Source organism: Paenibacillus sp. MMS18-CY102, assembly GCF_009789195.1.
Taxonomy (GTDB): domain Bacteria; phylum Bacillota; class Bacilli; order Paenibacillales; family Paenibacillaceae; genus Paenibacillus_T.
Genome location: NZ_WSTC01000030.1, coordinates 1 through 57,671, shown reverse-complemented (window position 1 = coordinate 57,671; position 57,671 = coordinate 1). Strand labels below are relative to the sequence as shown.

Annotated in this window: 18 protein-coding genes and 1 pseudogene (1 of these 19 running past the window's edge); 17 read left to right on the top strand and 2 right to left on the bottom strand. The window is 53.6% G+C overall.

Going from position 1 to position 57,671, the window contains the following annotated elements; translation table 11 throughout:
* The 5 genes from GON22_RS19845 to GON22_RS19825 form a co-directional block, all read left to right on the top strand.
* Positions 1-127, top strand: partial view of a GntR family transcriptional regulator gene (locus GON22_RS19845; protein ID WP_160397859.1) — the end only. It extends 266 nt beyond the left edge of the window; only the last 127 of its 393 coding nucleotides appear in the window; its start codon lies off the left edge, out of view; the stop codon is at positions 125-127.
* A 2-nt stretch (positions 128-129) separates the two neighbouring features.
* A complete protein-coding gene (locus GON22_RS19840) occupies positions 130-1,032 on the top strand; it encodes an ABC transporter ATP-binding protein (protein WP_160397858.1) in 903 nt (300 codons plus the stop codon).
* The gene (locus GON22_RS19835; RefSeq protein ID WP_160397857.1) at positions 1,029-1,931 is read left to right on the top strand and encodes an ABC transporter ATP-binding protein; all 903 of its coding nucleotides are present in this window, start codon (positions 1,029-1,031) and stop codon (positions 1,929-1,931) included. Before GON22_RS19840 ends, GON22_RS19835 begins: the two co-directional genes overlap by 4 nt.
* Entirely contained in the window at positions 1,924-3,240 is a 1,317-nt protein-coding gene (locus GON22_RS19830; protein ID WP_160397856.1) for an ABC transporter permease, read from the top strand. The genes GON22_RS19835 and GON22_RS19830 overlap by 8 nt, the downstream gene beginning before the upstream one ends.
* A gap of 69 nt (positions 3,241-3,309) precedes the next feature.
* Entirely contained in the window at positions 3,310-3,480 is a 171-nt protein-coding gene (locus tag GON22_RS19825) for a hypothetical protein (RefSeq protein WP_160397855.1), read from the top strand.
* A gap of 72 nt (positions 3,481-3,552) precedes the next feature.
* Here the strand turns inward: GON22_RS19825 and GON22_RS19820 are convergent, their stop codons facing one another.
* Positions 3,553-7,986 carry a DUF7507 domain-containing protein gene (locus tag GON22_RS19820; RefSeq protein ID WP_160397854.1) on the bottom strand — a complete coding sequence of 1,478 codons (4,434 nt, stop codon included), beginning with the start codon at positions 7,984-7,986 and terminating at the stop codon, positions 3,553-3,555.
* Positions 7,987-8,146: 160 nt separating this feature from the next.
* On the bottom strand, positions 8,147-8,620 hold the full coding sequence (locus GON22_RS19815; protein WP_160397853.1) for a copper amine oxidase N-terminal domain-containing protein: 474 nt from the start codon (positions 8,618-8,620) through the stop codon (positions 8,147-8,149).
* A 429-nt stretch (positions 8,621-9,049) separates the two neighbouring features.
* On the opposite strand from GON22_RS19815, the gene GON22_RS19810 reads away from it, so the two are divergent.
* The 12 genes and pseudogenes from GON22_RS19810 (at position 9,050) to GON22_RS19755 (ending at position 57,354) form a co-directional block, all read left to right on the top strand.
* The gene (locus GON22_RS19810; protein ID WP_160397852.1) at positions 9,050-12,808 is read left to right on the top strand and encodes a discoidin domain-containing protein; all 3,759 of its coding nucleotides are present in this window, start codon (positions 9,050-9,052) and stop codon (positions 12,806-12,808) included.
* A 227-nt stretch (positions 12,809-13,035) separates the two neighbouring features.
* Complete coding sequence (locus GON22_RS19805) at positions 13,036-14,832, top strand: sensor domain-containing diguanylate cyclase (protein WP_160397851.1); 1,797 nt, start codon at positions 13,036-13,038, stop codon at positions 14,830-14,832.
* Between the two features lie 241 nt (positions 14,833-15,073).
* Positions 15,074-19,387: pseudogene (locus tag GON22_RS19800) on the top strand (pullulanase); the annotation flags it as partial.
* Between the two features lie 465 nt (positions 19,388-19,852).
* The gene (locus GON22_RS19795; protein ID WP_160397849.1) at positions 19,853-21,769 is read left to right on the top strand and encodes an RICIN domain-containing protein; all 1,917 of its coding nucleotides are present in this window, start codon (positions 19,853-19,855) and stop codon (positions 21,767-21,769) included.
* A 729-nt stretch (positions 21,770-22,498) separates the two neighbouring features.
* A complete protein-coding gene (locus GON22_RS19790) occupies positions 22,499-31,459 on the top strand; it encodes a non-ribosomal peptide synthetase (protein ID WP_160397848.1) in 8,961 nt (2,986 codons plus the stop codon).
* Entirely contained in the window at positions 31,456-32,694 is a 1,239-nt protein-coding gene (locus GON22_RS19785) for an ACP S-malonyltransferase (RefSeq protein WP_160397847.1), read from the top strand. The genes GON22_RS19790 and GON22_RS19785 overlap by 4 nt, the downstream gene beginning before the upstream one ends.
* A gap of 54 nt (positions 32,695-32,748) precedes the next feature.
* On the top strand, positions 32,749-34,404 hold the full coding sequence (locus GON22_RS19780; protein WP_160397846.1) for a type II CAAX endopeptidase family protein: 1,656 nt from the start codon (positions 32,749-32,751) through the stop codon (positions 34,402-34,404).
* Entirely contained in the window at positions 34,391-44,818 is a 10,428-nt protein-coding gene (locus GON22_RS19775; RefSeq protein ID WP_160397845.1) for a non-ribosomal peptide synthetase, read from the top strand. Before GON22_RS19780 ends, GON22_RS19775 begins: the two co-directional genes overlap by 14 nt.
* A gap of 15 nt (positions 44,819-44,833) precedes the next feature.
* Positions 44,834-54,826, top strand: coding sequence for a non-ribosomal peptide synthetase (locus tag GON22_RS19770; RefSeq protein WP_160397844.1), 9,993 nt, complete (start codon positions 44,834-44,836; stop codon positions 54,824-54,826).
* Complete coding sequence (locus tag GON22_RS19765) at positions 54,823-55,584, top strand: thioesterase II family protein (RefSeq protein ID WP_160397843.1); 762 nt, start codon at positions 54,823-54,825, stop codon at positions 55,582-55,584. The genes GON22_RS19770 and GON22_RS19765 overlap by 4 nt, the downstream gene beginning before the upstream one ends.
* Positions 55,581-56,531, top strand: coding sequence for an ATP-binding cassette domain-containing protein (locus GON22_RS19760; RefSeq protein ID WP_160397842.1), 951 nt, complete (start codon positions 55,581-55,583; stop codon positions 56,529-56,531). The genes GON22_RS19765 and GON22_RS19760 overlap by 4 nt, the downstream gene beginning before the upstream one ends.
* On the top strand, positions 56,518-57,354 hold the full coding sequence (locus tag GON22_RS19755) for an ABC transporter permease (protein ID WP_160397841.1): 837 nt from the start codon (positions 56,518-56,520) through the stop codon (positions 57,352-57,354). The genes GON22_RS19760 and GON22_RS19755 overlap by 14 nt, the downstream gene beginning before the upstream one ends.
* Positions 57,355-57,671: the final 317 nt, after the last annotated feature.

The window sequence follows — 57,671 nt, the reverse complement described above, 5'->3', positions numbered from 1 at the left end:
TCGTACTGCTGCAGTCGTTGATGCGATGGAATCGGCAATCGACGCTGGATTGCGGGTGCAGCTAACGCGCAGCGAGATGGAGAAGGTTTTTCAGCAAGTTATGCAAGATAAGTGGAAGGAGACCTGACGATGGAGACGACAGCAATGGCAATTACGATGCGTGGCGTTGAGCAGCAGCAGGCGCATTTTCGGCTGGGACCGCTTGATCTGGATATAGCAGAAGGCTTCGTGACGGCGATCGTCGGACCTAATGGTTCGGGCAAAAGCACAACGTTCCGCTTGCTGCTTGATCTAGCCAAGCCAACTGCCGGGCAGATGCAAGTGCTTGGACAAAAGGTTGGAGAGAGCGATGACCGGGTATTGAAGCGGCAGCTCGGGTATTTGGCGGAGGAAGCGAATCGAGAAGACGACAGCATGCGTGGTACGGAGAAAGCGGCTTTTGTACGGCGTTGGTATCCGCAGTGGGACGTGAATTTCTATCGAGAAATATTGCAGCTGTTCGAGGTGGACGATTCGCTTAAGCTTGGCAAAATGTCCAAAGGCATGCGGCGCAAATACGAGCTTGCGCTCATTATGGCACACAAGCCGAAGTTGCTGCTGCTTGATGAACCGTCGTCGGGGCTTGACCCCATTGCTTGGAAGTCAATGATTAAGCTGCTTCACCGCTACATGGAACCAGGTGACCGGACGATCGTGATGTCCTCTCACATCATTGATGAAGTGAGGCGTCTAGCCGACTATATTGTCTTTATGGCAAGGGGACAGGTGCTGGGCATCTATGAGAAGGATGAATTGTTCCAGCAATGGCAAGTGCTGTTCGTACAGGCGGGAGATGCGGCGGCGAAGCTTGCGGCAATGGCAGGTGTCGTCGAATGTGCGGAAGCAGGAAGCGGCATATACCGGATCGTAACCGAGCAATCCGCAGCAACCGAGCGGGCGCTGCAAGAGGCAGGGCATTCGATCACATCACGCCAGACGCTGCAGCTCGATGATATTCTTGAACTATTGATGCGAAGGGGAGCATTTTTATGAATCCATTAGTAATCGATCGAATCTATAAGCAGTATGGGGAGAAAACAGCGGTTAACCGGCTGAGTTTCAACATAAGTGAAGGCGAGATTTACGGGCTGCTGGGCGCGAATGGCGCAGGCAAAACGACAACGATGCGCATGGTGCTCGGCCTTATTTATCCGGATGAAGGATCGATTCAATATAACGGGCAGCCATATAGCAAGGAGCAGCTCCATAATCTCGGCTATTTGCCAGAGGAGCGCGGCCTGTACCCGAAGGTGAAGGTGTCTGAACAGTTGATTTACCTCGCGAGGCTTCGCGGGATGGGCAAGAAAGCGGCGGAAGTTAGCTTGCGCAAGTGGTTGGAGCAGTTCGAAGTGATGGAGTATTACGACAAGAAAGTAGAGGAACTGTCCAAAGGCAATCAGCAGAAAATTCAGTTTGTCGCAGCGGTTATCCACGATCCGCAAATTCTTATTCTTGATGAAGCGTTCAGCGGGCTTGACCCGGTTAATGTGGAGCTGCTGAAGGCAGCGGTTAAGGGGCTGCGTGATTCCGGCAAAACGATCCTGTTCTCCACGCACCGGATGGAGCATGTCGAGGAACTGTGCCGTAATATCACGATTATGCATCGGTCCAATCCGGTTGTGCAGGGCAGCGTGAAGGACATCAAGAAGGAGTATCCGAGAGAGCGCGTTATGTTAGCTACAAGCAAAGAAGTGACGGGGCTGGATTCCATCGAAGGCGTTCGTTATGTGAAACAGCATGAGAATGTGACGGAGATCGGGATTGCGTCGGAAGCGGCGGCGAAGCGCATTTTGAACCATGCCATTAGCCAGTCGGATATCGAGCGCTTCGAAATTATGGAGCCGACCTTGAACGAAATATTCATTAAGACGGTAGGTGATCGCCATGAGTAATTTCTGGACAGTCGTCGGTTTTACGATTCGGAATAAGGTGAGAACGAAAGCGTTCCTCATTTCGAGCATTATTATTGCAATCATTCTTAGTGTCGTTGTGAATCTGCCGTATCTAATTAGCCAATTTAGCTCGAATACGCCGGATAAGGTTGGATATATCGGTTCGACGCAGCAAGAAGCAAGCTCGTCAATATCTACTATCGGGGAGCAGTTGGAGACCTACTTCAAGAAGCAGGATGAGCCGGATTACGAGTTTGTTAAAGTGAACAATCAAGGCTCGCCTGAGGCGAATGAGAAAGCGCTCGTCGACAAGCTTGCGGCGGGTGAGCTTGATGCATACGTCACGTTCAACCAAGAGGATCAGCCAAGCGGATTCCCGCAAATGATCATTAAATCGGAAAATGAATACAACACGTCGGAAGCTTCAACGCTTCAAACGGCGCTGCAAGCTATTAAGATGGAGTTTTCCGTGCAAGGGCTAGGGTTAGATGATATACAAAAACGAGCGTTGTTCGCGCCAGCGATTGTTGACAGCGTAAAAATCAATGTAGGGGAAGACGGGGGTTCAACCGTAGAAGAAGCCGAAGAACGCCCAGCCTCGATGTACGGTGTTGTTTATATCATCTTGTTCCTGCTATTCATGTCCATTATGACGACAGGCCAGCTTATTGCCACGGAAATAACGGCGGAGAAGAGCTCGCGCGTCATGGAAGTGCTCATTACGAGCGTTTCGCCGCTCAAGCAGATGTTTGGCAAAATACTTGGGATTTTCCTCGTCGGGCTATCCCAGATTCTCTTCTATGTCGCCGTTATCGCGGTGAATCTATCACTGCCTTATAACGAAAATCCATTGAATGACTTGGGCATCCATATGAGCGATATTCCGGTTTCGCTCTACATTTATGCATTGTTGTTCTACCTTATTGGCTTCTTCCTCTACGCAACGCTGTATGCGGGCGTCGGCTCGCTCGTCAGCCGGACGGAGGAGCTCGGCCAAGCGGTTATGCCGCTCATGTTCACATCGTTAGGCGGCTTCTATATCGGAATTTTCGGTCTGAATGCGCCGGACAGCATGCTGATCAAGGTCGCTTCGTTTATTCCGTTCTTCACGCCGTATATTATGTTCCTGCGCGTTGGCATGGTTGATCCGCCTACGTGGCAGGTTGTCCTTTCATTAATCATTCTTGTTATTACGACGGGGGCAGCAGGTTGGTTATCAGCGAAGATTTATCGCACGGGCGTGCTGATGTACGGCAAGCGCCCGACGCTTAAGGAGCTTCGCAAGGCGATGAAGGCTTATAAGTTTTAATCGGCAGGGACCGAAGGTGTGAGACCTGGTTTATGGGGCTATTAATACTCGAATGGAGTTGAATCGACAATGAAACAAGGATTATTGTTTGCAGGGATAGTATTGGTACTGCTGCCGAGTGTGCTAACGCGTTCTGGCGTGGAAATGAATAGCTTCGTAGAAGGCATGATGATGGGGATGGGTGCAGTAGGCTGTATTGCAGGGCTTTTGAAAGTGAAGTTAACTGGGCAACGGGCCTAGTTCAATAGAAAATGAAAACCGGGCATCCGATTGCGGATGCCCGGCTATTTTTTTGATAAAGGCAGGCTTGCATTATTCCTCATCCTCCGGCAGCACAAGAACAGAAGCTTCAGCAGCTTTCGGCCCTGCCGCATCAGCGCGGCCAGTTGCCGTGTTAACGATGATGGTGTCGTCCTCCACTTCCGGTGTAACGAACGGAACACGGATCGTAATAATCGAACCGATTCGGAACCGCTTCGTCAGCACGCTTACGCCTAGCAGGGCATCTTCGAGTGTAAAATCGACAAGATCGACGTTCCCGACATTTTGAACCCGGATCGTGAAAAAGACAGTCTCGCCGCCGGTCACAACTGGCCGGTCGACGGTTTTGCCGATGGTGAAATCAGCAATCGTAATGACCACGGTCGTTGCGGGCGCTTGCTCGAACGGCGTTTCATTCGAGAAAGCGGTAGCGATGTCTGTAAACGACTGCCCGGCTACAGCGGCAGAGGATACTTGGTACGGCCGGACGAAAGCACGGCTCTCGCTTGGAGCTAATTCAGGAAGCGTTACGCTAAGGCCGGTCAAGTTGTCGACGACTCGCACTTGATGGAGGGTAAACGGACCGATATTCGTGACGGTAATCGTAAAATGAACGAGTGTGCCTGGCGGAACGACAGGCTTATCTACCACATTGGTAAGCTGGAGAAAAAACTGCGGCAGTGCGACGAAAATCGTTTCTTCCGCGGTACGCGGATCGCTCTGGGGCGATGTGGCCGTAACAACATTGTGAATCGCCGTTCCTTGAACCGTTCCTTCAGGCACCTTGTAGGTGAAGGTAACGATTTTACGCTCACCGGGCACGAGGGAAGGGATAATAATCGTTGTCCCAGTAAGGTCGTCGGTGGCTGCAATATTCGTAGCGGCAGAAGGCCCGGTGTTCGTGACGGATACAGAATAGATGACGGAAGCGCCCGGCGACACAAAATTCCGGTCCGCGGTTTTGGTCACCTCAAGCGCGGCAAATGAGAGTTCACTCTGAACGGCGAGAAGCGCCTCGGTTTGCTGAACCGGCGTTTGATCGGACAAGACGGTTGCAACGTTGCGTATGACGGTACCGTCAGCTGATGATGGAACGGAAAACGGAATGGTGCGTGATTCGGTAGCGCCAGCTGCTAATACGGGAATGATCTCATTAAGGCCAAGGAAAGGATCGGATAAGACGACGTTCGTCTGCGGAACCGTTAACAGATTGGTGACCGAAATGGTATATAGTACGATGTCGCCTGGCATGGCTACACGAAGGTCTGTCGATTTGGACAAGGCTAGCCCCGATCCAACGACTGTTACGATAGCCTCGACTTGCACTTCACCAGCCTCTGGCGAGATTGCAGTCAGAACATTATCAATAACGGAGCCGATCAGTGCGTCTGCAGGCACTTGATAGGTTACGGTAGCCGTATGAATTTCCCCGACTGCAAGCCCAGGCGTTAGCAAATCAACGCCAAGCAATGGATCAACGATGCGTGTTGGGCTTAGCGGGATATTGCCGAAGTTAGCAATGCTGATCTCATATTCAATAATGCCGCCCGGCGGGACGGTCGTTCGGTTTGGAATTTTGCGTACCCCTATGGCTGGCTTTGTTACGACCTGGACCTGAGCGTTATCCTGTGCAGTTGGCACCGTGCTCGAACCTGGCGGCGGATCAGATATGGCTGTAACGGTGTTGGTATAGACTTTAGCCGTTGTCTCCAATGGGATCAGCGATGGGAAAATAATCGTTGTCGTTTCACCCGGCTGCAAAATTGGCAGGACGGTGCTTAACCCAATGACAGGATCATTAACGGCTATATTGGTGAGCGGCGTACTTCCGTTGTTCGTTACTGCAATTGTAAAGTTCACAATCGTACCCGGCGGCACCTCTGTTTGATCCGGCGTTTTCTCAATCTGCAGCCTCGGAACAGCAGCTACGACAACCGACGCGCCTACCGTAATTGGCGGAAGATTATCCGCAACGGTCGTCGCCGTATTCAGAATGACCGAATCGATCGGGGCATCAGCCGGTATCACGTACGGGAAGTCTGAGGTTATAGTCGCACCAACAGCAATCCGCGCAATGGTGGTGCTTATGCCAAGCAAAGCATCCGTTACACGGACATTCACCAGATCGACGTTCCCGTTATTGACCGCTGTAAGCGTAAAGATGACCGTTTCGCCTGGCGCAGCGACGCGCTTGTTTACCGTTTTGGAAAATAGCAGGGAAGGCGTTAGGGAAATATTGACGGTTGCAGTCGAAGTAAGCGGTTCAGGGAAATTGCTATTCGTCGCTGTAGCAGTATTGTTAAATGGGCCAGCCGGCGTACCTGCGGGAATCGTAAAAGGGAACGTGTTAACGGATGTTTCCAGCGGATTAAGGATAGGGACAACAAAACGGATGCCGAGCGTCGGATCATTCACTGTAATGTCAGTCAAAGCTAGCGTGCCTGTGTTCGTAAGCTGGATGGAATAATTGACCGTATCAAGCGGCGCCGCAGCCGACCGGTCTACGACCTTTAATAAGGTCAGGCCTGGCACAGGCGTACAAGTACAGGCAACGATTGGCGTTTGGAAAAACAATTGTTTCGGCGGTGCGGAATAATCGATCACAGAGAGTGAACTAACCAAATGGCTAGGCTCAATAAACGAGATAAACGTCTGATTGTCTGTGTTCGTGTGCAGGTGATTGCCGTTGGCAAAAGGATTCGATTCCACCTGATAAGTTAGCGTAGCTGTCGTTAAGCTGCCCGCTGACAGCATGCCAAGAGGCATTGTGCCGAAATCAATAGCGATTGTACCGTTCACGACAGTAGCGTCGCTAACGTCCGGCAGCAGCGGGGCTTTGGGATATACCGTAAAATCCGGGTCTGCCGGGTCTATAATGATAGGCTGGTTAGGCGATCGAAGCTTTAAGCCATCGCGAACGCCACGAATTTGGATGGAACCGGGGACGTAGCTGAATAAGGCATTGTTGATCACGTCCTGCAGCACTAGCTTGCAGCCGGCATATAGGGATAACACATCGTTAACAAGCTGGGCCAATAACGTATTGATCGCATCTGGGTCGGTCGTGATTGCTTCCCGGAAATAAGAAGGGGCAGATACCCAGCTTTTCATTAAGTTAAGGACATCGTCCCTCGTATAGGGTCCCGGAGATTGTGCTTCGATATCAATGCCCAAGGCATATAGTTGTGTATTGCCGTCCAGCGGGTTTTTTAGTTGATCGGAAATCGATTGCGCGCGAGTCGAAGCGAGAATGATTTCGTCAAAGGTGGAGGAGCGGGAGGTGATCTCCCTGACTAATTGGGCTTGTGTTTGCAGCAGGTAAGTGAAGTACTTCCATGGTTCACCAGGCACATCTGGGAAAAAGGTTGCATCCGTATCGCCCGGCTGGACATAAGTGGCCGGAAACGCCGGATTAATCGAGCGGTTTGCTTGGCCGTCCGTAATCAGAATGACCACTCGGCGGAAAATGTCTTCGGACTGGGCAAAGCCCGGCGTCTTGAACAGGTTATATGCTGCCTGAAGCCCGGCCTCTGTGTCGGTATCCTCAGAATAGGGAACGGCCCATACAAGATTTTGCAAAATGGAATTGTTGGCATACCCGTCTTCATCCATGCTGTATTGTAATTCGATAGCAGTAAGCGGAGCATTAGCAGCGACTTTAACGATCTGGTTGCTTGTGTATGCGGATGGTTGAGCGTTGTACACATTCGTAATATAGGTGGACAGGACATTATCAGGGAGCGGGTTGCCGGAAGCATCGTAGATGTCGCTATAAGTAATTTTGTAATAGTTATAAAAGTTGTACAGGCTCTGCACCGCACTTGCTGCACGGGGGGTTGTCTGGGTAACAAAATCCGTTAATACGGTCGTACTGACGTTGCTTTGATTGCGGTAACCTAGAATCTGCCCAATATAGTATGTCGATGAGGGAAAGGAGGCAGGCGGCGCAGAGCTGCGTTTCCATTGGAAGAGTGTGCCTACATAATCATAGCCGAATCCAGTGGCCGGGCTGGGAACAGGAACAAAGGCATCGCGCCCATAGGGCACAATAGTGACGGTCGTATTCCGGTTGGCTGCCCATAGCTGGTTGATGGTATTAATAAGAGCGCGTTTCGCTTGCACAAATTTCATGCTAGCATCTTTCATCATGCTGGAGGTGACATCCAAGACGAATACGACATCAAGCGGTGTCGGCGGAAAATATTGAAAAGCCGCAGGCTTTGCTTCAATATCGACGGTCACGGTTGCGATGCAATCGCATTCCTCGGATGATTCTAGAGTGGCTTGCTTGGAAATTCGAATGAGGTCATTAATGATAACCTCTCCGCCAGTGCCGCCATTGGCAGCTGCGTCGAACAAGACCGATTCACCAGATCCAATCCAATAATTCGGATCGCTGGGATCATTCGTCGGGCGCGGGTTATCGTATCCCCCGATAAAGGCCGGATTTTGTTTGCCAGGCCCTTGAAAAGGACACGGTTCCATTCCATCACATCCCTTATATTCCTTTTAATATATAGGTATGAGAAGTATTTTTCGCTTATTCGCTTCTTTGCTTTCGGCCGGGACCGGACCGGACCGGACGCTCTTTTTGCACAGTTGCAGATGCCCCATATACGATCATCGATCCGGTACCGGTATAGTTTCAGTTGATTGATTCTGCTATTGGGAAATTGATGTATATTGTTAAGGTGTCCTGATCGAACTTAACAATCCCGCCGAAAGATTCAGCGATAAAGCGCAGGTTCACGTATATCACGCCTTCATCGATAACTGGGCTTTGCAGCAGGGTCACCTTCTTGCCATTTAGCGCAGCAATCTTTGTTCCAGCCGTTAAGGTGATTGTAATATCTCCGCTCTTAGCGGTGAGTGTTTTGGTACTGTTATCAAACTGGGGTTCAACGTCCAGAGCGGTGAAAAATGCTCTAAATGGCACTAGTGTAGAACCGCTTGGGGGAATTGTGCCTGTCAAATCCTGCTTCTCGCCATTTATATAAATGGTTGGATGATAAGCTCCGTTTGCATCGGGTTTAACAGAGCTTGCTAGCGCCGACGGCATGCCTGAAAGTAAGACGCAAACTAACATAACAACAATGAATCGAACATTTCTTTTTCCCATAACTCGCACTCCTTAAAAGAAATTATAGAGAGTGTTGGCCATTCGGACAGCACTCTCATTTAGACTTGAAAAGTTGTTAAAAAGTTACACACAGAAATTTTGGGGGACATGGCAGCCGTGCATAAGGGACCTAATCCCTTTGCACGGTTTTTTGTATCGTTCGATTTCCCCACCTCCATAACATCACTCCTAACTTCCGTAGAATTGCTTCTTATTGGGAAGTTGCCCAATCACTATAATGGTGATGTACCGCCAAACGAAAGGAGGATCGCTGCATTTTCTTCATCGGCAAAGGAGGGGAATAACGCACAGTGCATTTTCGTAAACGCTTACATCTTAGAGACGTTATGACTTTTAACCTGATGCCAACTTTGCATTACTCAAGGTTCATTCGTTTTCTGGATTACCACATTTCTAAGGAGGGTTCTAATGCGTAACAGGTATGTAGCATGGTCACTGGTCTTAACCATGCTGATTTCGAGTTTGTTTGTTGTAGGTCCGGCTAAGTCGGCTTCGGCTGCTGGCGGAACGAATCTAGCGTTAGGCAAAAATGTAACGGCGAGCGGCCAATCACAGACGTATGCGCCAAGCAATGTAAGGGATAGCAACCAAAGCACGTACTGGGAAAGCGCGAACTTCGCATTCCCGCAATGGGTTCAAGTCGATTTGGGCGCTGCGGCGAGCATCGACCAAATCGTTCTGAAGCTGCCTGCTGGCTGGGAAACGCGTACGCAAACGCTGGCTGTGCAAGGCAGTACGGACGGCTCCAACTTCACGAACATCGTCGGCTCCGCTGGTTATGTGTTCAATCCTGCAGTATCGAACAATACGGTAACGATTAACTTTGCGGCGGCTAACACGCGTTATGTTCGCTTGAACGTGACGGCTAACACAGCTTGGCCTGCAGCGCAGTTCTCTGAATTCGAAATTTACGGTACGGCTGGAACGACAAATCCGGATCCAGTACCTGCTGGTTCGTACCAAGCGGAGTCCGCTGCACTTTCTGGCGGAGCGAAAGTAAACACGGACCATACTGGCTATGCTGGTACAGGCTTCGTTGATGGTTACTGGACGCAAGGCGCAACGACGACCTTCACGGTTAACGTTGCAACGGCGGGCAACTACAACTCGACGTTGAAATATGCGAACGCTTCGGGCGGCAGCAAAACGCTGAGCGTACTCGTAAATGGCACGAAAGTGAAAACGACGACGCTGGCAAACCTGGCGAACTGGGACACTTGGGGCACACAAGCGGAAGTTGTCGCGCTGAACGCTGGCAACAACACAATCGCTTACAAATACGACACGACGGATTCCGGCAACGTGAACCTGGACCAAATCCTGGTTGAAGCAACGACGGCTAATCCGAACCCGGATCCAGATCCAAACCCGAATCCAAATCCGGACCCAACTGGCACGAACGTAGCGGTTGGCAAATCGATCACGGCATCCTCCGCCACGCAAACGTTCGTGGCAGCTAATGCCAACGACAACAATACGAGCACGTACTGGGAAGGCGGCAGCAACCCTAGCACGCTGACGCTGGACCTCGGCACGAACCATAACGTGACGGCGATCGTGCTGAAGCTGAACCCGTCCACTGCATGGAGCACGCGTACGCAAACGATCCAAGTGCTTGGCCATGACCAAAGCACAACGACGTTCGGCAACCTCGTATCGTCGCAATCGTACACGTTCAACCCGGCTTCGGGCAACAAAGTTACGATTCCGGTTACAGCAACAGTTAAGCGCTTGCAATTGAACATTACGGCGAACTCGGGTTCTGGCGCTGGCCAAATCGCAGAGTTCGAAGTATATGGCACGCCGGGCGCAAACCCTGACCTGACGGTTACGGGATTGAACTGGACGCCAGCTTCCCCAATCGAAACGAACGACATCACATTGAATGCAACGGTTAAAAACAACGGTACGCTTGCTTCGCTGGCTACTTCCGTTAACTTCTACCTGAACAACACGCTTGTTGGCTCCGCTCCTGTCGGCGCGTTGGCAGTAGGCGCTTCGGCAACGGTATCGGTGAACGCTGGCGCGAAAATCGCGGGCACGTACACAGTTGCAGCGAAAGTGGACGAAAATAACGCAATTGTTGAGCAAAATGAGAACAACAACAGCTTCACGAGCGCGACGTCGCTGACGGTTTCGCCAGTAGCAAGCTCCGACTTGATCGTTTCGGCGTCTACGACTCCGAGCAACCCAAGCGCAGGCAGCACGGCTACGTTCGTCGTTAACCTGAAAAACCAAGGCAATGTGGCTTCCGCTAGTGGTGCGCATGCCATTACGGTTGTACTGAAAAACTCGGCAGGCACGACGATTTCGACGCTGAACGGTTCGTACAGCGGCGCATTGGCAGCTGGCGATTCCGTGAACGTAAACGTTGGCACATGGACAGCAGCTAACGGCAGCTATTCCATTACAGCAACGGTTGCAACTGATGCAAACGAAATCGCAGCAAAACAAACGAACAACACAAGCTCGACGAGCCTGTACGTTGGCCGTGGCGCTAACATGCCGTTCACCATTTTGGAAGCTGAAGCAGCATCCAATGCAACGAACGGAACGAAGCTTGCCCCTAACTTCACGCCTGGCGACTTTGCAGGTGAAGCATCCGGCCGTTCGGCTGTACAATTGGATGCAACTGGCGAGTATGTTGAGTTCACGCTGACGGCTCCGGCGAACGCATTCGTGCTTCGTAACGCTGTTGCGGAAAACACGAACGGCACAGTTACCATCTATGCTAACGGCGTAAACAAAGGCAAATTCAACGTGTCGTCCAAGTTCTCCTACCTGTACGCAACGCCAAGCACGCTCGGTCGTCTTGGTTATGACAACACAGGTTCCAAAGCATATTGGCTGTACGAGGATTCCCAACTGATGCTCGACACGGTTTACCCAGCAGGCACGAAAATCAAAATCCAAAAAGATGCAGGCGACGTTTCATGGATCTATGTGGATATGATTGAAACGGAAAATGTTGCTCCAGCAGCAACGAACCCAGATCCAACGAAATACGTTCAAGTTTCGGCTACGAAATCGATCGAAACGGCACTGAACGAGTTCCGCCAAGATCCAACGAAGAAGGGTATCTTCATCCCTGCTGGCGAATGGACGATCAACTCGAAAATCTTCCTCTATGGCCGTGCAACGGAAATTATCGGCGCAGGCCCATGGCATACGAAACTGGTAGCGCCACAAGACCAGTCGAACACGGATGTTGGCTTCAACATCGCTTCGACGGCTAACGGCACGACGATCAAAGACCTATCCGCATGGGGCAACTATGTGTACAGAACAGATGGTCCGGGCAAATTCATCGACGGTAACGGGATGCAAAACGTAACGATCCAAAACGTGTGGGCAGAGCACTTCATTTGCTTGTACTGGGGCGTTAACTCCTCATACAACACGTTCAAAGACAACCGGATTAAAAACACGTTCGCTGACGGCATCAATATGACGAACGGCTCGTCCTACAACGTTATCGACAACAACTACGCACGCGGCACGGGCGATGATTCCTTCGCGCTGTTCAGTGCAGTAGATGCTGGCGGTTCGTACAATGTAGGCAACAAGTACACGAACCTGACGGCTACTTGCGTACGCCGCGCAGCGGCATTCGCAGCATACGGCGGTTCGGATAACCTGTACCAAAACCTGTACGCGGCTGATACGCTGACATACCCAGGCCTTACGATCAGCAGCTTGAGCTTCGGCTACAACACGCTTGGCTTTGGCGACAAAGACTCCGTGTTTGACGGCATCACGCTCGACCGTACAGGCGGCGACTTCTGGACCAGCAACGGTGCAGACGACAAGATCAATGACTACCAAAACTTCGGTGCGGTATGGATCTTCGGCGGCGACCGTGCGCTGAAAAACATTTTGGTGAAAAACGTGGACATCAACAACTCCGTATACTACGGCCTGATGTTCCAAACGAAATCGCCAGAAAACCTGGCAATGTCCAACATCCGCTTCGAAAACATCAACATTAACAATGCAACCCGTTATGGCATCAAATTCGTTGTTAGTGCAGAAGCAGGCCAAGGCCCTGTAGTCGGCGCAGCAAGCTTCACGAACGTCAAAATCAACAACCCTGGCGTTCAAGCGGTATACGGCGCGGACCGTTGCCCGAACTTCGTCATTACAAAAGGTGCAGGCAACAACTGGTAATAATAGGTACAGCATGAAATTCTAAACCAATAAACAGCTTGCTCGGATATCCGGGCAAGCTGTTTATTTTTACAATGGAAGAACCATGGAGGAATATGGTGAAATTTGTCGAATCCTCAACACGTGGGCGCGTGAGGGGAGGGGACAAGATGGGGCAGCGTAGATGGCCTCTAATTGTAATTCTTATTATCACTGTTGTTATGCTGGCGGGATGCTCCGGATCGATAATGAAATCCGATGAAGTACCCAGGGCGGTGCAGGGCATGATGGATGTGACGGAATATGAAGCGGCCGCAAAGGGACGAATCGATTTGAGCGGGGAGTGGGCGTTCTATTGGAGCCAGTTATTAGAGCCTACGGATATTCAATCCGGAACGGGGCGCCTGACAGGTTATATCGATATGCCGAGCAATTGGGACCAGTATAAGCGAGGAGCGGACAACTTGCCTCGCACAGGTTTTGCCACATTCGTATTGGAGTTGAAACTCGTTGATCCTAAGCAAGCCAAAGCCCTCACTCTGCCTGTCATGTACTCCAATTATAAAATATGGGTGGACAATCAGCTGGTTGGCACAAGTGGCCAGGTGGGGACGGATGAGGAGAGCAGCATCCCGCAAAAGAAAACGAACGTCGTCTATTTCTCCCCACAGTCGGAGCAGGTGCAAATCGTGATGCAAATCTCGAACTTCGACAATTATGCGGGCGGGATGTGGGAGCCAATCGGCTACGGATCTGCCGCGGCTATCCAGAACAGTCACAATTGGAAGCTGGCGGAACAGTATATCGTGCTCGGCATGATTCTGTTGTCTGGCATCTATCATATCGGGTTAGGGATGTTTTATCGGAAAGATGCTTCGCTGCTTTTGTTTGGTTTGTTTTGTTTGACAGCCGCATTCCGCAATACGTTAACCGGAGATGTGCTATTGACCAAGCTCGTTCCGGATTTCCCATGGGAAATCGAGATGAAGCTCGAGTATATCACGCTTTATGTAATGGTTCCGCTAATGGCGCTATTCATTCAAAAGCTATTCCCCGAGGAGTCTTCCCGGAAGGTCACGCTCCTTACAATCGGCATGGCAACGGCCTACACAGGCATCACGCTGGCAGTAAACGTGGACACCTATTACCGCATATTAGTTTATTATCAGTTATTCGTCGTGTTCACGCTTGCCTATGCGCTGTTCGTATTCGTATGGGCGACGCTCCGCAAGAAGGAGGGGGCGAAATACGCCCTGGCCGGGTTTTCATTTTTCACGCTGACCGCCGCAATTGATTTATTTGCTTTCATTTTCTCTTCTACGGGGCAAGTGATTTATTCCGTGGGCGTCGCTACCTTTATCATTTGTTTCTCTTTCGTCTTATCGAAGAAGCTTGCAATTTCGTTCAAGATGGCGCAGCAGTTAGCAATCGAGCTTGCCGAGCTCAACGAAGGCTTGGACCGCAAAGTGCGTGAACGTACCTCAGCCATCGAAGCTTCCCATGCAAAGCTGGAGGAGCTCAATCGCCAGCTGCGGGAATGGTCAATGGTGGATGGGCTTACTGGGGCCTCTAACCGACGGCATTTTGATGAGTATCTGAACAGCGAGCTTGCCTTAAGCATAGAAGAACAAACGCCGTTCACGCTGCTTATGATCGATATCGACTGTTTCAAACGCTATAACGATCATTACGGGCATATTCAAGGCGATTCAATTTTGCAAATTGTCGTTAATGCGATTCAAACCTGTTTGAACGCTGAGAGAGGCGATTTGATCGCGCGTTATGGCGGAGAAGAATTTGCCGTAATTTTGCCGCAAAGAGGCAAGGTTGAGGCGGGGAGGATCGCGCATGAGATGTGCGATTCGATTCGGCAGCTGCGCATCCCCCATGCAGGCTCAGAGGTTGCGCCCTTCATTACCATTAGCATCGGCGCGGCGACGGCGGTTTTGGATGGGGATAAAGAGGAGAAGGGGATCGTTCAGCTGGCAGATAAGCATTTGTATCAGGCAAAATCAAGGGGGAGGAACCAAGTGTATACGGATTGAATTCACCGGCTCATTTGTGCAAACGTTGTCGCAATTTGAAAAACGGCCTTTAATTGTATGTTAATTGGCAGAAAACAACGGAAATAGTTTGACGATCGCCCATTTCTGCATTAAGATGAGAGTCGGTAACCGCTTTCATCTCTTGGATCAAGGGGGAGGTCTAACTTTTTCGCTTGAATTGCAAACGATTGCACAACTTTAGGTGATTTGAAGTAATCATGAGACTGGGGAGGCCTTAAACATGAATGTCGCGTTAAAACAAAAGAAAACGCTATCATTTTTACTTATTGCTGCGATGTTATGGTCCATATTCGGAGCGATTCCGGTACAAGCAAACGCTGGCGTGGGTCCAGTGCCGGATCAGCATCTTCGCGTTCACTATACTCGGGCTGATGCTGCGTACACGGATCTTGGGATATGGTCGTGGTTCGATGTCGCTGCACCGTCTGCGGGCTGGCCGTCGGGCGCAACTGCTTTCTCAGGTGCCCAGCAAGATGCGTATGGCGCATACTTGGACATCCCGCTTGCAGGGAATGCCAAAAAAGTAGGGCTCGTTGTTGTGAATCGCAACGACGGCTCCAAGGATGGTGGAGACAAATTCGTCACGATCAGCAAACCGGAAGTGAATGAGGTTTGGATCAAGCAAGGCAGCGATCAAGTTTCTTACTACGAGCCCGTGGACCTTCCGGCGAATACGGTCCGCGTTCACTATGTGAGGGACGACCAGGCGCAAAGCAGCTTCGGCTTGTGGCTGTTTAACGATGTAGCTGCGCCATCTGCGGGTTGGCCTTCCGGTGCAACTGCCTTCCAGAACACAGACCGTTATGGCAGTTATATCGACGTTCCACTGTTAAATCAGGCGAAGAATTTAGGCTTCGTGGTCGTCAATCGCACAACAGGCGATAAAGACGGAGCAGACCACACCTTCTCGCTGCTTGACCGATACAATCAAGTATGGGTTAAGCAAAACGACAACACGGTGTATATCTCCCCTTACTGGGAGCAAGCGACGGGGCTTCTGTCTGCCGAACTATTGTCTGACCAAGAGATGATGCTCGGGTTTACGCTAACGGACGGCGTTACGGCAGATGATTTGAAGTCCGCTATCACGATCGTTGATAAGAATGGCGCTAATGTCGACGTTCAAGCAGTCGCGCTTAATGATGACAAGAAGACGGTGCGCGTTACGGCTAACATTGTGCTGGATAATGCGCCGCTCAGCGTAACTTACATGGGCACTACGGTGACAGCATCCACGGGCTGGCGGATGCTAGACCAAATGTACGCCTACGATGGCAATGATCTAGGCGCAACTTATAATGCGGGCAGCGTTGCCTTGAAGCTGTGGGCGCCCAAAGCAAGCACAGTCACGGCGAACGTGTATGACCGCAACGATTCCACCCAACTCGTCGGCAGCGTAAGCCTTTCGAAGGGTGCGCAAGGCGTATGGTCGGCGACGATTGCTCCAGCAGATCTAGGCAACCCTGCAATTACTGATTTGGCGGGCTACTATTACCAGTACGATGTAACGAATGACGGCGTAACCAAGAAGGTGCTTGACCCTTATGCGAAGTCGATGGCAGAGTTCACTGTCAATACCAAAGGAGAGACTGGGCCTGATGGCGATAATGTCGGTAAAGCGGCAATTGTCGACTTGAGCGGAACGAATCCTTCGGCTGACTATAACTTTGGCCATATTGACGGTTACAAGAAGCGTGAAGATGCGATTGTTTACGAGGTGCATGTTCGGGACTTTACCTCTGATCCGACGATTGCAGGCGATTTGAATGCACGATTCGGCACATTCAGCGCATTTAAGGATAAGCTGTCTTATCTCAAATCGCTCGGCATTACCCATATTCAATTAATGCCTGTTATGGCATGGTACTATGGCGATGAATCGCGCATGGGCGAACGTGAAGACCAGTATTCGACACTAAACAATGAATACAACTGGGGCTATGACCCGCACAGCTATTTCTCGCCGGATGGCGCTTATTCGGAGAATGCCAAGGATCCACAGCTTCGCATTAAGGAGCTCAAAGGATTAATCGATGCTGTCCACGATGAGGGCATGGGCGTTATCCTCGACGTTGTGTATACGCATATGGCCAAAGCGAGCTTCCTCAACGACATTGTGCCTAACTATTACGGCTTCCAGGATCCGAACGGCAATAACTTAGGCGACTTCGGCAACAACCTGGCGACGACGCACAAGATGGCCGAGAAGCTGATGGTCGATTCCGTCAAATATTGGTTCAACGAGTACAAGATCGATGGCATGCGCTGGGACATGATGGGTGATGCGACGTATGAAGCTGTACAAAATGCATACGATGCAGCGAAAGTCATCAATCCGAACTTATTGTTCATCGGCGAAGGCTGGAGAACGTTCAAAGGCGATATTGCTGATCCAGCATTGGCAGGCAAAGGCGCAACGCAAGACTGGATGGACAAGACGGACAGTGTCGGCGTATTTTCCGATGAAATCCGCAACGAGCTGAAGTCTGGCTACGGATCGGAAGGCGAGCCACGTTTCCTGACGGGCGGCGCTAGAAACATCCAGACGATCCTTAGCAACATTAAGGCACAGCCAAGCAATACGCCTGCTGACGATCCGGGCGATATGGTGCCATATATCGAGGCACATGATAACTTGCCGCTGTACGATATTATCGCACAATCGATCAAGAAGGATCCGTCCATTCCGGCGAACAACTTGGAAATTCATAAGCGCGTACGCTTGGGCAACCTGCTCATGATGACGTCGCAAGGCACAGCGTTCTTGCATGCGGGCCAAGAATATGGCAGAACGAAGCAATGGCTTGGGGCAGGCGTGCCGGAGCAGAAGTATCATGAGCTCAAGGATCAGAACGACGTTACGGTCGGTTATCTGGTTCACGACTCGTATGATTCGACCGACGCAATCAACAAATTCGACTGGCAGAAGGCGACGAATGCCGTGCAATATCCGGTTAACCACGTCACACAATCTTTCACATCCGGCTTATTGGCGCTTCGCAAGCATACAGATGCGTTCCGTTTGGGCGAGAGAGATCTTGTGAATTCCAACGTAACGTTGATCGAGTCCAAGGATATTAAGGAACAAGACCTTGTCATTGGCTACAAAAATAAAGCAACAGATGGCACCGGCACGTACTATGTGTTCGTTAATGGAGACAGCTCATCCAGAACGCTTGCACTGTCGGAGAACTTAACGGTAGGCACCGTGCTCGTCGATAATGATGAGGCTGGCGTGCAAGCCGTAACCGCTCCGTCGGGCTTCACGCTCACGAGCCAATCGATTACGATTGATCCGCTAACGGCTGTCATTATTCAAGTGAAGGATGGCGTGTCAACGACACCAACGATACCAACGACACCAACGACACCAACGAACCCGACGATACCGACAACGCCAACAACACCGACAACGCCAGCAGCGTCTGATATTCAGTCGGTGGATGCTAACGACCTTGTTAAAGGCATTGATGGCAAAGTTACGGTTCAACTGAAAGATGGCTTCCATGGCGCAAGCCTGCCGATCGATGCTGCGGCTGTGTTGGCAAGCAATAATCTTGAGATCACAGCGGGTGGCGTAACGATTGCGTTGCCGAATAAATTGCTTGCTTCCTTGCAAGCACGCATTCCTGCAGGCGAAGCATCCGGCGCGCGCATCGTGCTGGAAGCAAGGCCGCTGAAGGCGGAAGAAGCAAAGGCACTGCTGGACAAAGCAAAAGACAGCCAAACGAAAGTAAATGCGGCTTCATTGGTTTACGAGTTTAGCTTAAGCATCATCACGAAGGACGGCAAGACGATTAAGGTTAGTGCCTTTGACCAACCGATTACGCTGGCCTTTAATGTGAACGCGAATGCTGACGGAGAGCTTGCGGGCATCTATCACGTAAGCGATAACGGAGATCTGGCGTACATCGGAGGCAGCTTGGCTGGGGATAAAGCTACAGCGCAAGTATCGCACTTCAGCAAGTATGCCGTTCTGGAATACGACAAATCCTTCACAGATGTCGCAGCGGGCCACTGGGCCTCGCAAGCAATCAAGGCATTGGCTGCGAAGCAGATTGTAACAGGCGTGAACGATCAGCAATTTGCGCCGAAAGCAAACGTAACACGTGCCGAATTTGCAGCTATGCTCGTTCGTGCACTCGGCATTCAAGCCGAGGGAACAACTGCCTTCACCGATGTTCCGGCGGGCAAATGGTATGCGCCTTACGTTGCTACAGCAAGCAAGCTAGGCATCGTCCAAGGGCGTACAGATAAGACGTTCGCGCCGAACGATACGGTTAGCCGTGAGGAAATGGCTGCTATGCTTGTTCGGGCATACGTGACGAAGACCGGGCAGGAAGCACCAGCTGCTTCGGGATCACTTACGTACTCCGACAAGGGGCAGATTAGCGTTTGGGCAGCTCCATCTGTTGAGGCTGCTGCATCGCTTGGCCTCATTCAAGGCAACACAGATGGAACATTCATGCCGAAGGGCACGATGGCGCGCGCCGAGAGCGCACAAGCCATTTATAATCTGTTGAAGAAATTCTAGGACAAAGCTCGCCATTTTTAGGGGGTGTCCCGAAAGCCAAGACGGCTGAGGGACGCCCTTTTTTTGTTTTCTGAGGGACGGGTGTTTCTCAACACACAACAATTTTTTCGTGATTTTATGCAATCTCTTCATGAATTGCCATTGAAATCGATTTCAAAGCATGATAGGATGTGTTTGTTATCAAATTCATCCGCGCTTTACCTTCAACAGCTCAATATCCCTTATCAATACTGTATATTTTCGGGAGGTGGATACTGATAAAGCAGAAGTATTACCAAGACTAGTTTTGAAATCGTTTACATTATTGTTGCACCTCGCTAACATTGTGTTAGCCATATGTACAGGAGTTTAGCAATGTTGCGGTTTGGCTTTTTGCGCGGATTGGCCATTGGCAAGGCGAATTTTTGTAAACGCATACAAAGTGAAGCTTGCTATCAAAAACACTGGAAGGGGATTATAAAAACGATGATGAAAAGAAAGATTGTCACCGTACTTACTGCATTGGCACTGACCGTCCCGTCACTGCCCGGCACGACTCATGCAGCAGGAGAGGCGGTACAGGTTTGGCTAACGAACCCGAATAACAATACCTGGCTTGCCCGGCAATCCGATGTTAACTTCGCGAGCTCCAGCAGCGGCGCGGACTACACGATTAACGTAAATAATGGAACAACCTACCAATCGATGGACGGCTTTGGGGCATCGCTTACAGACAGCTCCGCTTGGCTGCTCGCCAATAAGCTCTCGGCTTCCAAACGGACAGAGGTCATGAACAGTCTGTTCGGCCCTTCCGGCATTAACATTAGCGCGCTTCGCCAGCCGATCGGCGCAAGCGATTTTAACTGGGAATCCTGGACATATGACGATACGACTAACAATGTAGACGACATGAATTTAAATTCCTTCTCGCTCTGGAGAGAGGACGCTTATATTCGGCCAATGCTGGACCAGGCTTACAATGTGAACAAAGGCCGGATCAAGCTGTTCGCTGCACCTTGGAGCCCTCCTGCATGGATGAAAACGAATAAAGGGCTGAACGGCAACACGGGCGGTACACTGCGCACGGACGCTTATCAAGCTTATGCCAACTATCTGGTCAAATACCTTCAGCAGTACAGCGCGAAGGGAACGCCGATCTATGCCATGTCCGTTCAAAATGAGCCGAAATTTAACCCGAACTGGCCAGGGATGGTCATGTCAGCCAATGAGCAGATTAATTTTATTAATGTGCTTGGGCCAAAGCTTTCCCAGAACGGGCTCAACACCAAAATCATGGCATATGACCACAACTATGACGATATCAACTATGCGTCTACAGTTCTTAACTCCAGCGCTTCGAATTACGTGAGCGGCAGCGCCTTCCACTATTATTCGAATCTAAGCCATTCGAACCTGACGGCCCTTCACAACCAGTATCCGTCCAAAGACATTTGGTTCACGGAAGGCGGCAGCGGCACGTGGATTGGCGGCGGCACGAATAAAGGGATGTTCCAGGATTTGATTATGCACACGATCCGTTTCCCACGAAATTGGGCGAAGTCGTACATCATGTGGAACATCGCATTGGATCAAAATGGCGGGCCTGCCTTGGCTGGCATTGACGGCACTAACCGTGGCTTGATTACGATTCGCTCTGATTCCACAGACAATGTGTCCTATAATCCGCAATACTACGGTCTTGGCCATAGCAGCAAATTCGTCGATCAAGGCGCTGCTCGTATCGATACGAACACGTTCCAGGACAGCATGGAGGATGTAGCATACAAAAACCCGGATGGCTCGATCGCGCTCATCCTTTCTAACCGCCAGGCAAGTGCGAAGAGCGTGAAGATCCAATGGGGTTCCCAATCGTTTACGTATCAAGTGCCAGCCGAAGGCGCGATTACCTTCAAATGGTCAGGTTCTGGCTCTACAGGTACCGGCCCGATTGACACGGGCGTTACGCCAGCCGTAGGCGGAACTTATCGGATCACGGCGAAGAGCAGCAGCAAAGCACTCGATGTCAGCAACGTATCAATAGCAGACGGAGCAGCCGTTCAGCAATGGGATTATACAGGTGGCAGCAATCAGAAATGGGTGCTGAGAGATGCAGGCAACGGTTATTACAACCTTATTAGCCAGAACAGCGGAAAAGGGCTAGATGTGGAAAGCAACTCAACGGCAGACGGTGCAAAAGTCCAACAGTGGACGGTCTCCGGAAGCGGTGGAAACAACCAGCAGTGGCAGCTCGTTTCCGCAGGCAACGGCTATTACAAAATCATTAACCGAAACAGCGGCAAAGCATTGCAAGTATCGAACAATTCCACTGCTAACGGCGCTGCTGTTGTACAGTGGGCAAGTGGCGCAGGCGACAATCAATTGTTCACCTTCCAAACGCCATAATTTAAGCATGTGGAGCAAGGGGCAGTTGCTGCAGCAACTGCTCCTTTTAATTTAAATGCGGGAATATTAGTGTTGCAAGATTGTCTAATAGTGTTCAAATTCTAATGCACAATGAAACTTTACGGGGTGGTATTATGGATGTAACAGATATTAACCGTAAAGGGGTCCTGCCTAATGAATATGAATGATCTTATCCAAAGCGCGATGGTGGGCATCGGTGTGGTCGGATTTGTATATACGCTTGTGACGTTTCGTGGGAAGAAAGTGTAATTAAAGGCGTCCTAATATAATTGTTTCAGAGGCAGCCGGCCTAGTGAGCCGGCTGTCTTTTTCCATTTTTATAGGCAGAATGAATCATAAACCTGCCCATTTACCCGGTCCGTTATTTATGCATAAGACACCAAACCATCGTCATTCAAACGTATCCGCCTATTGTGAAAGCGGTTGCGTAAAGTAATGTAACATTGGAGAAATTGCGTACATTTGGGATCCATTTCTTTGGAAATTCACACTGGAAATTGATCAAGTTCACTTATTCTGTTATACACAACATATGCTTGTCAATTTGCAAATTTAGGTGATAGAATATCATCGAAGCAAGCATTGTAAAAAATTATATGAATGTTATTCCGATTGAAAAAATGTGTTTAAGCGATTGAACACATTTTATTTTTATTTTGCGTGCAAACGTTTGTACAATGTTTATTTTATTTATAAGGGAGGACGTTCATGACCATGGTGTGCGCGACGATGAACGAAGCTTTAGCAAGGGCTGCACAATCGGAGCATGGGATTACATTTATCGATAAACGCGAAGATGTTTATCTGCCATATCGGAAGCTTTACGAGGTTGCTTGTACGCTGCTTGGCGAGTTGCAGGGCAGAGGAATGAAGGCAGGCGATCTTCTTTTATTCCAGATCGAGGAGCCGGAGCTGTTTCTTCCATTCTTCTGGGCCAGCTTGCTGGGCGGCATCATTCCAGTGCCGGTGACAGTTGGCACATCGCCTGAGCAGCGTGCCAAGGCAGTTCGGATATGGGAGATTACGGAGCAGCCTTATGTGCTCGCTTCTTCGAAGGTTTACCCGGCACTTGCCGAATGCGATTTCCAAGGGCGGCTATGGGATACAGATGGCTTCACAATGGAGGCTGGCTCAACTACTGGCATCATTCACGCCGCCGATCCGGATGATTTAGCCTTTATTCAATACTCTTCAGGTTCCACGGGAGATCCCAAAGGCGTCATGCTGACGCACCGGAACTTGTTGACGAATATCGCAGCAATTGTCGAAGGGTCGCAAGCGACTTCAGAAGATAGGGCGCTAAGCTGGATGCCGCTCACGCATGATATGGGGCTCATCGGCTTTCACTTAACGCCGCTTGTAAACGGGATGAACCAATGGATGATGCCGCCTGCATTATTCTTGCTGCGCCCTCGCCTGTGGCTGCAAAAAGCGTCGGATTACCGCATCAGCCAGCTGGCTTCGCCGAACTTTGGCTACAAGCATGTGTTGAACCATCTGGGCAACGACGAGGTTGACTGGGATTTGTCCAGCGTGAAGCTGTTGTTTAACGGAGCAGAGCCGATATCCGCTTCGCTTGCGGATGAGTTTCTAACTCGCATGGCGCCGTACGGGCTGCCGCGGCAAGCGATGTTCCCCGTCTATGGGATGGCGGAAGCAAGCCTAGCGATCACGTTTCCTCCGGTCGAGGAAGAATTGCAGTCGGTTCATATCGAGCGCCAATCGATCAGCGTAGGCTCAAAGGTTCAGTTCAGCAGCCAGAGCAGTGATACGGCAGTAGCATTCGCAGATGTTGGCTACCCGGTCAGCCATTGTGAGGTTCGGATTTGCGATGAGAACGGAAGCCCATTAGAAGAGCATAGGATCGGCCATATTCAGATCAGAGGGGGCAACGTAACGAAAGGCTATTACCGGAATGAAACAGCTACGCAATCGTTGATCACCGAAGATGGATGGCTGGATACCGGCGACATCGGGTTGATGCGAAGCGGCAGGCTGGTCATTACCGGACGGAAGAAAGACATTATTTTCATCGGAGGGCGCAACTATTTCCCGCATGATTTGGAACAGTTGGCGCTAGAGATTGACGGGATCGAACTAGGCAAAATCGCCATGTGTGGCGTGGCAAGCTCGGCTTCTGGCACAGAGGAACTGGTTGCATTCGTGCAATTTAGAGGGAAAGATGCCGCCTTCGCAGCAATTGCATTGCCGCTTACAAGCCACATTAGCCGAAGTGTCGGGCTTCATCTTGCATGTGTTATTGCCGTTAGGCAGATTCCGAAAACAACGAGCGGCAAGCCGCAGCGCTATAAGCTGGCAGAACAATATGTGAGCGGCGAGTTCCGCGAGCAGGCAGCGCAATATAGGCAGTTGATGGCTAGCCAAGCAAGCGCGAATGACGGGCAGGAACAACCGCTGAATGAGACAGAGCAGCTCCTTAGTGAAATTTGGCTGAATGTGATGGAGCGCCCAATCGGGCTGACAGCGTCCTTCCACGATTATGGCATCGATTCGCTAAAAGCATCGTGGCTGCTCTCGCGCATCCACCAGCGTTTCCATGTCGAACTTTCGCCAAAGCAGCTTGCCGCACATGACAGCATTCGAGCGCTTGCGCGAATGATACAGCAGTCGGAAGCAACTCTCGCCACCGTTCCAATCGGCAGAGCAGAGCCAGCAGCTCCCACGGGACATGATCCGGTTACGCCGACGCAGAAGCGGATGTATGTACAAGAGCAGTTCGGCGATATGGGCACAGCCTACAATATGCCTTTCGCGGTGAAGCTCACCGGAACGATTGATGTTAATCGATTAGAACGGGCGCTGCAGGAGCTAGTGAGCCGGCACGAAGCGCTTCGCACCACTTATCGCATGATCGACGGCGAAGTTCGGCAAACCGTGCATGACAACGCTGGCCTAACGCTGGCGCAACGGTCGCAGGACGAACAGAACTTGCCAGCATTGCTTACGCAATTGGTTCAACCTTTTAACTTACACAGCTTGCCTCTACTACGGTCTACCCTCATCTATGTTCAGTCTAAACAGCCTTATTACATCCTACACCTAGATATACATCATATTGCTTGTGACGGCATCTCAGCGAATTTGATGCTGGCCGAATGGTTCCAATTGTACCAAGGGGAGCAGCTTCCCGCACCAGGCCTGCAGTACCGGGATTACGCCGTGTGGCTGCATAACAAGAAGCAACAACAACTGCAACAAGCCGCGGTTCGTTATTGGTCTGAACGCCTGCAGGGCGAGATTCCATTACTCGATTTGCCAACCGATTACGAGCGGCCGGAGCGCCGCACCTATGAGGGGGATCTGATTCGGGTTCAAGTGCCAGAGCTTCTCTCTTCCCGTGTGCAAGCGTGGACGAGGAAGGAGCAGGTTTCGCTTCACACCGTGCTGTTGTCTGCCTTTTCATTTATTTTGCACAAATATGCGCGCCAAGAGGAGCTTGTTGTCGGTGCTCTGGTTGCAGGCCGCCAGGATGCAGACTTAGCGAAAATCGTTGGCGCTTTCATCGAATATATGCCGATTCGTTTCCGTATCGATGCCAGTATGAGCTGGGAGCAGTTCATTCAGCAGGCGGAGCAACAGATCGAGCAAGATTTTGCCCATCAGCAGTTACCGTTTGAGGAGATTGTGGCGCTGGCAAGCCAACAGGCGCATCCATCGCGCAATCCGCTGTTCGATACGATGGTCGTGCTGCATAACCAGTCGGACCTGGCGAGCAAGCTTGCCTCAAGCGACGTGGCCGTAACGCATTACGCGCTTCCTGGCGGCACGGCGAAGCTTGATCTCAAGCTGGACGTGTACCTGCATGGCAGTTCGCAGTGGGAGCTTGCATGGGAATATAGTACGGATTTGTTTGCGAAGGAAACCATAACACGTTTGGGCGACGAATTCCTGCGGCTAATTGAGCAGGCTATAGCATCGCCGCATACGCGGCTATCCGATCTTGGGCTCCTGTCAAAAGCAGAGCAAGAGCAGCAATTGCTTGCCTATAATCCGCCAGCGACGCCTTTCTCCGAATCTCGATTGCTTCATGAATGGGTGGAAGAGCAGGCTGCGGCACAATCAGAGCGGATTGCCGCAACATTCGACCATGCCAAGCTTACGTATGGCGAGCTTAATGCTAGATCGAATCAGTTAGCGCGCGAGCTGCAGCGAAGAGGCGTTAAGCCGGACAGCATCGTTCCGATCGTAACGGAACGTTCTCCGCAAATGATCGTTGGCATTCTAGCTATTCTCAAGGCAGGCGGCGCGTATCTGCCAATTGCGCCGGACCTGCCAGAAGAGCGAATCCGGTACATGCTGGAGGATGCGGGGGCTGAACTGCTGCTCGTGCAGGATGAGCGGCTAACAACCGTTATTCCGTTTACAGGAAGGACGCTGGAGCTGGATGACGAGAGCCTCTATGAAGGGGATTCCGGCAATCTGCCAGCTGCTGCCAAGCCTCACAATCTCGCTTATGTCATCTATACTTCAGGCTCAACCGGCAATCCGAAGGGCGTTATGGTCGAGCATCGCTCGGTCATTAACCGGATCGAGTGGATGCAGCTTGCTTATCCGATCGGCTCAGGCGATGTTATTTTGCATAAAACGGCCTTTACATTTGATGTTTCGGTGTGGGAGCTGTTCTGGTGGGCGCATGCAGGCGCATCGGTACATTTCCTGACGCCAGGCGGAGAGAAAGAGCCCGAAGCGATTGTGCAAGCCATATCGGATCGCCAGATTACAACGATGCACTTTGTGCCGTCGATGCTGCAGCTCATGCTGGCGTATTTGGAAGCCCGCCCTGAGCGAGCTGAAGCGCTCGCCAGTTTGCGGTTTGTGTTCGCCAGCGGCGAAGCATTGCCGCTTCGGCAGGTGGAACGCTTCAATGAAAGCTTGTATGCACAGCATGGTACGCGGTTGATTAATTTATATGGACCGACCGAAGCTACGGTCGATGTTTCCCACTTTGACTGCTCAACCGGGGGCAAGCTGCATGCTGTTCCAATTGGCCAACCGATTGCCAACACGCAGCTATATGTGGTTGATGCGGCACTGCGCCTCTGCCCGCCGGGCATTCCGGGCGAGCTATGTATCGGCGGCGTTGGGCTGGCGCGAGGGTATTGGGAACGGCTAGAGCTGACGGCGGAGCGCTTCGTGCCCAATCCGTTTGAGGCCGGAACGCGCATGTACCGGACAGGCGACTTGGCAAAGCAGCGCCCTGACGGGCAAGTGGTCTATATGGGGCGCCTTGACCATCAGGTGAAGATTCGCGGCTTCCGAATGGAGCTTGGCGAGATCGAGCATCATTTGCTGCAGATGGACGAGGTACGGGAAGTGGCCGTGCTGGCGAACCCAGATGATAGCGGCGAGCTGGCGCTCCATGCTTATCTCGTAGCGGTTCAGCCGCTGGAAGCCTCGAAGCTGCGGTCTTATCTGGCCAGAAGGCTGCCAGAATACATGGTTCCAGCTTCTTTCTTCCAGATCGAACGGATGCCTCTGTCGTCCAGCGGCAAAGCGGACAGGCATGCATTGGCAACGATGAAAGCAGCGCCTTTGTTAGGGAAGCCCTATGTAGAGCCGTCTACGGATATGGAAGTGAAGCTTGCGGCGATCTGGAAAGACATTCTTCATGCCGATCGTGTAGGCATCGAAGACAATTTCTTCGAGCTTGGCGGGCATTCGCTCAAAGCCGTTCAGCTCATCGAATCGGTGCATCATGCGTTTGGTGTTCAGGTCGAGCTGCGTGAAATTTTCCAAGCGCCGACTGTGCAAGCGATGGCAGAGCTGCTTAGCCACCGCGGGCCTGCTGCATACGAACCGATTCCGGCAGCGGAGAAGCAGGAGCAGTATCCGTTGTCCTCGGCGCAGAGCCGGCTTTATATTTTGCAGCAATTCCAAGAGATCGGCACCTCGTATCATCTGCCTGTGGCATTGCAGGCCGAAGGCATTATCGATACCGATCGCTTGAAGTGGGCGATAGGGGCGCTTATCGCTCGGCATGAGAGCTTGCGGACATCGTTCGAACAGCTCGATGGCGTTCCGGTTCAAAAGGTACAAGCCCACGCCTCCATCCAACTGGAAAGGTTTGTCGCGGGAGATGAAGCATCCTTCGCCGACGTAGTCCAGTCATTCGTTCGGCCGTTCGACCTTGCGAAAGCTCCGCTGCTGCGGGTTGGCTTGTTAGAGCTGCTGGAAGAAGCCGATGGCACGGACAGCTCGGCAACCGAAGCAACCAGCGAAATTTTATTGTTCGATATGCATCATATCGTGTCTGATGGCTTGTCGATGGCGGTGCTTGTCCGTGACTTTATCGCCCTATACGAGGGGCGTGAACTCGCTGCATTGCCTGTGCAGTATACCGATTTTGCGGCATGGCAGCGCGAGCGCTTGGCAAGCCCACTTATTCAAAACCAGCGGCAATATTGGCTTAACCAATTCGAGGACGGCGCGCCTGTGCTGCAGCTTCCGGCTGACTTCAAGCGCCCTGCCATTCAATCGTATGAAGGGGATGTGTCGTTGTTCCGCTTGAGTGACGGGGAAACGCTCGCCCTGAAAAAATTGGCACTCCAATCGCAAACGACGTTATACATGGTCATCTTGGCGATGTTTAATGTGCTGTTGGCACGTTATTCGGGGCAATCCGATATCGTCATCGGCTCGCCGGTTGCAGGGCGCTCGCATGCAGACCTCCGTGATTCAATCGGCATGTTTGTCCAAACGTTGCCGCTGCGCCATTATCCAGCGGCGGATAAGACATTCTTGCATTTCCTTGAAGAAGTGAAGGGCAACGTGCTGACGGCATTCGAGCATGCGGAGTACCCGTTCGAAGAGCTGGTAGGCAGCTTGCCGCTTAGCCGGGATACGAGCCGCAATCCATTATTCGACGTTATGTTTGTCATGCAGAACATGGACATTCCTGAGCTGGCGCTCAAGGGCAACACGATGCAGCGAATCGCCCTGCCGCATCGGAGTGCGAAGTTTGACCTGACGCTGGAGGTGTCCGAGCAGGATGGCGGACTTGCTTGCAAGTTTGAATACGCCACTTCGTTGTATAAGCCGAAGACGATTGGCCGCCTTATTCGCCATTTCCGGGCGATTATTGCCGAAGCAACAGCCCGGCCGGAACAACGGATTGGCGAGATCGAGATCCTTTCTGCGCAAGAGCGGGAGCGGGTGCTGCATACGTTCAATGATACAGCGCGTGAATATCCCGTTGATCGCCCACTCCACAGCTGGTTTGAAGAGCAAGCGGACCAAAATCCCGGCCAGCCGGCGCTCTGGTTTGGCGAGATTGGAATCACGTATGGCGAGCTGAACGAGCAAGCGAACCGGCTGGCGCGGGAGCTGGTGAAGGACGGGCTTGGGCCAAATCGCGTAGCAGCCGTCCTGACGGCGCGATCGCCGGAGATGATGGTCGCGATTCTCGCAATATTGAAAGCGGGCGGCGCTTACCTGCCGATATCGCCTGACGATCCCGAAGAGCGGATCGCTTACCTGCTCGAAGACAGCGGAGCGATGCTCCTGCTGGCGCGGGAACGCTGGCTGGGGTTAGCGCAGGAGCGGGGAATCGCGGCGATTAACTTGGACCGTATCGGCCAGTTGGCAGGCGACGGCTCGAATTTGCAAGCAGAAGTGACAGCAAGCGACCTCGCTTACATCATTTATACATCGGGCTCTACGGGCAATCCGAAAGGCGCCATGATTGAGCATCGGGCGGTTGTGAACCGAATTTGCTGGATGCAGCAGCTTTACCCGCTAGGCCCTAATGACGTTATTTTGCAGAAGACGCCATATACGTTCGACGTGTCGGTTTGGGAACTCATCTGGTGGAGCTTCGCCGGCGCAGCAGTTTGTTTGCTGGAGCCGGGGCAGGAGAAGGACCCGGAAGCGATCATAGCGGCAATCGGCAGGCGCAACGTGACGACGATGCATTTTGTGCCGTCGATGCTGCATCTGTTCCTGGACTATGCGGAACGGCAGCTTGCGCAAGAAAGTTCGGCTGTGGCTGTATCCTTGCCGGACAAGCTTGCTAGCCTCAATCGTGTGTTCGCAAGCGGAGAAGCGCTGCCAGTTCCGTTAATGGAACGGTTTTATCAATTGCTCCATGGCCAGATGGGCCGCTCGGCCAAGCTGATCAATTTATACGGTCCGACAGAAGCGGCAATTGATGTGACCTTCTATGATTGCGAGCCAAACGAACAATTGGACTCCGTGCCAATCGGCCGTCCGATTAGCAACATCCACCTGTACATCGTAAATGAGCATAATCGTTTGCAGCCAGAAGGCTTGCAAGGCGAGTTATGCATCGCGGGCATCGGCCTGGCGCGCGGTTACCGCAACCGGGAAGAGCTAACGGCGGAGAAGTTTGTCAACAACCCATTCGTGCCGGGAACGCGGATGTATCGGACGGGTGACTTGGCGAGATGGCGGCCAGACGGAAATATTGAATATATGGGCAGGCTGGACCATCAAGTGAAGCTGCGGGGCTATCGGATCGAGCTCGGGGAAATCGAAGCTGCACTGTTGCTGCACGGGAATATTGCTGAAGCGGCTGTACTGGTGAAGCAGGCGCCGCAAGGGGACAGCCGGTTATGCGCATATGTCGTGGCCAAGCAAGACGTAGATGTCGCCGATATTCGGAAGCATCTAGCGAAGCTGCTGCCGGATTATATGATCCCGGCCTCGTACACGCAGTTAGAAGTGATGCCATTGACTGCAAGCGGCAAAGCGAATCGAGGCATGCTTGCCAAGCTGGAGTCGAATGTATCGGTGCAGCAGCATTATGCGGCTCCGCGCAATGAGGTGGAGGAGCAGCTGGCGCAGGTATGGAGTGAGCTGTTGCAAGTGGAGAGGGTAGGCGTTCACGACCAGTTCTTTGAGCTCGGCGGGCACTCCCTGCTGCTGCTCCGCATGCACGCGAAGCTGGAAGAACGGTTCCCGGGCATGCTGACGGTTACGGATCTATTCGCATATCCGACCATTGAGAAGCTAGCTGCAGTTATAGCAGAACGGGCGGAAACTGTGCAGCCGTCGGTCACGATGCGATATATCGAGCTGCCGGAGGACTTTTTCGTTAACCGCTTAGAGGCGGAAGAGACGGGAACGATGTTCAAAATCCAGCTCGAAGCCGATTTGTCGGAGCAGTTGATCCGGGCAGGCGCGGCAAGCGGCGATGGCATTGGGCCAATTCTGCTTGCGCTTTACGGCTACTTATTCGCCCAAGTGACGAAGAATGCCGAGCAAGCCGTCTATTATGGGCACACAGGAGACAGAATTTTGCCTGTAGATGTCGACTTGCGGCAAGCTGAACATTTTTCGCCAATCGTGCAAACGATTGCCGACAAAATTCAGCATGTTTCCACAGATAAGGGCGGATTCGATTGGAAAACGGTCGCCAAGCAACCGCAGTATCCGCCAGCTGATGGCATTGCGGCCTTGTTCTATCATCCTGACCACTTCCAATCAAGGGACCGTTTGACGGAAATATTCGATCTTGCTGTATCCTATCGGATTGAGAATCGCCGGTTAACGCTTTATTGCGATTATGCCGGTGGCCGGCTGCGCAAGGGGAAAGTGAAATTGCTTATGCAAGGCTATACCAAGCTGATCCGTTGGTTCGCCCAGTTAGAAGAGATCGGTTCAGCCGTATCGAGAGGAGGAGTGCAATGATCGGTAAAGTTGCCTTGCTGTTCCCGGGAACAGGCGCACAGTATGTCGGCATGATGCGCGAGTGGCACGAACGGTATTCTTTCGTTCGCGAAACCTTCGAGGAGGCGGAGGATAGGCTGGCCATTCCGATGGCAGCCATGTGCTTCGAGGAGGGGTTCCGCGAGCAGGAGAGCATTGCTTACGCACAGCAAGCAATGCTCGTTAGCAGCGTAGCTGCATATCGCGTGTACATGCAGGAGGTTGGCGTAAAGCCGGCCTTCCTGGCAGGCCATAGCTTGGGTGAGCTGTCGGCTCTAACCTGTGCTGGCGTGTTCCGGCTGCAGGACGCGTTAGAAATCGTTCGCTTCCGGGGCGAAGCGATGGAAGCGGCTACGCCAGCAGGCGGAGGGGCGCTGGCAGCGGTCAATGGGCTGGATGCCGCGGCGATTGCCGAGCAATGCGAACGGACGAGCCTTAGCGGCGCCGGCCAATCCGTCTGGATCGCATGCCGCAATGCAGCGGACCAGACGGTCATCGCCGGGCATCAAGAGGCGGTGAGCGACGCTTCGTCAGCGCTGGCTGAGCGTGGGGCGCGCGTTATCGCGATGGCGTCCCGCGTGCCGTTCCATACGCCGCTAATGGCGCCAGCCGCTGAGCGGCTGCGGGAGAAACTGGCGCAATATGCAATAAACGCGCCAAGTTATCCCGTTCTGTCTAATGTATCTGCGGCACCCTATGCGGTGGATACGGCTGCAGAGACCAGCTTGCAGGCGATCATTGGCGGCTTGGCGCAACAGCTGGTCCATCCGGTTCGTTGGTCGGAGACGATGCGTTATTTGCAGCAGCAAGGCGTCTCCTATGCCGTCGAGCTAGGACCCAACAAGGTGCTGGCGAAGCTGATGCGCAGGGCGGCCCGCAACATTCGAGCCTACGCGTGGGATGATGCGGAAGGCCATGCCCAAATGCTGGAGCTGCGTAAGCTGCAGCCTAGCTTCATCGACCGTTGTCTGGCCATTGCCGTATCGGCGCGCAATAACAGTGTGGACCTCACCGCGTATGAGGCAGGCGTTATCGAGCCCTACCGTACGATTAGCCGCATGCAACAGGACCTTGTGCAAGCTAGCCGTTCGCTATCCGCTGCTGAAATCGACACGGTCATGGACAGTTTACGGTCGATTTTGACGGCCAAAGGGACGGCAGAGCCCGAACGGGAGCTGCTTCTGCAAGAGGCGGCGGCTATCGCAGGGCGCGTATAGCGTGAAGATTCGATTCGAGTGTCCAATATTGCCATTTGAGAGGATGGATAAGAGATGAAAAAGTATTTGACGATGATAGGAGAGCTAGTGCTTCTGCTAGGCACTTTCCTCGGGGTTTCCATTGTCCATAACGATATTATTGTGCCGAACTCCGGCGCTTACGGTGATTTTGTAGGCAAAAACCTGCCGATCTGGATCACGGTTATGTTTGCGATTACATCAGCCTTAATTGCAATCATTTTCCAAGTTAAAAAGCGGATTGTGAAGGACCGTTACGAAAGCATTGTGCAGATGAGCAATTTCTCTCGCATAAGCAAGCTAGACGCTACAATCTCAACCCTCGTCGGCGTATTCACAGGCATATTCTTTATTTGCTTCATTAAGCTGTCGTTCATTGAAGAGGCGACGCCTGACTTCGACAACTATATCAACATGTTTATGAACTCCCAGTCCTTCATCGTGACGATTATCGGCTTGGCGATCATCGGTCCGCTGTTTGAAGAGGTGCTGTTCCGCGGCATTTTGTTCAACATTATGCGCCGCAAAATGCCATTCGTCATCGCGCTGATCGTACAAGCGGTCTTCTATGCGTACTGCCAGCCTAACCTGAGCGTTCAGTTCATTTCGTTCTTCCTTGCCATTATGTACGGCATTCTCTACTACCGCTTGAAGTCGATTTGGTCGACGCTGCTCGCGGCAGGATTTATGAATACGGTCGTCTTCGTGACGAAACAGTATGGTGTTTTGGAATGGCTCGCGGGCTGCCCGGACCATATTTTGATGCTGATCGCTGGCGTTTCCCTGTTCTTCATGATCGTGTTGGTTCGTGCAGTGTGGAAAGGCGACAGCAAATCGGTCGATCTCCGAATGATCGGCAACCTGCTCTTATGGACGTTCGTTTACTCCGCATTCTATTATCCGTTCATCTTCATCGTGTGGAATCAATACATTATGGGCATCGACGCGATTTCGCCGTGGCTTGGACGGAACAATGTTATCGGCTTCATTCCCTACGATATCTTAGCCTTCGTCATCTATTACTACATCATGAAGTGGGTCAATAAGAAGGATCTCATCCAAGTGAGCAATTTCTCGCGCATCTCCCTGAAAAATGCCGTGTTGATCTCCATATTGGGCATTGCGATGGGCGTATGGGTCCAAATGTTTTTCAAAATCCCTTACTTCGAGAAGAACTACCCGCAATTTGACCAGTTAACCGTTTATTTGACCGATGCACTTTTCCTTGTTTATTTCGCGTTCTTGATCATTCACTCCATGTACAAAGAAATTTATTTCCGCGCGATGATTTACAACGTATTCCGTACCGCAATGCCAGTGTGGGTGTCCGTTATTGGTACAGGCATCGTCTACGGCGGCTTGTTCTTTAACTGGGATATCGCCCTGACGATCTATGCAACGCTTGGCGCGCTTATTTTCAGCTTCATGTTTGAATGGTACAAATCGATTTGGGCACCGATCATTAACGAGTTTTTCGTGTTCGCAGCTTATTACGGCATTCGGAAACTCAATGTTGTGTATGGTCCGGGGGTTGTATGGGCGCTGGGCATAAGCTCCGTCGTGGTCATCGGCCTCATGGTGTACTTATGGAAAAACCGGGAAACCGGGCGCGAAAGTGAAAACAAGAGCAAGAGCGAACTTCCAACTGGCCAGAGCGATCGCGTAGGGGGCGAGCTCCATGCTGAACTTTGATTTGCTCGATTGGGATGAGCCGGAACAAGGCGATTCCCCGAACGAAACGATGGAGGAATTGTCTGCGAAAGATATCGCCATCGTCGGAATATCAGCTAAGCTGCCGCTAGTCGGCAGCTTAGAGGAATTTTGGTCCTTCGTAAGCAATGGAGCCGACTTCATTTCTGCTTTCCCGGAGTCTAGGCGCAGGGACGTTGAGGTTTACGCAAGCGGCAGGGCGTTACAGGACGGGCAGCCTGATTTTTTTGACGGGGCTTATCTTGACGCTATTGACCAATTCGATTATGCCTTCTTCCGCTTATCGCCGAAGGAAGCAAGCCTGATGAGCCCGAACCAGCGATTGTTTCTGGAGACCGCTTGGAAGGCGTTCGAGGATGCTGGCTATAGCCGCACCCGATTGGCAGGCAGCCGGACGGGTGTCTATGTCGGGTACAATGCCGACACGCTTTACGATTACAAACGAATGGTGTCGGAGTCGGAGCCCGAGGCGCTATCGCTCGCGGTTCCCGGCAATTTAAGCTCCATTATTGCGGGCAGGCTGTCTTATTTGCTCGACCTGAAGGGCCCAAGCCTGAACGTGGATACTGCTTGTTCATCGTCGTTAGTGGCTATTCACCTCGCTTGCCAAGCGATCCGCAATGGGGAATGCGAGATGGCGCTTGCTGGCAGCGTGAAGGTTAACCTGATGCCGCTGCGCAATGAGGTCAAGATCGGCATAGAAGCCTCTGACTGGCGTGCCCACACGTTCGATGATGCATCCGACGGCACTGGGGCAGGCGAAGGCGTTATTGCATTTGTATTAAAGCCGCTTCACAAAGCACAGCAAGAAGGCGACCACATTTACGCGGTGATCAAAGGCAGCGCGGTTAATCAGGATGGCAGCTCAGTAGGGATGACCGCGCCTAACGTAGCATCCCAGGAGGAGGTTATTGCCCGCGCTTGGCAGAGTGCGGGCATCGACCCGGAGACGATTGGCTACATTGAGGCGCACGGTACGGGCACGAAGCTCGGCGACCCGATTGAAATCGACGGCTTGTCTCGCGCCTTCCGCCGGTTCACTGACCGGAAGCAATTTGTTGCTGTTGGATCCGTGAAGGCGAACATGGGCCATCTCGACCATGCTGCAGGCATGGTTGGCTTGTTGAAGGCGGTTTTGGCGATGAGGCATCGCCAAATACCGCCAATGGCACATTTTACTACGCCCAACCGCGCCATTGGTTTCATCGAATCGCCCGTTTATGTGGCGGACCGGCTGATGGATTGGGCGGAGGGCGAATCGCCGCGAAGATGCGGCGTTAGCGCCTTCGGCATGAGCGGTACGAATGCCCATGTCGTGCTGGAGGAAGCGCCTGCAGCGATGGAGCGGGAGATCGCCCGTTCATCGAATGCCGGTGAGGATGCGGCAATGCTTCTTGCGTTGTCCGCGAAGAGCGAGCCGGCATTAAAGCGGCTAGTGCAGCAATATCGCCAGCTAGAGCTGGAGCAGGGCCGCCTTGCTGATTTATGTTATTCAGCCAATACAGGGCGGGACCATTATGAGCATCGGATCGCTTTCATGTTACGTTCGGCGGGGGAACTCGCGCAACAATTAGCCTTCATTGACGAAAAAGGCTTGCTCGGCGAGCCTGCACGCGGCATTTATTATGGAAAATCTACTGGCGGTGAAGCTGGGCGTGAAAGCGATATTGCCTCCTTAGCCGCAAGCTATATGGCGGGAGCGGATATCGATTGGAGCCAGCTTTATGCAGGCCAGAGATATGAACGGCTCCCGCTGCCAACGTATCCGTTTGAACCGAGCCGCTGCTGGCTTGAAGCGCCGGCTCCATTAGCGTCCGCTGCGGATGCGGGCAGCCGGCCGGTTGCTGCAGCCGCTGCGCTGGACCTAGCGATTACGCTGACAGGCAAGCCGGACGGAAACTATACCAAGGCTGAGCTGGCAGTTGCACAGGCTTGGGGCGAGACGTTAGGCTTTCGCCGTGTCGGCCTTAAGGACAACTATTACGAGGCAGGCGGGGATTCGATTCTCGCGCTCAAGATCGTAAACCAGATCAGCCAGCGCTTAGCGGTTCGAATTGAAGTAGCCGATTTGCTGGGGCATGCGACAGTTGGAGAGCTTGCCGCTTATGTGGAAGGCTTGGCAGGCCTTGAGCCTGATGCGAAACCGGGTTACGGGGAACCGTTGGCGAGAGCGGCTGTACGGCCGCATTATCCGTTAACGCCATCCCAATATCGCGTCTATATTCAGGAGCAGTTCGCGTCGATTGGCACGGGCAACAATACGCCGTTCGGCATTATGGCGCATGGCGAGCTTGATGGGGCGCGCTTAGAAGCGGTGTTCCGCCAACTGCTCGGCCGGCACGCATCGTTGCGGGCTTCGTTCGTATTCGAGGATGGGCAGATCATACAGCGTATCGCAGCTGAAGCAAGCTTTCAGGTAGAGCATTACCGCTGTGCGGAGAAACATATCCAAGTGGTGCTGGACGAATTTATTCGGCCTTTTGATCTTGCATCGCCGCCGCTGCTCCGAGTCGGGCTGGTGCAGCTTGCGGGCAATGAGGGCAGCGAAGGCAATCGCCATTTGATTTTGGTCGATCTGCATCATATCGCGTCCGATGGCGTGTCGACGAGCATTTTGGTTAAAGAGTTTTGTGAGCTTTACAAAGGAGAAACGCTCGCGGAGCTGCCGCTCCAATACGTTGATTTTGCCGTATGGCAGCAGGATACGCTCGAACGCGGCGGCTTCCAGCGGCAGCAGCAATATTGGCATGGCCGCCTGGCCGGCAGCTTACCGCTGCTGAACATGCCGGCTGATTTTGAGCGTGGGGAACAGAAGTCGCTTCACGGGCGGTCACTGAAAGCGCACCTGCCTGCTGAGCTGGCAAGGAAGCTGGAGCAGCTCGCACGGCGCAGCGGCTGGACGATGAACTCCCTGTTGTTTGCCGTCTATGGCTGGATGCTGCGCCACATTTCGAACCAAGAGGATCTGGTTGTCGGCACTTTAGTAGCTGGCCGTAACCATCCGGAGGTTGAGCGTGTCATCGGCATGTTCATTAACTTCTTGCCGATTCGGATGAACGTAAGCGCGGAGCAGGCTTTCGCTGAATATGCCGGCGAGGTACACCGTAACGTTCTCGAAGCTTACGCCCATGACTACCCGTTCGATTGGATGGTATCGGACTTGCAGGTGGCGGCTGGCCGCTCCCGCAATCCGCTCTATGACACGATGTTCGTATACCATAACGAATTCGCGATGAACCCGGCCAGCCAGTTAGGGATGGAAGAAGCTGGATTGCGGTTTGAGGAATATTCACTGGGCCATGCTACGGCGCCGCTGGATTTCCAGCTTGACGTATGGAACGGCCTGTCCGGCTCGGACGGCTTAACGCTAGTTATGCAATATGACACGGGATTGTACAAGGAAAGGACGGTTCGGCAATGGCTGGATACGTTCGTCGCAATTGCAAGTGCCATTGCAGAGCAGCCGTCTTTAAGCTTGATGGGCTTGCCATTGGCTGAAGTTTCGCAGAAAACGGCGGCGAATGCGGTACCGAGCGCAGCAATTGGGGAAGCGTCGAATGTTCCTGCGGAAGCAGCGCGGGTTTCCGATTTAACAGTCGCCATCAGCGCGACGTTCACGGCTGAGCCTATCGCAGCTTCTATTGAATGGTGGTGCCAGCAGTTCCAACAGAGCGTTACGGCCGCTTTTGCTCCGTATCACCAAGTATTCCAACAGCTGCTAGACCCGTCGAGCCTGATTTCGTCTAATGATGGCATTAATGTGCTGCTCATTCGATTCGAAGACTGGATTCGTGACGACGATTCTTCTGTCACTGCATTAAAGGCGAAGCTGGATCGGATTTACGGTGAGCTGGAGCAAGCGATGGCGAGCCGCAGCCCGCGAGGCGTATATATCGTCGGTACATTCCCAGTGACGCCGGGGTTGCCGTTCGCGGCTGAGGTGACGGCTTATTTGGACCAGTTGAATGAACGCTGGCGCGATGCATTGGCCATGATGGGCAATGTTCGAACGATGGCATTCGGGGAAGCGCTCGCCGCGTTATATCAAGTGCCTGCCATTTATGATTCTGTCATGGACCATGAAGGCCATATGCCATTTACGGAAGCCTATTACGCAGCGATGGGAACAGCTATTGCACGCACAGTTGTCGGGTTAAATGCGTCCAGCCCATTCAAAGTGATCGCGCTGGATTGCGACAACACGCTGTGGAAAGGCATATGCGGAGAAGATGGAGCGTTAGGCGTAACCGTCGAAGCCCCTTACCTCGCGCTGCAGCAATTTATGCTGGATCGCTTAAGCGAAGGCATGCTGCTTGTGTTGAGCAGCAAAAACAACGAAGCGGATGTGTGGGAAGTGTTCGGCCGCAATCCCGGCATGCTGCTGAAGAGGGAGCATTTTGTCGCTGCGAAGCTCAATTGGGAGCCTAAGGCAGACAATCTTCGCTTGCTCGCTGAGCAATTGAATCTTGGCTTGGACAGTTTTATTTTCATCGACGACAATCCGAAGGAAATTAGCGAAATGATGGCGGGCAACCCTTCCGTCCTTTCGCTTCAAGTGCCGGAGGATGCGGAGCATATTCCGCATTATCTCCAGCATATCTGGGCGTTCGACAAGCTGACGGTGACGGATGAGGACCGCAAGAGATCGGATTACTACCGTGCGGAGTCACAACGGCGCAATGCCCAGCAGGCGGCACAGCCTGAAACGCACGCGGGTTCGGATGGAAGCGCGGCGCCTGCTGCCATGGACGCGTTTCTCGCGGGGCTAAACCTGCGGATGAAGATGCGCCCGCTCGGGCCGGAACAGATTGCCCGTGCTTCGCAGCTGACGCAGCGGACGAACCAGTTTAACCTAAGCACGGTCCGGCGGTCCGAGGACGAAATCCGTAAGCTCGCAGCAGATTCAACGATGGCTTGCTGGGGCATCGAGGTGGCTGACCGTTTCGGCGATTACGGCTTTGTTGGTCTAGTCTTCGGCGCTATAGAGGAAAACGCTCTAGTGCTGGATACGTTCTTGCTCAGTTGCCGTGTGCTCGGCCGTCGCGTCGAACATGCGATTCTATGTGAGCTGAAGCGATTTGCCGCTGGGCAAGGAGCCAATGCGTTGGCAGCGCGTTATATTGCAACGGATAAAAACGAGCCATTCCGCCTCTTCCTTGAAGAGTCCGGCTGGGAACGCTCGGGCGAGGCTTCTGCGCATTCGGCGAGTTCGGGGCAAGGAACAGGGCGCTACCTTCTGCCATTAGCGAGCATTCCAGACGAATCCCCATTCGTGGCGCTCTGGGAGGGTGAAACGGAATCACTTGTTACCGAGCTGCAAGTAGCTGCGGGATTATCGGTGCCTGCCGAAGGGCACGCACATGGGAATGCTGCAGCACCGCCATTGGCGCCAGCGCCTGCAACAGGCGGGCTGCGGCATTGGGAGGTTCCTGGTGCCGGCGTGGCGGAGCTAAAGCATCGTAATCAATTGCTTCCGCTGCTGCATCACAGAGGCGACCAGCTGCTTGCGTTGCTGAAACCGCAGTCTCCGGCCACAGCCGTGTTGCATGCGGGAAGCTACGACGAACCGCTTGGGACAACGGAAACAGCGCTAGCCGCTATTGTAGAAGATATTATTGGCAAGCGCCCGATTGGCGCGCTGGACCATTTCTTCGATATCGGCGGCAATTCCTTGCAAGCTGTTTCGCTTGCGTCCCGCATTCATCAGCAGTTCAGCGTCACGATTTCGCTGCGCGACCTGTTCGCTGCACCGACCGTCCGCCAGCTGTCCAGACGAATCGAGGGCGCGGACCGGATGCTTCATCAGCCGATTGAGCCGGTGGCAGGCAGTGAAGCTTACCTCGTTTCTTCCGCACAAAAAAGGCTGCTCGTGCTTGAGCAGATGGACGTGCCGAGCTTGGCTTACAATCAGCCATGCTTGTTTGTTGTCGAGGGCGACCTGGATCTGGAGAAGCTCCGCCAGGCATGCCAAGCGCTTGTGCGCAGGCATGCGATCTTGTCCACCGTGTATCGCTGGGAGGAGGAAGGCTTCGTCGGCCGTATTGATGGCGGCTTGGCATCTGAATTCCCAGTTCACGCCATCGCGCTAGGCGAAGGAACGCTGGATGACGCGATCGCTTCATTCATCCAGCCATTTGACCTGAAACAATCGCCGTTGTTCCGTGCCGGAATCATCCGGATGGAGGCGGACAAGCATGTGCTCTTATTCGATATGCACCATATCGCGGCGGACGGCGTGTCGATCAGCTTGCTCATGAAAGAATTCATGCAGCTATATAGCGGCGAAACGTTGGCAGAGCCACGCGTGCAGTACCGCGATTTTGCCCTATGGCAGCAAGGTTTGCTTCAGCAGAATAAGCTGGACCACTTAGCTGGCTATTGGCTGCAGGCATTCGCAGACGGGGTGCCCGTCTTGAACTTGCCTCTGGATGCGCCTCGCCCATCGGTTCGCGGCTTTGCCGGACGGCGGCATACATTCGAGCTGCCTCCTGAACTGCAGGCTGCCGTAAAGAAGCTGGCGGCTGAGGCTGGCGCTACGCCGTTCATGGTTTATTTGGCCGCGTTCCAGATGCTGCTCGCCAAATACGCCGGACAAGAGGATGTTGTCGTCGGTACGCCAGCGGCAGGCAGGGAGCATGCGGATTTGCAAACGATGGTCGGCATGTTCGTCCAGACGCTGGCGCTGCGCAACAAGCCGGAAGGCGATAAGCCGTTCCGCCAGTTCCTCCGCGAAGTGAAAGATAATGCGATGAACGCGATGGAGCATCAGGCGTATCCGTTCGAAATGTTGGTGGAGCGCTTGAATGTGCCGCGTGACCTTAGCCGAAATCCGTTGTTTGATACGATGTTCGTTTACCAGAACATGGATTGGGCGACCCAGCAGGCAGAAGGCTTACAGTTCCGGCCATATAAGTACGATACGAAGCAGAGCCGCTTCGACCTGACGCTAGAGCTGTCCGAAACCAGCGACGGGGTGCATGCCCATCTGGAATATGCAACCGAACTGTTCGAGCCTGGCACGATTGCGCGGCTTTCCCGCCATTTCGTTCAACTGGTGAAGGAAGCCACGCAAGCGCCAGACCGGGCGATTGGCCAGATGGAGATGGTGGATGCGAAGGAACGGTCGCAAATTATGTTCGGCTTCAACGCAACCTACGCGGCATATGAAGCGGGCGAGCAGACGGTACATGGGCTGTTCGAGCAGCGGGTGGCACAAACGCCGGAGCGGGAAGCCGTCTTCTATGATGGCCAGTGGATGACATACCGCGAGCTGAATGATAGGGCGAACCGATTGGCGCGGACGCTAAGAAAGGAAGGCGTCGTACCGGATCAATTGGTCGGCATTATGGTGAAGCGTTCCTTCGAGATGGTGATCGGCATTCTCGCCATCATGAAAGCTGGCGGCGCTTATGTGCCGATTGATCCTGAGCATCCGCCGGACCGGATTGCTTCGATCTTGAACGAATCAGGAGCAAGGCTGCTCTTGTTACAGGGCCAGCTTAGCGGCCGGTTGCAAGATGCCAGCACTGTGGCGGGCAAAATGATCGATCTGGATCATCCTGATGCTTATGGGACGGACGGGCGGAATCTGGAGCCGATATCATCGCCTTCCAATCTGGCCTACGTCATCTTTACCTCAGGATCGACGGGCAAGCCCAAGGGCGTCATGGTCGAGCAGCGGTCAATTGTGCATATGCTCAGCCAGCTAGAACGGCTATATCCGCTCAAGGCGGATGACCGTTATTTGCTCAAAACAACGTATGCGTTCGACGTGTCGTTAGCAGAGCTGTTCGGCTGGTTTGTTGGAAATGGGCAGTTGATTATTTTGCCGCAGGGCGATGAGAAGGACCCGGATGCGCTTGTTCAAGCAGTGGGCATCCATCGGATCACGCACATTAATTTTGTTCCGTCGATGCTGCAGGCGCTGCTCAATAGCGTTACGGAGAGCCAGTTGCCACAGCTGCAATCGTTGAATTATATATTCGCAGCCGGCGAGGCGTTAACCCGCAGGCTAGTTGAGCAATACGAACGTACGGGGCTGCCAGCGCAGCTTGAAAATTTGTATGGACCGACGGAAGCAACGATTTATGCGACCCGATATACGACGGGCGCAGGCGAATCATCGAGGGCAAATGTGCCAATCGGCAAGCCGCTTCCGAACGTACAGGCATGGATCGTAAACGGCGAGCTGCAGTTGCAGCCAGTCGGCGTGCCAGGTGAACTATGCATCTCGGGCGAAGGGCTGGCACGCGGGTACTGGGACCGCATGGACCTGACGGCGGATAAATTCGTCGCCAACCCGCATGTGCCGGGCGGCCTTATGTACCGGACAGGTGATTTGGTGCGTTGGCAGCCAGATGGGAACATTGCGTACCTTGGACGGATTGACCATCAAGTCAAAATCCGCGGCTATCGCATCGAGATTGGCGAGGTTGAGGCGCATCTGAGGAAGGTTCCGCGCATCCAGGAAGCGGTTGTAACGGCTCGCGACGATGACGCGGGGCAGCCGTACCTATGCGGATACTTCGTGGCGGCAAGCACGATGGCCGTGGCGGAGATCAGGGAAGCGTTGGCGCAAGAGCTGCCAAGCTACATGATTCCGGCACGCTTCCAGCAGTTAGATGCGCTGCCGCTCAATCCGAACGGCAAGATCGATCTCAAAGCGCTGCCTGCGCCTGAGCTGCAGGCGCAAGATACGGCCGGCGAACCGCCGGCAAGCCCGTTGGAAGCGGAGCTTGCGGGCATTTGGTCCGAGGTGCTCGGCACAAGCCCAATCGGCGTGACAGACTCGTTCTTCGAGACCGGCGGCCATTCGCTGCATGCGATCGGGCTGCGATCGCGCATCATTCAAGCGTTCGGCGTGAATTTGCCGTTGGCGGACTTGTTCCGCCTAGCGACGGTTAGGCAGCAAGCTGAGGCCATAGCGCAAGCGTCGCCTAACGCTGAGCGTGCATTCGCCATCCCTCTAGCGGAGCCACAGCGCTGTTACCCGTTATCCTCAGGCCAATTGCGGCTGTACGTCATTCAGCAATTGGCGGCCGATAGCACAGCGTATAACCTGCCGGGCCTGTTCCGGCTGGAAGGCGCGCTTGAACGTAGCCGTGCGGAGCAAGCGCTGCGTAAGGTGATTGTTCGCCACGAGTCGCTTCGCACTTCATTTGCGGTTGAGGACGGCCAATTCATGCAGTTCATTCAACCAGAGGCACCGTTCCAATTCGGATATTGCGAGACTACGGAGGATGGGCTAGAGGCACTGGCAGAATCACTGGTTCAACCGTTTGATCTGGGACGGGCACCGCTTATGCGGGCAACGCTGATTAAGCTCGTGGAGGAGGCGCCAGAGTCCGGTTCTGATTTAAAATCCAGCGCTAACGCCGGCTTTAATTCCAGCTCCGTCTCCAGCGGCTCTTCCGGCACGGACGCCTATGCGCTGTTCTTCGATATGCACCATATCGTCTCGGACGGCGTGTCGATGGCTGTGCTCATTCGGGATTTCATCCAGCTCTACAACGGCATCGAGCTGCCTGAGCTGCGCATTCAATACAAAGATTATGCCGTATGGCAGCAGCAACAGGCAGAGAGCGGGGCGCAGGAGCGCAACGCCCGCTACTGGCAACAGATGCTCAGCAGCCCGCCTTCTGCGCTGGCGCTGCCAACCGACTTCCCTCGCCCAAGCGTTCAAAGCTTCGAAGGCGGCCGGGTGAGCCTTATCGTGGAGCCAGAGCTGCAAGGCAGACTGCAGGCAATCGCGACGTGCAATGGGGCGACATTGTACATGGTGCTGCTTGCGGCGTACGCGCTGCTTCTTCAACGGCATAGCAGCCAGAGTGACTTTATGGTTGGCACGCCATCTGCAGGACGCGCCGACGCTGATTTGCAGCCGCTGATCGGCATGTTCGTCCAAATGCTCGTCATCCGTTGCCGACCGTCAGAGGGCCAGCCTTACGAACAGTTTCTTCAAGCGATTAAGGCTAACACGATAGGGGCATTCGAGCATCAGGACTATCCGCTGGAAGAGCTGGCTGCGAAGCTTAACCTTCCGCGGGACGTTAGCCGCAATCCGTTGTTTGATGCCGCATTCGTCATGCACAATCAAGAGACGGCAGAGCTGCAGGCCGAGGGGCTGCGGGCGGAGCTTCTGCCATTCCGCCCAAGCGTGGCGAAGTTTGACCTTACGCTGGAGGCTGTGGCAGCAGAAAGCGGGTTAACTGTAGCGATGGATTTCGCTGCGAAGCTATTCCGTCCTGAGACAGTAGCGGCCCTGCTGGACGATTACGTTCGTATCTTGCGTGCCGTCGCCGCTGATCCTAGCGTTCAGGCGAGGCATGTGGAGCTGCAAGGTCCCCGTCCGAAGCCGAAACGGGCCGTATTCGAAGATGTGGAATTCAACTTTTAGAATGGAGGAATTAGGGTGACGGAACTTTACTCCTTCCCTTACGATATGGCACGTTCCGACCGCAGCGAACGGATGATGGTGAATTGGGGCCAGGCGCTGCCTGATGGGCTGGCTGCCCAGCTGGTCTCAGCGAGCAGAGGCTCTGGCCACGGCCTGTTTCTCATCTTATTGTCCGGCGTTGCGTACTTATTGAGCCAATATGCCCGCCAAGCCGAAGTTGTCATCGGTACGCCGATGTTCCGCAGCGATGGGCTCGATACAAACAGCTTGCTGGGCATTGGGATTGAACAAAGCGGTGATATGGCCTATAAAGACTGGCTGGCCGCGATCAAGCGGTCGGTTATGGAAGCACACGGGCACGAGGGAGCTAGCGGACTGAATCAAAACCGTTATGGCGTCGCTGTCATGCTCGAAAGCATTCAGGACCAGCCGGAAGAAGGGGCATGGGATGTTGATCTCGGCTTCTCCTTTGCCACGGCGGAGGATCAGTTGACAATCGCTATCGGCTACGATGCAGGGCTATACAACGCATCGACGGTGGAAGCCATCGCGGGGCAGTTGGCACGATTCTATTCCGCAGTGATGGCATCCCCTGGCATGGCGTTAAGCGAAATCGACCTGTTGGACGCAGAGGAAAGGCGCTTGCTGTCGGTCGGCTTTAACGATACGGATGCGGAATATCCGCGGGAGAAGACGATTCATCAGCTGTTTGAGGAGCAAGCAGCGGCTCTGCCGGACCAGATCGCTATTGCCTGTGAAGGCAGCCGCGTGACGTATGCTGAACTGAACAGCCGGGCGAACAAGCTTGCCCGTACGCTGCGTGAGCAAGGCGTGCAAGCCGACCAATTGGTCGGCCTCATCGCTGATCGCTCTATTCATACGATTGTCGGCATGCTCGCGATCCTCAAAGCGGGCGGGGCTTACGTCCCGATTGATCCAACGTATCCGCAGGAGCGAATCGCCTACATGCTGGACGATTCGGGCATTAAGCTGCTGCTCACACAGCGCACTGAGGCGGACCTGTCCGCGTTCAGCGGCCGTATCACTGCGCTCGACGAAGAAGCGTCCTACGCTGCGGATGGTTCCAACCTGGCGAGCGTGTCCGGACCGGGCCATCTCGCTTATGTCATCTATACCTCCGGTTCGACGGGGCGTCCTAAGGGCGTCCTGATCGAGCATCGGAATGTCGTGCGGCTGCTGTTCAACAGCCGCAATCTGTTCGACTTCGGGCCAAGCGATACATGGACGCTATTCCACTCGTTCTGCTTCGACTTCTCCGTATGGGAGATGTACGGTGCACTGCTTTACGGTGGCAAGCTCGTTATCGTGCCTGCCTTGACGGCGAGAAGCCCGCAGCAGTTCCGCCAACTGCTGCAAGACGAGCAGGTCACGATATTAAACCAGACGCCGACCTCGTTCTATCAGGTTATTCAAGAGGATGAGTTAGCCGAAGGCCGATTGGGCTTGCGGCAAGTTATTTTCGGCGGAGAAGCCTTAAGCCCTTATGCGCTTAGAAACTGGAGAGCTAAATATCCGGGCACGCAGCTCATCAACATGTACGGCATTACGGAGACGACCGTTCACGTGACGTATAAGGAGATTACAGAGGTTGAGATCGCACAGGCAAAGAGCAATATCGGCACAGCTATTCCTACATTGCGCGCCTATGTGCTGGATGGGAACAGCCGGCTTCAGCCGATCGGCGTGCCTGGCGAGCTGCATATTTCTGGCGATGGCCTGGCGAGGGGCTATCTGAACCGCCCTGAGCTGACGGCGGAGAAGTTTATCGAGCATCCTTTTGCCCCTGGCGAGCGAATGTACCGGTCCGGGGATTTGGCGAGATGGCTGCCCGACGGCAACTTAGAGTATTTGGGGCGGATCGACCATCAGGTCAAAATTCGCGGCTACCGCATCGAGCTGGGCGAAATAGAAGCGCAGCTGTTGAAAGTAGGCGCACGTGAGGCAATCGTCATCGCGCGGGAAGACGAGGATGGGCAGAAGGAGCTTTGCGCTTATTTTGTAGCGGACCAGCCTTACACGGCGGGCGAGCTTAGGGAACTGCTTGCGCGTGAGCTGCCAAGCTATATGATTCCGGCGTATTTCGTGCAGCTTGACCGGATGCCACTGACGTCCAATGGCAAAATCGACCGCCGTTCCCTGCCGGAGCCGCAGGCTAGCGTTTCCGCAGGCGCGGCTTATCGGGAGCCACAGAGCGAAGTGGAGAAGCAGCTGGCTGCGATCTGGCAGGATGTATTGAAGCTGCCGCGGGTCGGGCTGGATGATTCCTTCTTCGCAATTGGCGGCGACTCCATCAAGGTCATACGGATTATTAGCAAAATCCAGTCCCAGCTAGGGCTGGCGGTCGCAGTCGCAGACTTCTACCGTGATCCGACGATTGCTGGCCTGGCGGCTATGCTGGCTGCACGGTCATCCGCTGCAAGCAGCCAAGCCAGCGGCGAGCAGCTAATGGCGGATTTCACGGCAGCTGTTGCCGCTGAGACGGCAGAGCGTCCGCTTCCGGCGGACGCCGAAGATTGGTACCCGCTAAGCAGCATTCAGCAGAGTATGGTGTTCTACTCGCAGATGATGCCAGAGGAGCCGATCTACCATGACCAGTTCTATTTCATGCTCGATATGCCGAATTTCGATTGGGTGGCATTCCAGCAAGCGATTCATAGGGTTGTTTTGCGCCATCCGATTCTGCGCACTTCGATGGAACTGGAACGCTACAGCACTCCGATTCAAATTGTGCACGGCGGACGGTTGCCCCAAGTGGAACTGACGGATTTATCTGGCGCTGGAGAGGCGGCACAGGAGCAGGCGATTCGAGCCAACATGGAGCAGGATCTTAAGGACCGGTTCCGCTTCGGCGGCGGCGAGCTGCTCTGGCGGCTGCGCTTGTTCATGCTCGGCGCAAGCGAATTTTGCGTCGTGCTTTCGTTCCATCACGCCATTCTTGACGGCTGGAGCGTAGCTTCGTTCAATAAGGAGCTGACGGAAGCATACGGCGCGATTTTGACCGGGCAAACCGTTCATAGCCCTGTGCTCAAAGCGAGCTACAAAGATTATGTCGCGATCCAAATGGCACGGCAATCGTCCGAGGAGACGGGACGCTTCTGGAAGGATTATTTGAGCGGGTACACACGCAATAAGCTGCCGTTCAATCTGGCAGGCAAGCGAATTGCGGAGGCGTCCGGCATCGCGATTTACCGCAAGCAGGCAGACGAAGCGACCAGCTCGGCCATCGCTCGGCTGTCGCAGCAGCACGCGTATTCGACGCGGGATATTTGTTTTGCCGCGTACGTGTTCGTTATGCACACGCTAACGACCGAGCAGGATATCGTGACGGGCATCGTCACGCATGACCGCCCTCCAATCGAGGACGGCGATGCGATGCTGGGCTGCTTCCTCAACACGCTCCCGTTCCGGCTGGAAGTGGACCGTGGGTGGACAGGGATTCAACTGATCGAGCAGGTGAAGAAGTCGCTGCATGCCGCCTTCGCGAATGAGCTATTCCTCGTCGATATCGCACAAGAAATCGGCGACGGAAGAGGGGACCGGGAAAATCCGATCTTCGACGCATTGTTCAACTTCACGGACTTCCATGTCATGGACGGGCTGGAAGACAATGCGTTCATTAGAGGGTCAGGCCGCCAGCTCCAGCTGGACTCTAGCGAAATGACGAATACGCTGTTCGACCTTGAAGTGTCGTGCGCGATGTCCCAAATGAACATCCAGATCAAATACGCGAGAGCCTACTTCGACGAGTCGGAAATCGCAACGGCGTTCGAGCTGTATGTGCGCGTGCTGTGCCAATTGGCGGCGAATCCGGCGATGAGCCTGCGGGAGCTTCCGCTGCTGTCGGAAACGGAGCATAAGCGGATTGTTTATGATTTTAACGATACGGAAACGGATTATGCCCGCACCTCTACGCTGCATCAATTGCTGGAAGAACAAGCAGGGAAGACGCCGCATCATATCGCTTTGAAACAAGACGGCGATACGCTCACATATGCTGAACTGAACCATCGGGCGAATCAAATTGCACGGCTGCTTATGGACCGGGGCGTCCAATCAGGCGATCGCGTCGGGCTAATCGCAGAACGAGGCTTCGACATGATTGCTGGCATGTACGCCATCCTTAAGGCAGGCGCGGCTTACGTGCCGATTGACCCGGCTTATCCAGATACCCGCAAAGCATATATCGCAGGCAATGCGGAGATCGTGGCACTGCTTGCAGATCGCGATTATGGGCTTGGGCTGAACAATACAATCGTGCTAGCTGACGGTGGCCAGGCCTCATACGACGGCGGGAATCTTGGGCTGGTGAAGGATGCGGCAGACCTTGCCTATATCATCTATACGTCAGGTTCGACTGGCGTGCCGAAGGGCGTTATGATTGAGCATCATTCGGCAGTCAATCTGGTTCAGTGGGTGAATGAGCGGTTTGCAGTTGGGGAGCGGGATACGCTGCTGTTCATCACCTCGATGTGCTTCGACCTGTCGGTCTACGACGTGTTCGGCACGCTCGCATGCGGCGGCAAAATCGTCATCGCAAGGCAGGAGCAGGTGCAAAACCATGAGGAGCTTATTCGCCTTATGCGAGAGGAAAACATCACGTTCTGGGATTCTGTGCCTTCGACGATGAACCACCTCGTCAACATGATCGCACAGGAGGAGCCGGGCTTTGTCCAGCATGATTTGAGGCTTGTGTTCATGAGCGGAGACTGGATTCCTGTCCCTCTCCCGGGCGCGATTCGCAGCTTCTTCCCGAATGCTGAAGTCATTGCGCTGGGCGGGGCGACGGAGGCGACGGTCTGGTCGAACTACTATCCGGTTCAAGCCGTGTCCAAGACGCAGACGAGCATTCCTTACGGCATGCCGATGAACAATAACTATTTTTATATTTTGAATGATGATCGCAAGCCCGTGCCTTTCGGTGTGGCGGGCGAGCTTTATATTGGCGGCGTCGGCGTAGCGCGCGGGTATATGAACGATGAAGCGAAGACGGCCAACGCCTTCGTGCCGAATCCGTTCCGCAATGGGCCGAATGAACAGATGTACCGGACGGGCGATTTAGGGCGCATGCTGCCGAGTGGCCAGATGGAGTTTCTTGGAAGGAAAGACCATCAGGTCAAAATCCGCGGCTTCCGCGTCGAGCTCGGCGAGATCGAGAGCCAGCTTGTGCAGCATTCAGAGGTTCGGGAAGCCGTCGTGCTGGCGAAGCAGGATGGCCAGGGCAACGCCTACCTGTGCGCTTACGTCGCGGCAAGCGAGCCGCTCTCTGCACAGCAATTGCGCGAGCATCTGTCGGGCAGGCTGCCGGGCTATATGATCCCTTCGGCGTTCGTTCAGCTGGAGCGGCTGCCGCTTACCTCCAATGGCAAGATTGACCGCAAGGCGCTGCCAGAGCCGGAGCAAGGCGTGGACATGGGCACAGCCTATGTGGCGCCTCGGACGGAGACAGAGATGCAGTTGGCGAAAATTTGGACAGATGTGCTCGGGCTAGACCGAATCAGCGTGCACGACCACTTCTTTGAAATTGGCGGCCATTCCTTGCGTGCCACGTCGTTAGCGACAAAGGTGCATAAAGCGATGGGCGTTAGCTTCCCGCTGCGGCATGTATTTGAATACCCAACCCTTGCGCAGATGGCAGAAGCGATTGCTGGCATGCAGCAGCTCGATTACGTTGCGATTCCAGTTGCGGATGAGCAGCCGTACTACCCGCTCTCTTTTGCCCAAAAGAGGCTGTTCATTCTGAATCAGATGGTCGGCAACGATACCGGCTACAACGTTCCAGCAGCGATTATGGTCGAGGGAGCAGCAGATCGCCTGCGCTTAGAGGAAACGTTCCGCGCTTTAGCCGCACGCCATGCCGCACTGCGGACCAGCTTTGAGATGATCGGCGGAGAGCCGGTACAGCGCATCCATCCGGAAGCGCAGTTCAGCTTAGCTTACAGCAAGCTTAATGAAGCCGATATCGAGCGGAAGGTTCGCGCATTCGTCCAGCCGTTTGATTTGGGCAAGGCGCCGCTTTATCGCATGGAGCTGTGCGAGCTGTCGCCAGATCGGCACTTGCTGCTGTTCGATATGCACCATATCGTGACCGACGGCACGTCAATGGGCATTTTGCTGCGGGAGTTTTCTCAATTGTATGCGGGCGAGGAGCTGCCTCCGCTGCGCATTCAGTACAACGATTATGCAGTATGGCAACGCCAGCGGATGGCGGACGGCCATTATCGCGAGCAAGAGCGTTATTGGCTCGATACGTTCGCAGGCGAGCTGCCTGTGCTGGAGCTGCCAACCGATTACGCAAGGCCGGCCATTCGCAGCTTTGAGGGAGCGGCGGTCACGTTTGCTGTAGAGCGGGAACTGGCAGAGCAAGTGCGCCAAGTAGCGGCTCAGGCAGGCGGCACCTTGTTTATGCTGTTGCTGGCTGCGTATACGTCCATGCTGCACCATTATACGGGGCAAGAGGACATCGTCGTCGGAACGCCGATTGCAGGCCGGGTGACAGCGGAGCTGGAGCCGATGTTCGGCATGTTCATTAACACGCTGGCATTGCGGAATTATCCGTCCCAAGACAAGCCGTTTCTTGCGTATGTGGAAGAAGTGAAAGCGAATGCGTTGAAGGCGTTCGAGCATCAGGAGTACCCGTTCGAGGAGCTGGTGGCAAAGCTGCATGCGACGCGTGATTTCAGCCGAAATCCGTTGTTCGATACAATGTTGATTTTGCAAAATGCCGAGGAGGGCACGTTAGCCGTCGATTCGTTGGCGTTCCAGCCGTTCGAGCTCGAGCAGTCTGTGTCGAAGTTCGACGTGACGCTCTCCATCGTTGAGCAGGATCAAATGCTGCACGCTACATTGGAATACAGCACCTCCTTGTTCAAGGAAGAGACTGTGCGCCGCATGGCAGATCACTTCGTTCAATTGCTGCGTTCCATCGTGGATCAGCCAGAAGCGCCGATTGGGTCGCTTGCGATTATGACGCCGCCAGAAACAGAGCAGGTTCTTCACGCGTTTAACCGCACGGAGCGGGGCTATTCGCGCAAGCATACGATTACTTCGCTATTCGAGGAGCAAGCTGAACGTACGCCTGATGCTATTGCATTGGTTTATGCGGATACAGAGCTTACCTATCGGGAGCTGAACGCGCGTGCGAATCAAGCTGCTGCCTTATTGCGCGGGCAAGGCGTCGGCACGGACAGCATTGTCGGCCTGCTCGTCGAGCGGTCGCCTGAGCTGGTCATCGGCATGCTGGGCATTTTGAAAGCGGGCGGCGCATACTTGCCGATTGATCCTGAGTACCCGCAGGACCGCATTCGTTACATGCTGGAGGATAGCCGGGCAAGCCATCTGTATGTGGATGGCCAGTTGGAGCTGCCATTCTTCGAAGGCATAAGAATTGATGCAGGCAGCCAAACGGCCGATGGGCAGGGTGAACATGCCAAACACGCAGTTGCCACTAATGTCAAGCCGATTCATTCGTCAGATTCTCTTGCTTACGTCATTTATACATCGGGTTCGACTGGCCTGCCCAAAGGCGTCATGATCGAGCATCGAAACGTGGTCAACCTGATCATCGGCATGGCTGAGCAGATCGATATGTCAGCCGGCCGCAAGCTGCTGTCGCTCACGACGGTTTCATTCGATATCTTCGTGCTGGAGTCGCTCGTTCCGCTTACGCAAGGGTGCACGGTCATTCTGGGAAGCGACGAGGACCAGCGTGATCCGGTTCGAATTAGCCGCCTTGTAAGCCAGCATGGCGTTCATATCGTCCAGATGACGCCGTCCCGCATGCGGTTGTGGATGAATGATCCTGATCACAGGCAAGCCCTTAAACAGCTGACGGATGTGCTGGTCGGCGGAGAACCGCTGCCGCCGAAGCTCCGGGACGAAATAAGCAACGCGGCGGATGCGAGAATTTTAAACATGTACGGGCCGACGGAGACGACGGTATGGTCCTCCATGTCGGTGGTTCCAGCACAAGGCTTAATTACGATTGGCACGCCGATTGCAAATACCCAGATTTATGTTGTAAATGGCGGCGGGCGCATGCAGCCAATTGGCGCAGTCGGCGAACTGTGCATCGCAGGCGATGGCTTGGCACGAGGCTACCTCAATCGCGAGGCGCTTACGGCGGAGAAATTCGTAGACAACCCGTTCGAGCCAGGAAAGCGCATGTACCGCACAGGCGACATCGCGCGGTGGCTGCCGGATGGCACATTGGAATGCCTGGGCAGGGCTGACCATCAGGTTAAGATTCGCGGCTATCGGATCGAGCTTGGCGAAATCGAGAATCAACTGCGGAAGCTCGCGGCTGTACGGGAAATTGCGGTCATCGCAAGAGAGGACGAAACGGGAAGCAAGGTGCTGTGCGCCTATTACACGGCGGAAGGCGAGCTAGGCACGGCCGAGCTGCGGGCAGCGTTGGCCCAGCAACTGCCGAGCTATATGGTTCCATCGCATTTCGTGCAGATGGACGCATTGCCGCTCACGCCAAATGGCAAGCTGGACCGCCAAGCGCTTCCTGCGCCTGCTGGCATTCCGTCAGGGGCGGTGGATTATGAAGGTCCAGAGGATGAGATGGAGGCATTGTTAGCTGCGATCTGGCAAGAGGTGTTAGGTGTAGCCCGCGTGAGCGTACGCGATAATTTCTTCGAGCTTGGCGGCCATTCCTTGCATGCGATTCAAGTGGTCGCGAGAACGAACGCGCTTCAGATGGGGCTGTCTGTCAAGGATATATGGGACTACCCTACGATCCGCCAATTGAAGGAACGCCAACAAGCGGTTAACGCGATTGACGTATCCGCGGTTACGGCTGCGGCTCCGAAGCGGACATACAATAAGCAATTCGGCGTCAGCTATCAATATCCGTATTACTATCCTTGCTTTAATGCGGTCTTATACGAAAAAATCCATTATCAATATGGCTTCCCGCTCGCCCGGTCCATTCTTCCAGCGGCTGATGGGCTAGTATTGCCGACGCTGGAGTTCGAGCACAAGGGGACAGGGGCAGGCACAGAGGCATCACTCTGCCGCAAGCTTCCTTTCGTTCCTGCAATGGGATTGGCGGAGCTGATGGCGGAAGCAGGCATCGCATTCGAGTTCAAATCCTATCCTTCCTTGGAGGAAGGGATCGAAGCGATCGACCAATCCCTAGCTAATGGGGAGGTCGCGGCAATTGGCGGCATTTCCTATTTCTTGAACTATACGTCTGATTACCGCCTGCCAGATGAAGAATGCCGGGAACGGATTGCAGCTTCCAATTCATCCCGCATGGCATTTGACCATTCCTTGCTGGTTATTGACAAGACGGAACGCGGGTATATCGTTTACGATGCAAGCTTCGGCTTTATGGGAGAAGTTCCACGCCAGGACTTATATGACTCGTTCACGGGCTACCGGAGCATGGCGTGCTTGGACGATCGGCCGGAGTGGGCGGCTTATGCTTACCGCGTATTCCATTCGGAACGCCCGCTTGCTGAGCGCCCTGCTGATCCAGAGTGGCCGCTTCGCATCTTCATCGAGCAGATGAACAGTCTTCTGTCGGTGGAAAGCCAGCCTTATGAGTGGAATGGGCAGGCTTATACAAGATTTACGGGCGTTGGCGCCATTGCACAGTGGGGTCGTGTCCTTCAGGCTGGACCGCCATCGCTAGATGATGCCTCGTACTTATCGCTTATACAGGCCGTATCTATCGATTGGAAATACAATTTTGTCTTCTTGCGGGATTTGCTCGACGATCTGGGGCAGCAATTCGAACCGTTCCGGGGCGCTTCCCTGCCAGTTCAAGAAATGATCGGGACGCTATCGGGCGCTTACGAAGATTGCCAACATCTGCTAAACTCCGAGTATGGCACGTTCTCCCTTCAGCTTGCCCAACGGATTGGGCTCATGCAGGTACGGTTAGCCGCACTGCTGCCGGAATGGCGTGAGCAAGCCTTTGCGCTGCTGGCAAGCAGCATGAACGAGCAAAATGCGGTAACAGGAGCTGACGTAAGATGACGATCATTAAATTGTTTTGTTTTGCACATGCCGGGGGCTCGGCGATGGGGTATAGCAGATGGCGCAAGCTGCTTGGGCCAGGCATCGAAATATGCCCATTAGAGCTCCGCGGGCATGGCCCGAAGACAGGGCAGCCGTTCTATGACAGTGTACAAGCTGCAGTTGAGGACTTATATCCGGCACTAGTTAAAGAAGCGGGGACGGATCCTTATGCCCTGCTTGGCCATAGCATGGGGACGCTGCTCGTCTATGAGATGTGCAGGCATATTAAGCGGATGGGATTCCGGGAACCGGTAGCGAGCGTTTTCTCCGGCCGGACGCCTCCACATGTAGTGAGAGACCGAAAGCAACTGCATGAACTGCCGGACCAGGAGTTCAAGGACGAAATTCGGGCGCTAGGGCTGACCCCTGATGAGGTATTCGAACATGCCGAGCTGATGGCCATGTTCCTGCCGATTATCCGGTCGGATTATCGTTTGATCGAAACGTACGCCTATGGCGAAATTGCTCCGCCGCTTACGTCCGATGTATTCGTCTGGACGGGCAAGGAGGATGAGCTGACACGCGAGCGCATGGACGAGTGGGCACAGGTGACAAGCGGCCAATGCCATTATCGCGAGTTTAAGGGCGGGCACTTCTTCCTCTACGAGCAGACGCCTGCCGTAATTGCAACCTTGCAGAAAGATTTAATGGCCGCGAGCGGTTCTGGAGCAACTGCCATCCAGAGCCGTCCGCCGATACGAGGAGGTTACGCGTGAACAGTGTTTACGAAATTCGAAACGTGCGGAAAGTGTACAAGAAAGGCAAGCGGCTAGCGAACGACGATATTTCGTTTGACGTGGAGGAAGGGGAAATTCTGTCGGTGCTCGGCCCTAACGGAGCTGGCAAGTCGACGCTGGTAAAGCAGATGATGGCGCATGCCAAGCCTACCTCGGGCTCGATTACGCTGTTCCAGCGCGACGTCATTCGCCACTCGCGGGAGGTGGCCCGCCATGTGGGCTATTATGCGCAGGAGGCTTGGGCGCTGGCGAATCTGACCGTGCGCGAAGCGGTGCTGTACACGGCGCGCCTGCGCGGCATCTCAAGGCAGGAGTCGGAGCGCCTCACCGGCATATGGCTGGAGCGGCTAGAGCTAGGGAGCTTATCAGACCGCATGATTAAGCGGATTTCCGGCGGCCAACGGCGCCTTGCAGGCCTTGCTGCAGTAATGGTGGGCGATCCGCCCGTCCTCATTCTTGATGAGCCGACGAACGAACTGGATCCGATTAAGCGCAGGTTAGTGTGGGATATCGTGCATGAGAAAAACCGGGAGAACGGGACAACCGTTCTTCTGGTGACCCACAATGTGCTCGAAGCCGAGCAGGTCGTTGACCGCGTTGCGATTATTAACCAGGGGAAACTGCAAGTCATTGACTCGGTCGCTAATTTGAAAAATCGTGTAGACCCTCGGCTGAAAATCGAGCTGACGCTAGAAAACGGGGCGCGTGCAGGAGCGCAGGCCATTCTTCAACAGTGGGGAACGGCGGAAGCGATCGGTGACAATCGGCTCCAAATGCTGGCCAGCCGCACGGAGGTAGGCCATATTGTGACGCGCATTACGGAGCATCTCGACGAGCTTGCATGCACGGCTTACACAATCGTTCCGCCTAGCTTGGAGGACGTTTATTTGAAGCTGGGAGGTCATGTAGCTGATGAATCCAATTGAATCTGCGGAAAGCCGTGCAGCGGCTAGGCCTCCATCTGCGTGGGTTACGGCGAAGCCATCCTCGCTTGCTGGCAGGCTTGAAGCATATTGGACCGAAATGGCATATTTGCTGCGCATTCAATATGCAGAAGTAAGGGAAACATGGATGTGGGTTATTATACTGGCATCGGTATTTCCGTTTACAACGCTGCTGTTTATGAAATTTTTTCTGGAATCGCCGAGCGAGGATGCCGTTATGCGGATCGTTAGCGGCAACATCATTTTCCCGATTATCATCATGGGCATTAACGGTTTAGGCAACCATATTGCTTGGAGCAGGCAGCAGGGGCATTTTACGTACTACGCATCGTTGCCAATTTCCAAAATCAACTTTTTGTTCGCCTTTATGCTGCGCGGTTTTTTGATGACTATCCCTTCTGTAATCATTATGACGATCGTGGGGCAACTGGTGTATGATGTGCAAATCCAGCTGTCGTTTGGCCTCATTCCGATGGTGCTGCTGGCTGTAGCGGGCTCAGCCGGATTTGGCACACTTATTGGCTTCTTATCGCCGAATCAAGATTTAGCGAACATGCTGACGAACCTGTTGATGGTGTTTCTGAACTTCTTGACGCCTGTGATGATCGATATTAATCAGCTTCCGGCGCCGCTTCAGGTGATATCCTACCTGTTTCCGACCACCTATGCAGCGGATGGGCTGAGGCTCCTATTTCAAGGCTCTTGGACGATGGGGGTTACGGTGGATGCCCTCGTCTTGCTTGGATTTATTACGGTATCTTTATGGCTTGTTTCGCATAAAATGGACTGGCGGCTTGAAAAATAAGTGGCGGACAGAGCAGAAGCGAAGTTTTGCTCTGTTTCTTTGAGGCTGTCGAGAAAGTCTCGACAGCCTTTTTACTTTAGCGGGCAGGAAAACCTGCCCTAAACGGCAAGCTAGCGCGCTTGAGCGCCAATAGGGCAGGAAAACCTGCCCTAAACGGCAAGCTAGCGCGCTTGAGCGCCAATAGGGCAGAAAAACCGAGGCCACTGAAAAACCTTACACTTTTATCTCGCGAAACTGTAAAAAAGACATCTACCTCCTTTTTTTAGAGGCGGATGTCTTTTTTTAGATCCTAAATCGGTTTATTTACCACATTTTTT

What these genes read in the sequence shown, in the direction of transcription:
- GON22_RS19805 (WP_160397851.1), top strand. Translation starts at nt 13,036, where the DNA reads ATGAAATCCGATGAAGTACCCAGGGCGGTGCAGGGCATGATGGATGTG.
- GON22_RS19795 (WP_160397849.1), top strand. Translation starts at nt 19,853, where the DNA reads ATGATGAAAAGAAAGATTGTCACCGTACTTACTGCATTGGCACTGACC.
- GON22_RS19755 (WP_160397841.1), top strand. Translation starts at nt 56,518, where the DNA reads ATGAATCCAATTGAATCTGCGGAAAGCCGTGCAGCGGCTAGGCCTCCA.
- GON22_RS19765 (WP_160397843.1), top strand. Translation starts at nt 54,823, where the DNA reads ATGACGATCATTAAATTGTTTTGTTTTGCACATGCCGGGGGCTCGGCG.
- GON22_RS19820 (WP_160397854.1), bottom strand. Translation starts at nt 7,986, where the DNA reads ATGGAACCGTGTCCTTTTCAAGGGCCTGGCAAACAAAATCCGGCCTTT.
- GON22_RS19830 (WP_160397856.1), top strand. Translation starts at nt 1,924, where the DNA reads ATGAGTAATTTCTGGACAGTCGTCGGTTTTACGATTCGGAATAAGGTG.
- GON22_RS19810 (WP_160397852.1), top strand. Translation starts at nt 9,050, where the DNA reads ATGCGTAACAGGTATGTAGCATGGTCACTGGTCTTAACCATGCTGATT.
- GON22_RS19775 (WP_160397845.1), top strand. Translation starts at nt 34,391, where the DNA reads ATGCTGAACTTTGATTTGCTCGATTGGGATGAGCCGGAACAAGGCGAT.
- GON22_RS19780 (WP_160397846.1), top strand. Translation starts at nt 32,749, where the DNA reads ATGAAAAAGTATTTGACGATGATAGGAGAGCTAGTGCTTCTGCTAGGC.
- GON22_RS19825 (WP_160397855.1), top strand. Translation starts at nt 3,310, where the DNA reads ATGAAACAAGGATTATTGTTTGCAGGGATAGTATTGGTACTGCTGCCG.
- GON22_RS19815 (WP_160397853.1), bottom strand. Translation starts at nt 8,620, where the DNA reads ATGGGAAAAAGAAATGTTCGATTCATTGTTGTTATGTTAGTTTGCGTC.
- GON22_RS19785 (WP_160397847.1), top strand. Translation starts at nt 31,456, where the DNA reads ATGATCGGTAAAGTTGCCTTGCTGTTCCCGGGAACAGGCGCACAGTAT.
- GON22_RS19835 (WP_160397857.1), top strand. Translation starts at nt 1,029, where the DNA reads ATGAATCCATTAGTAATCGATCGAATCTATAAGCAGTATGGGGAGAAA.
- GON22_RS19790 (WP_160397848.1), top strand. Translation starts at nt 22,499, where the DNA reads ATGACCATGGTGTGCGCGACGATGAACGAAGCTTTAGCAAGGGCTGCA.
- GON22_RS19840 (WP_160397858.1), top strand. Translation starts at nt 130, where the DNA reads ATGGAGACGACAGCAATGGCAATTACGATGCGTGGCGTTGAGCAGCAG.